This is a genomic window from Polyangium sp. 15x6 (assembly GCF_029960785.1).
GTDB lineage: Bacteria > Myxococcota_A > Polyangia > Polyangiales > Polyangiaceae > Polyangium.
This window is the reverse complement of record NZ_JASBQE010000014.1, coordinates 57,672-115,342: the sequence shown is the minus strand read 5'-3', so window position 1 is coordinate 115,342 and position 57,671 is coordinate 57,672. Positions and strand designations below refer to the sequence as shown.

The following is a 57,671-nucleotide window of genomic DNA, read 5'->3' as shown; positions in this document are numbered from 1 at the left end:
GGTGGCCTCCTGCGCGTCGGTGAGGCCGTCGTTGTCATCATCGGGATCGCAGGCATCGCCGATTAGATCGCCGTCGGTGTCCAGCTGATCGCTGTTGGCATTGAGATTGCAGTTGTCGGGGTCGTCGAGCCACCCATCATTGTCATCGTCTGAATCGCAGACATCGCCCCCTTCGAACTTGCCGTCGCCGTTGATGTCCTTGAAGCCGTCGCCGTCGTTGTCTTCCTGGTTTGGATTCGGGATGAATTGGCAGTTGTCCAGGGGGTCGGGATCGCCGTCGCCGTCGTCGTCGGGATCGCAGGCGTCGCCCATCGCGTCGCCATCCGTGTTGGTCTGCTCATCCGGCGGGGCGTTGTTGGCTACGAGGGGGCAGTTGTCGGAGACGTCCGGTTTCAGGTCGTTGTCGTCGTCGGGGTCGCAGGCGTCGCCCAGGGCATCGCCGTCGGTGTCGAGCTGGACATCCGGCGGGGCGTTGTTGGCTACGAGGGGGCAGTTGTCGGAGACGTCCGGTTTCAGGTCGTTGTCATCGTCGAGGTCGCAGGCGTTCCCCAGGGCATCGCCGTCGGTGTCGAGCTGGACATCCGGCGGGGCGTTGTTGGCTACGAGGGGGCAGTTGTCGGAGACGTCCGGTTTCAGATCGTTGTCGTCGTCGAGATCGCAGACGTCGCCGAGAACGTCGCCGTCGTTGTTTTTCTGGTCTGGGTTAGCCTTTTGCGGGCAGTTGTCCTGTGGATCCAGGAATCCATCGGCGTCATCGTCATCGTCGCAGACATCACCCAACTGGTCGCCGCCCCCCAGATTTAGGTCGCTGTTCGTCTGATCCGGGTTGAATATCGATGGGCAGTTATCGCAGACGTCGCCAAGACCGTCGCCATCGCTCTCGGTTTGGTCCGGACTCGCAAAGCCCGGGCAGTTGTCGCAGACATTCCCTATGCCGTCTGCGTCGCCATCAAGCTGGGTGTCGTTGTAAACTAGTGGACAATTGTCCATGTTGTCGTTCTTGCCGTCGCCGTCGTCGTCCGAATCGCACGCATTGCCCTTGGTGTCATTGTCGGTGTCGACCTGATCGGTGTTCGGCACGTTGGGACAGTTGTCGCATTTGTCCCCGACGCCGTCATTATCCCCGTCGGCCTGGTTCGTGTTCGAATCCTGGGGACAGTTGTCACATTTGTCCCCAATCGAGTCCATGTCCGCATCGGTCTGGTTGTTGTTCGGGACCTTCGGGCAATTGTCGGGCTTCAGCTGTTGCCCCGTCGGAACATCGAAAACTCCGTCACCGTCGTCGTCGTCGTCGCAGGCATCGCCGTCGCCGTCGCCATCGGTGTCGAATTGATCGGGATTGGGTACGCCAGGGCAGTTGTCCACCGTGTCGTCATCGAACCCGTCGCCGTCGACATCAGCTGCCCACACTAGCGACGACCATGCGAGGATCATGAATGTTGCTAGTAAAACCGATTTTAAACGTGCGGGGCGCTGGCACCGAAGCATGGCTCACAGGCTCCTTGATACGGATTCTGATGTATTCAATCGCACTGTCGCTACAATTTGCACATGTTCCCGTCGGGGGATTGACAGTCCGTGCTCGACGAGCAAACGCATGCTCCCTCGACGCAGAACCCGAGGCCCAAACAGCCCTCGTTCGATTGGCAGCCTTGGCCTTTGCAAAATGACCGCATGTCGAGGTCGAGTCCGCTGCAGGTCGCAGGTGCCGGGCACTCCGCGTCGGTTCCGCATGGCAATGCACATCGCTTGCCATCGGGAAAGTGTAAGCAATCCGTCGCGCCTGGGCAATCGCTTTTCATGGCGCAGGCTTGTCGGATACACGCTCCATTGGTGCATTCGAAGTCACTGCAATCCCCGCTGGCGCAGCAATCATTTACGGTCTGACATCCCTTGACGCAGATGCCATAGGTGTTGTTGCTGCCACCTTCCCCGCCTCCAGTCGCGGTTCCCGCCCCCGCCCCCCCACCCCCCGTCGCGCCCGCCCCTCCTGAGCCCTCGCCATTCCCCGAGCACCCACCGAGCCCCGCCATTGCTCCCACGACCGCGAACATCAATCCCAAACCAAGCACCCTCATACGATCCTCTTCCTCGCACCACCGGCGGTCACTCTTGGTACCCGTGTCCCCACCAACACCGTACTACGCCTCCTTCATGTCATGCAAGTGCCAGCGACTGCACACGGTTCTCGCTATCTTCTTTCCCGAGGTAGACTTCTTCTGTTACCCTCCTCGCCGCGCCAGACCTCAGTCTCATCTGGCCACCGCGGAGAACCCTGTGCGCCACTCCATCCTCCCCGTCCCCCTCGCGAGCCTCCTCCTTGGTTCCGTGGCCGCGATCGCGACCGTCGCCGCCGCCGTTTCCGGGTGCTCCGAGGACGCGCCCTCCGCATCGCCACGCGCCCCCTCTGCCCCCACCCCTCCTGCACTCGTCGCCGAGTCCCCCGATGCTCGCGCGCGCCTCGAGTCCCTCAGGCGACTGTTCCCTGCCAACATTGCGCCCAAGGACAACCGTCGTTTCCTCCGCGCGCCCTCGAACGGGGTTTGGCCCGCCGACCAGGCACCGGTCCGCGTCGAGCTCCCCGCGCACGCCCACGAACGCGTTCATCTCTCCGACGTGCGTTCTGGCCTCGCCATTGCGTTCTCCCTCGAAGGCACGTCCCCCGTGCCTTTGGCCGTCGGCCGTGGCCTCGTCCTCTATCGTGCCGCCGCGCCGGCCGGCGCAGACCTCATCCATCGCTCGGGCCCGGAGGGCACCGAAGACCTCGTGCTGTTCGAACAAGCGCCCGAACAGCCGATCCTTCGTTATCAAGTCGATCTCGTGCGCGTCGCTGGCCTCCGGCTGGCACAGAACACCCTCGAAATGCTCGACGCCCGTGGTGTCCCACGCCTGCGCATCGCGCCTCCCTACGTCGTCGATGCCACGGGCAAGCGACGCATCGCGAGCCTCTCCGTCGAGGGCTGCGCCGTCGACCAGGACCCCCGCGTACCCTTCGGTCGACAAGCGGTCCCACCCGGCGCAGACCGCTGCCTCGTCTCCGTTGGTTGGGACTCAAACGATTTGCAGTATCCGATCCTCGTCGACCCTGCTTGGGAATCGACAGGCAAGCTCGTCCAGGCACGCACGCGCGCGGCCGTCGCCGAGGTGGAGCTTCCGTCCTCGCCGGGCTCACGCGCGCTGCTCGTCACGGGCGGCGTCGGTATGGCCGGCGCGCCGCTCTCCTCCGCGGAGATCTACTTTCCCCTCGAGCGTTCGTTCGCGATCGTCGGGTCCTCCATGAACGATGCTCGGAGCCACCATACGGCGACGAACCTCGCGGACGATGGATCAGGCAAGGTCGCGATCGTCGGTGGCAGGGGGACGCTCGGGCTGCCCCTCGATGGAGTGGAGATTTACAACCCACAGTCTGGAATGTTCACGACCAAGCCAGCCATGCACATGAGCTGGCATCGGGAAGGCCACACGGCGACGCTGCTCGCGAATGGTAGGCTCCTTCTGGCGGGCGGTACGGCTTCGACGGATCCCGTGTTGATCACGCCGCAGTCGACGAACAGCGTCGAGATCTTCGAGCCCCTCACGGAGACGACGACCGAGCTCCTCGTCGGCAAGATGAAAGCCGCGCGTACGGCGCATGCGGCCTTGCGCCTCAGCTCTGGCGAAGTGCTCCTGACGGGGGGCTTCGGCACGGCGGACTTCGCGCTCTTCACCGCCGAGCGTTTCGACCCGCTCACACAACAGTTCCAGTTCACCGCGTCACAGATGAGCGCTTCTCGTGCGCGGCATACGATGACGCTGCTCGAAGGCGGTGACGTCCTCGTCGCGGGCGGCATCAACGCCACCAAGAAGCCTGCGACGGTCCGACAGACGGCGGAGATTTACAGCGCCGCCACGAACGACTTCGGACAGCAAGCGCTCGACATGCTCGAGGCGCGCGCGGGCCACACCTCCACGCGCCTGACGACCGGTGAGGTCTTGCTCGTCGGTGGTTTCAACGGAGACGACCCGGCCACACCAAACTACCTGGCCACGACCTACCTCTTCCATCCCGCGACGAACGCCTTCACGAAGCACATCGACATGAGCGCTGTCCGCGGAGATCACGTCGCCGCGAGGCTCATCGCCGGGGACTCGGTCGATGCCGGGCAAGGTGTCCTCGTCCTCGGCGGCGCGGGTCCCGGGACCACCCTCGATACGGCCGAGATTCTCGTCAACCTCCTCGGGGACCCATGCACCCGGGACGACGAATGCCTTTCGGGGCACTGCGCTACCAGAGATCAAGCCGGCGTCGGCGTCTGCTGCAACGAGGCGTGCGACGGAGTCTGCCGCTCTTGTCGCGTCGGCGAGAAGGTCGATCCGAGCACGGGAGTTTGTAGCTTCGCCGACGCGGGCACGCTCCTCGGGTGGAACTGCGTCGACGAGGGCAAGGATATCCCTATCGAGTTCAGGCTGAAGTGTGATGGCAAAGGCAATCCTGTGCCCGAGGACGGCAACTCGTGTGGGCCCAACGGATGCGACCACGATGCCGGGCGCTGCTCGGACCAGTGCCCATGCTCGGACGCTGGCTACTGTACGGATGCCGCCGCCGAAGACGCGGGCGACCCAGCCCCGCCCTCGGGGGAACGTTGCGAGCTGCGAATGCCGAACGGCCTCAAGTGCGACCCCACGTATGGCGGTCGCGACTGTCAGAGTGGTAGCTGCAAGGATGGTTTCTGCTGCAACAAGCCGTGCGACGGCCAGTGCGAGGCGTGCAACGTCCAAGGCTTCGAGGGGACATGCACGCCTGCGGGGTTTCTGGGCAACGCAGCGCCCGTCGGAGACCGAGAGCCCTGCGCCGGGCAGGATGGCAGCCAGTGCAAAGGCTTCTGCGACAAGGACGATCGGTCGCAGTGCACCTACCTCGACGACACTGTCGACTTCACGGAGTGCGGGTGCAACGCGAGTGGTTGCGAGCAGACCAACCACGTCTGCGACGGCAAGGGTGGAAGCAATCCAGAGCTCGCGTCCTGTGGTGGTTTCCTGTGCGGGGACGACGCATGCAAGACGTCGTGCGCCTCGGATGCTGATTGCGGCGAGGACTTCTTCTGCGAAGACGCCGCGTGCAAGGCGCTGCCCTTCGACGGACGTTGCGACGGGGACCATACAATCCGCATCCCGGAGGGCGGTCGAAAACCAGATGGGAGGGATGAGGACTGCGGCCCCATCAAGTGCGTGCCCGCCACGTCCGAATGCAAGCCGACGTGCGTGTCGGTGCTCGATTGCGTGGGCGAAAGAATCTGCAGCCTGGATGGCCGGTGCATCGAGCCGCCGCCGTCGCCGCCGCCGCCCTCGTGCAGCGCTGCGCCAGGTTCTCGTTCCACGTCCGCGGGCCTTGCGCTGCTGACTGCGCTCGTCGCCCTCGCAGGGAGAAGGCGGCGCTCCTGATCTCACCCATCAGTTGAAGCACGCTGGCAAACAAGGCGATCGACGGTGCTGCATAGCAACGAACGAGGAAGTCAAGAAGATTTTGGGGCGCAACCGCGGATTCACCCCAGCTTCGATCTCATCGTGTTCATCTGCATACTCGACAAGAATCCTCATCGAGCACGCGGATCGATCCGATGAGCGCGAACCAGTTGTTCCGCAGCATCATGACATTGCTGGGGTGAAGATCGCCGTGTGAGAGGTTATCGCTGAGCAGTTGCCGCAGGTAGCTCGGGTAGAGCTGATTCCCGAGCTTTTTCGGGCGGATTTTGTTCTCCTTGCGCCACTTCTTGGCCTTCTTCGGCTCGTGGATCCGCGCGTGGATGTAATCGGACACGAGCACGCCAGGGATGAATTCCATCACGAGGACGCGTTTCGTGGTGAACGCGCCGAAGACCTTCGGCGCGTAGACCTTCTCCCTCTTCAGCGTGTGCCGCATCCGGCGGATCGAGCTTGCTTCCATGCGATAATCGAGCTCGTCGGCGAGCGTGCTCTCGAGCTTCAGGTACATATCGCGGAGCTCCATCCGTGCGACCGAAGGAAAGAGCCGCAGGAATTTGATATATGCCGCGATGATCTCGAGATCCTTCCGAAACGCCTCCTCGATGGCAGGACGCTGGACCTTGATCGCCACCCAATGTCCGCCGTCGAGCAGGCGTGCTCGATGAACCTGGCCGATCGATGCGGCGGCGACGGGGACGACATCGAATTCTCGGAAAAACGCGCGGAGGGGGGCCTTCAGGTCCTCTTCGAGGATCTGGATCGCGATCTGACCGGGGAACCCGATCGCTCTGTCGTGGAGCTTCGAGAGTTCGTCACAGAACACCTTCGAGAAGATGTCCCGGCGCATGGCTAGGAGCCGGGCGGCCTTGATCCAGTCCGAGAGGACGCGCTTCCAGCGGGGTCTGGACGGGCAGAGGGGCGTCTTCGGCGGCGAGAACGCGGCGAGCGCCTTCGGCGGTGCGCGCTTTTTCCAAACCTTCACGCCAAACGAGGTCACGCATGAACGCTTCGCGTGACTTCCGTCGCGCTCTCGCTCGTCGCATCCTCGCGCTGGTCTCCATCTCACTTCCTGCCGGCGTGAGTGCATTCGCAGGCGGCGACGAAGACCCCGTGGGCTTTGCAAAACTTTGCCTCGCCCTCGCCTCTGCTTTTCTATTCAGGGGCAATCTCGAGGTGACAAACCCATCAGAGCCATTAAAAGCCATGGTTGTCCATGGCTGAGCCATGCCTCGAGCCACGGCCCAAGGCGGTCGAGACCTACAAGGCCCGAAAGCTCACGGAGCGATTGTCACCGAAATCGGTGAACAATCACCTCACGGTTCTGCGTCGGCTGCTCGCGCTGGCCGTGGAATGGGGGAAGCACCGGACGGTGCGTCGTTATGGCACTCCGTCGTCGATGGCATCGTCGGAATCCCGAAGAACGGGAAGGGGAGGGAAATGCCACTCGGCGAGGAGGTGCTCCGGGTTCTCAAGGCATTCCGTCGCCTGCACGATCCCTTCGTCTTCTGCGCCGAGGACGGCCGCATGCTGACGAAGGGCTGGCACGTGCTCCGTCACACCTTCGCGACCCACCTCGCCATGAAGGGGGGGGATCGCCCTCGAGGTGATCCAGGAGCGTGCTCGGCCACGCCGGTCCCTTCACGCCCGACGAGGGCGCCGCGCAAGCTCACGGCACATGAGCGGAGGTTGAAGCAAAAGTAGCGAGGTTTCCCGAAGAAATTGAGTGGAGGCGCCGGGAATCGAACCCTGGCAGGATCTCGGGCGAGCCTGATGGAAATGGCCGTAATCATTTGGGTTTGTTTTTGCGGGGTGCCCCGGCGCCGTCCCTCCGAAGTCCGCTGAATTTTGCCGGTGTCCGTGGGGTCTGGGCACGATTTGGGGCACGGTCGGCGGACCCGGAGCGGGGCGTGTGGGCGTAGGTCAAGTGTAGATGTGTGTTTGTGTGTCGGATGGACACGGCTAGGGAGAGCTGTTTCCACTTGACAGTCGCGCACGAGCCTGCCTGGTCATGCGGGTACTTCATCCGGTACAGGTTGCCCCGACCTGTAGGACGCCTGATCACACCATCGAGCGCAGGGCCCACAGTGTTGGGGTGCTCGCTTTGAGCTCGCGGTCGACCTCGGGCAATTCGCCCACCGTCGTGTCCGCTGGAGCTCGGCGACGTGCTTGGGCCACTCGTGCGCGAGAAGAAGATCCATCGCGTGCGGCGGTAGATCCGAGAGAGCCCGGGCGGGCTTCTTCTGCGCCAGGAGAGCCTCGACCAGCAGCGGGATGTCCTCCTTGCGGTGGTGCGGCGGCGTGCACCTCGTCGCCGAAGACCGTCTCCCACTGCGTGATCAGCGTGCTGCTCTTCTCGCACCGCCTAGAGTCGAATCGACCGCGCCCGGAGTCGCCGACCGCGTGGACGTTTTGTTCAGCATCCTGCTAGCGCAAGCGCCCGCTCGAGCACGTCCGGTAGCTCCATTCAATGCGATGTTGAGGGGGGTCGTTCCGCTGAGTGTGGTCGTGCGGTAGCAGAGCAAGTTTGGGGCACACGCTTCTGCCTGACAGACGGCGCAGGGGCCTCGCCGTCCTCTAGCCACGCGTGCCCCCATGGGCACGAGGCTTCAGGTCATTGCGTCACGCGAGGCGCTGCGGCTGGGTTATCTGGGATCTCGGCACGAATCGACCAGCACCCTTCGGTACGCAGACCCCTGCGTTGGCGATGTGCGGCCCGTCGTTACGCAGGATCGAACCCCATGAGACACAGACGGTTAGGCTGACGGGAAAGGCTTTGCGGGGAGGCGAACGATTTCGCCAAGGCGTCGGTCATCAATGCCACGCAACGAAGCAACGCGCGATGCGCTTCGAGCAACGGTCCGATGACTGATACTCGGCTGAAAATTCCGAGGTCACACAAAGTGTCCATGCTATATCTTTCACGTTGGGAGACTGGTCGAGACACCTGGCGTTCGTGACCTACCTATCACCACTCTTGCTGTGATATTGCTTACGATTTGAGTATGCGCATGATCCATGCCTGAGTCGTCGCGCTAGCGAACCCGGGAAGCCCACGCCTGCTTGTTGGCAGCCTACTGAATGTGCAATGAGTCCATGGTAGACACAGTTGCGGTTAAGCTTGATTCCGAGCTGCTTGCGCAGGCGCGCACCACCGTTGTCATTGCCGCGACGTTCTCGAGCGAGCCCCTGAGCGACACCCTGGCGTTCTGGATGGCCGAGCTCGCAGTCTCCGCAGAGATCATTTTCGCGCCGTACAATCAGGTCTTCCAGCAGCTCCTCGATCCTGCGAGCGAGTTCGCCCGCAGCGGTCCTGGTGCGAATGTGGTCCTCGTCCGCCTCGAGGATTGGCTCACCGAAGGGAGCTCCCCGGGCCTCCCCGGAGAACGGCTCGCTCGGGCCGTGAACGACCTCGTAAGCGCGCTCCGCGCAGCGCCGCGTCGACGGCCATACCTCGTTTTCATCTGCCCAGGCAATCCCTCCGCAGACGCCGAGAGGCGCGCATCGCTCTCGGATGCGGAACAGAAGCTCGCCCGGGCCGCCAGCGTCATCGACGGCGTGTACGTCGTGACCAGCGAAGCACTCGCCAAGGTGTACCACACCCCCGAATGGTACGACCCGATCGGAGAGTCGCGTGGGCACATACCCTACACGATTCCGTTCTATTGTGCGCTGGGAACCCTCATTGCACGCAAGGTCTCCGCACTCCTCCGACTGCCTCATAAAGTGATCGTGCTGGACTGTGATCAAACTTTGTGGCGTGGCGTCGTGGCCGAGGACGGGCCCCGGGGCGTGATCATCGACGCGCCTCGTCGGGCCCTGCAGGAGCTCGTCCTCGCCGAGCAGGCCAAAGGAAAGCTCCTTTGCATTTGTAGCAAAAATGAGGAGGACGACGTTTGGGCCGTTCTCGACGCGCGTCGCGATATGCCCCTCGAACGTGCACATTTCGTGGCGAGCCGCATCAACTGGCGCCCAAAGCCGGAGAATGTGCGCGACCTCGCGCGGGAGCTTGGCCTCGGCCTGGACAGCTTCATCTTCATCGACGACAACCCCATCGAATGCGCGGAGATGAGAGACCGCTGCCCCGAGGTCCTCACCCTCGAGCTTCCCGAGGACGCGAGCCGGATCCCATCGCTCCTCGCGCACGTATGGGCGTTCGACCAGCTCGCAGTCACGGAGGAAGACCGGAGCCGAACGGAGCTCTATCAGCAGAATACGCTGCGAGCGAGCTACCAGCGAACAACTCTCGATTTCGCCGAGTTCATCGCCGGGATTGGTCTCGAGGTCGAGATCGCGCCGCTCGACCTCGCACGCTTGCCCCGAGCCGCGCAGCTCACCCAGCGCACGAACCAGTTCAATACGACGTTACGCAGGCGCAGCGAGCTCGACCTCTCCGACCTCTGCCGCTCCGGTGCACTCGAATGCAGGTCCATTACTGTCTCTGATCGTTTCGGGGCCTATGGGTTCGTCGGCTTGCTCATCTTCGAGGCGCGGAGCGATACGCTCGTCGTCGACACACTTCTCCTGAGCTGCCGCGTGCTCGGACGTGGGGTCGAGCATCGCGTGATGCGTCACCTCGGCTCGATCGCGGTCGAGCGCGGAATCACGTGGATCGACGTGCACGTGAGGCCAACGAAGAGAAACCGTCCCGCATGTGATTTCGTGCGGGCCCTCGTCGGCGAGGTACGCGACGACGGCGACGGCGGGTGGACGGCGCACTGCCATGCCTCCGCGATGGCCATGCTCGAGTTTCATCCGGGCGAAGGCAAGGAAGAGCCCGCCGCACGTGATGAAGCACCCTCACCCGTCGCGAAGAGAGGTGCGAGCCCGAGCGCCCGCGTCTTCGAGCGGATCGCTCGCGACCTTTCCTCGGTCGAGGATATTCTAGCGGAGATACGCCGCCGAAATCACGGCGCACGTCCCGTGCCGCAATTCGATGTCGCTCGCACGGAGCTCGAGGGGCGCATCCTCGAGCTCTTCGCCGACGCGCTGAGCGTCGAGCGCGTCGGCATCGACGACGACTTCTTCGTGCTCGGGGGAAATTCGCTTCGTGCGGTCATGGTGCTCAACAGGCTCCAGCGCGAGGTTGTGGCGTCCCTGAACCTCGACCTTGTGTTCGAGCACAGGACCGCCGGACGGCTTGCTGCACATATTGAGTCGATTCACGCCGCGGAGCGGGGCCTCCCCACGGGGAGGGGCAAGGACGTCGGCCACTTCGTGCTCGAGCAGCAGGAACGAACGAGCCTGATCCCGCTCTCCTTCGCGCAGCAGCGCCTCTGGTTCCTGGATCAGCTCGGGGCCGCGTCGTCATACAATAACTTCTCGGCCGTGAGAATGACGGGGGAGCTCGACGTCGCGGCGCTGTCCTCGGCGCTTTCCGAGCTTGTGCGCCGCCACGAGAGCCTGCGCACCACGTTCCATGTCGAGAATGGGCATCCGTGCCAACGCGTCAACGATCCCGTTCCGGTCTCGGTTCCTCTCGTGGATCTGCGTCACTTGCCCATTGAGGCGCAGGAGCGCGAGATAGAAAGGGGAGCTCGAGCAGAGGCCACACAACCCTTCGATCTCGGCGTCGACCTCTTGTTGCGTGCGCGCCTGCTCCGCCTCGGCGACGCTGAAGGCACACCTCTCGACCACGTCTTGCTCCTCACGATGCACCACATTGCATCGGACGGCTGGTCGTATGGGGTCCTGGTTCATGACGTCCACGCGCTCTACACGTCCTTCCTCCGCAGAGAATCACCGCCGCCTCTCCCTGCGCTGCCCGTGCAATACTCGGATTTCGCTGCATGGCAACGTCGATGGATGAGCGATTGTGCCCTCGACGCGGAGGCGCGATACTGGAAGACGCGGCTCGAACACGCGCCACCGCTTCTCGAGCTCCCCACCGACCGACCGCGTCCTGCCATACAGCGATTCCGGGGAGGCAGGGCAGCGTGCCTCATCGACGCGGAGATCACCCGAGGTCTCCGCGACCTTGGGCGGAGGACGGACACGACCCTCTTCATGACGCTGCTGGCGGGGTTCGAGGTGATCCTCGGGCGCCATAGTGGTCAGGAGGATCTCTGCGTGGGCGTGCCCATCGCGAACAGATTTCGACAAGAGCTCGAGCCGCTCATTGGCTTCTTCGCCAATACGCTCCCCATCAGGGTCGACCTCACGGGGGACCCCACGTTCCTCGAACTGCTGGCGCAAACCAAGAAGACGAGCCAGGAGGCTCATGCAAATCAGTTACTCCCATTTGAATGGCTGGTCGAGGAGCTGAACCCGGAACGCGCCCTGAGCCACAACCCCCTGGTCCAGGTCATTTTTGCGCTGCAGCCTGCCTCGTTGGCTGACCTCGTCCTGCCGGGCCTCGACGTTCGCGAGCTCGCCATCGACGTGCACATCGTTCGTGCAGACATCGAGGTTCACCTCTTCGAGCGAGGCGACGAGGTGACGGGATACTGGCTCTACGACGCCGATCTTTTCGACCGTGGCACGATCGATCGCATGATCGGCCATTTCCAAACGATCCTCCGCGCAGCCGCCGAGCGCCCCGGCGTCAGAGTCTCCGAGTTACCCTTGCTCACCGCCGCGGAGCGGCGCTGGATCGTCGACGAATGGAACGATACGGGGGCCGATTTTCACGAGACCCGCTGCGTTCACCAGCTCTTCGAGGAGCAATGCCGGCGCACCCCCGAGAACGTCGCGCTCGTCTTCGACGACGGGCAAACCGAGAAGCGCCTCACGTACCACGAGCTCAACACGCAGGCGAACCGCCTGGCGCACCATTTACGGAGCATCGGTGTCGGCCCGGAGACCGTCGTCGGGCTTTGCCTCCCGCGCTCGGCGAACATGGTCATCGGCATGCTCGGCATCCTCAAGGCTGGCGGCGCGTATCTGCCGCTGGATCCGGGCTACCCGAGCGCCCGCCTCGATTTCATGCTCTCGGACGCGAGGCCGCCTGTCGTCGTGACGGGCGCGCGTTCCGTGGGGCGCCTCCCGCCCTCGGATGCGCGCCTCGTCCGTATGGACGGCGATGACGTTGCGTTGGCATCGCGTGACGAGGAAAATCCCGACAGCGGCATCGGCCCGGAGAACCTGGCGTACCTCATCTATACATCCGGATCCACGGGTACACCGAAGGGGGCGCTCCTCGATCATCGAGGGCTCGTCATTGCCACCGAGGCGCAAATTCGAACGTTCGGTTTGACGAGCGACGATCGTGTCCTCCAGTTCGCGTCCCCCAGCTTCGACGTTTCTGCGTACGAAATCTGGATGGCCCTTCGCGTCGGAGCGTCGCTTCACACGGCCGGCGTGGACGAGCTCGCCTCGGGACAAACGCTGCGGGATTTCCTCTTGCGTCACCGTATCACGGCAATGGCTGTGACCCCCTCGACGTTATCGATTTTACCACCGGCGGACCTGCCCGACTTGCGCATGATACACGTCGGAGGCGAGGCGTGTCCGCCTGCTCTCGTCGAGCAGTGGGGGAGGGGGCGTCGCTTCGTCCATGTGTACGGCGCGACCGAGGCGTCTTTGCTGTCGGCAGCAGCAGTTTGCGATGTCCCTGCGCGGCCGCTCCCGCTGGGACGTCCGGTTCCCAACGCTCGCATCTACGTCGTCGACCGCCGTGGTGACCTCTCGCCTCTCGGCGTCGCGGGTGAGATCTGGATCGGTGGGTCCGGGGTGGCGCGAGGGTATCTGAATCGCCCCGAGCTCACGCATGAAAAGTTCATGGACGACCCGTTCGCCAAGGGGCGTGTTTACCGGACGGGAGATCTCGGCCGGCTTCGCGCGGATGGCAAGCTGGAGATCCTCGGGCGAATCGATCACCAGGTAAAGGTGCGCGGAATCCGGATCGAGCTCGGAGAGATCGAAGCGGCCCTTCGCGAAGACTCCTGCGTGAAGGACGCCGCCGTCCGTGCGTTCGAGGACGAGATGGGGGAGAAGCGAATCGTCGCCTACGTCGTCCCGACCCGCGACGGCGAGTCTCGGGAAACCCAGCACGTGAAGGAATGGCAAAGCCTTTACGAGGAGGTTTACGGGGCGCCGACGGCGAGCGCCGACGCGTTCGGTTTTACAGGGTGGACCTCCAGCTACACGGGCGAGCCCATCCCGACGCCCGAGATGAACGAATGGCTCGAGGGGACGATCGCGGAGTTGCACGCCCTGCAGCCCGCGCGTGTGCTCGATATCGGATGCGGATCCGGACTGGTCCTCTCCCGGATCGCCTCACGATGCGACACCTACCTCGGTACGGATTGCTCTCCTCGGGCGATTGCGCGGGCGCATCGGCTGACGCAGGAGAACGACGACCTTCGCTCCGTCCGCCTGTTGCAACGCATGGCCGACGATTTCGACGGGATCGCCAATCATTCGTTCGACCTCGTCGTGATGAACTCGGTGGTGCAGTATTTCCCGAGCACGGACTATTTGCTCCGCGTCCTTCGAGGCGCCCTGCGCGCGACGAGGCCAGGCGGCCACGTCTTTCTCGGAGATTTGCGGAACCTCACCCTTCTCCCCGCGCTTCACGCGTCGGTCGCTCTCCATACGGCTCCCGGCGATCTCGTGCGCGGAGCTCTCGCCGCGCGCCTCGCGCAGCAGGCGGAGGACGAGGAAGAGCTCCTGCTCGCCCCGGAATTTTTCCTCTCGCTACCTCGGACTTTGCCGGGGATCGAAGATGTGCGCATACGGCTCCTGCGGGGGCGCGTCCACAATGAGCTCAATCGGTTTCGATATCATGTGATCCTCTGCGTAGGGCCTACGCGTGAGAGTCACGGTCGCGCGGGCAGAAACGATGGCGCAACTGAATGGCGCGATTTCCAGCGCGAGGGGCTCACTCTCCTCGATCTCGGCAGGCAACTCCGAGCCTCGAAGGAGCCCGCCCTGTTGCTGCACAATATCCCGAATGCTCGCCTGTGGCGCGAGCTCCGCGCGCTTCAATGGTTGGGCGGCGCTCACGAAGAGACCGTCGACGCGCTTCGAGTTGCGTGCTCGGGGGAGCCGCTCGGTGTCGATCCCGAGGAACTGTGGGCGCTCGGTCAGGAGCACGCCTACCGCGTCGAGCTCAGCTGCGCGGAGGATCTTACCGGCGCGACCATCGAAGCGGCCTTCCTGCGCGAGGGCGCGCCCGCCCCTTGCATTCGTCGTCGCGTCGAGACGCTGAAGCCGCTTTCTGCCTACGCCAACGACCCCTTGCTCGGTAAGTTGCGGCGCACGCTCCCGGCCGCGCTACGGCAAGACCTTTCGCCGCGCCTGCCCGACTACATGGTGCCCTCGGCGTTCATCGTGCTGAACTCCATTCCTCTGACCGCCAACGGTAAGATCGATCGTGCGGCTCTGCCCCTGCCGACCAAGGCACGGGGCGCACCACGAACCCGTGGCGGTTCGCCCAGGAGCCCGACGGAGGTCACGATTGCGCACATATGGCAAGATGCGCTCGGCACAGAGGCGGTGGGCATCCGCGACGATTTCTTCGAGCTTGGCGGACATTCGCTCATGGCAACGCAGATCATCAGCAGGATGCGCGACGCGTTCGGCGTGCGCGTCCCGTTGCGTGCCCTATTCGAGCGGCCGACCGTCGAGCTGCTCGCGGAGCACGTCGACGCGTTGAGGCTCGCCGAGGAGAGCGTCGCCGCTCCGGCGCGCATTCAGAAGACTCCGCGTGACGGTGCGTTGCCCGCCTCCTTTGCCCAGCGGCAGTTATGGTTGCTCGACCAGCTCGATCTGGGCCGCGCGTACCACAGCCAGTTCGCCGTGACCCTCGAAGGGCCGCTGGATGTTCCCGCGCTCGAGCGAGCACTCCAGGAAATCGTGCGGCGCCACGAGGCCCTGCGTACGAGCTTCCTGGAGGAGGGGGGCGAGGTTTGGCAGATCATTCGACCGCCGCCGGCGTTCTCCCTCCGTATCGTGGACCTCTCGGGTCTCGCTCCTCGGTCGAGAGACGACGCCGTGCGGTCTTGGATCGCGGCTGACGGAGACGAGCGTATCGATCTCGAGAGAGGTCCCATGCTGCGCGGCCGGCTTCTTCGGCTCGGGGAAGAGCGATTCGTGCTGCTATTGACAATGCATCACATCGCCTTCGATGGCTGGTCGATCGGCATTCTATCTCGCGAACTATCCGAGCTCTATTCTGCATTCTCGCGCGGGAGGCCTTCGTGTTTGCCGGAGCTCTCGATCCAGTACGCCGATTACGCGGTCAGGCAGCGCGATGGGCTCCGGGGGGAGGTCTTCGAGCGTGAGCTCGGTCTCGTCTGCGAGAGGCTCCGGGGCGCGCCGACGCTGCTCGACCTGCCGAGCATGACGGACACCGTTGCGCCGCAACGGCATGGCGAAAGGCGCGCCGGGAGCGTGACGCTCCGGCTCGACCAGGAAATCGCGGAGGGTCTACGGCGCATTGGCCGGCAGAGCGGCGCCACTCTCTTCATGGTCACGCTCGCCGCTTTCCAGGTGCTTCTGTCGCGTCATACGGGAGTGGACGATCTGCTCGTGGGAACGCCGGTCGCCAATCGCGAACCAGAGTCCCTCGCGCCGCTGATCGGCTACTTCGTCAACACCGTCGTACTGCGCGCCGATCTCACGGGGAACCCGACGTTCATGGAATTCCTCGGTCGCACGAGGGCGGAGGCGCTCTGGGCGTTCGAGCGCCAAGAGTTGCCTTTCGAGCAGATCGTGGAAGCGCTCGCCGTCGAGCGCGTCCCAGGTCGCAATCCGCTTGTCCAGGTCCTGTTTACCGTACAGAACGCTCCGACAGCCTCGCTCGAGCTGTCGGGAATCTCGGTCGCGCCGTTCCCGCTCGAGCAGGCGCGAGCGCGAATGGATCTCGAGGTCGACATCATCGAGGGTGAAGGCGGCCCGACGTGTGTATGGGTTTACGACGAGGAGCGCCTCGACGCGGCGATGGCCGCACGAATGGCCTTCCATTTCAGGACGTTGCTCGCTTCCATCGTCGCTGACCCATCGCGTAACGTACGCGACCTCGAGATGTTTACGCCCGAGGAGAGACGACAGATCCTGTTTGAATGGAATGACACGGTCAGCGAGCAGCCCCCCGATCGATGCATTCATCACCTCATCGAGGAACAATGCGCACGAACGCCGGACGCCGTGGCGATCGTGTTCGACGAAATGGGGGCAGCTTCCCGCTGCCTAACGTACCGCGAGCTCGACGAGCGCTCGAATCGTCTCGCGCACGATCTCCGCGAGCTCGGCGTGTCCCGCGAGACGCTCGTCGCGATGCTCGTCGAAACCTCGACCGAGATGGTGGTAGGAATGCTGGCCGTGTTGAAGGCCGGCGGCGCCTACGTACCGATCGATCCGAAGAGTCCTCGGGATCGTGTGGCGTTCATTTTAAAGGACACTGGCGCGTCAATACTCCTCACCCAGCCGGCGCTCGTATCGACGGTGCTACCCTGCGATGCGCGTATCGTCGTCCTGCCGCGCGACGGGGCGGCAGCTTCTTTGGCGCGTCCGATGAAGGCACCCGAGAGCGGCGTTGCGCTCGCCGACCTCGCGTACGTCATTTACACGTCCGGGTCGAGCGGGCAGCCCAAGGGCGTGCAAGTCGAGCATCGGTCGCTCGTCACGCATTGCGTGCATTATACACGGTTTTACTCCCTGTCTCCGGGCGACCGTGTTCTCGTCCTCGCGCCGTACCACTTCGATGCCTCGGTCGAGCAGCTCTTCCCCGCGCTTCTCTCCGGTGCCACGGCCGTCCTCCCGAGCTGGGATCTCGAGCCGCGTGCATTCACACGAAAGCTGGTCGAGCTAGGCGTGTCCGTGCTCGACACCTCGGGCGCGCATTGGCGTGGCCTCACGATGGAGTGGCTCGACAACCCTGCGCTGCTCTCGGGGCATCGCTTGCGCAACCTGATCATCGGAGGGGACGTCATGCCCGCCGACGTGCTCGAGCCATGGCGCCGAACGCATCTCGCCGAGCACGTCCGCCTCTTCAATTGTTATGGCCCGACCGAGGCCACGGTCGCCGCCGCCGTGTACGAGGTGCCGCGTGACTTCGATGCCAAGCGCGCCCGCATCCCCGTCGGCAAGCCGCTCGCGCATCGCACTGCTTACGTGCTCGATCGTCATCAGAAGCCGGTCGCTGTGGGCGTCCCGGGCGAGCTCCACATCGGCGGGATCGGCCCTGCGCGCGGCTATCTGGGGCAGCCCGCGCTCACGCAGGAGAAGTTCGTCGTGATCGATACCCTACCGCCGCCGCCGCCGGGGCCGAGCGGCGAAGCGCGTCCTCGCCGTCTCTACAGGACCGGGGATCTGGTCCGGTGGTTGCCCGATGGAACGCTCGATTTCCTGGGGCGGATCGACAACCAGGTCAAGGTTCGTGGATATCGCGTCGAGCCCGAGGAGGTCGAGGCGAACATCCGAAAGCTCTCTGCGGTGCGGGACGCGGCGGTGGTCGTGCAGGAGGTCGGCAATCAGCGAGCTCTCGTGGGATACATCGTCTCCGCTGAGGGCCGCGGCGGGAGGATCGAGGAGGAGGTCCTCGACGCGTTGCGGGCGACGCTGCCGGAGCACATGATCCCATTGCGGATCGTCGTCCTTCCGGAGATCCCCCGTATCACGGCGAGCGGGAAGGTCGACCGAGCCGCGTTGCCGAAGCCGCCACCGACGCGATCCGCGGGCTCTTCGGTGGCGGCCCGCACGATGACCGAGGCGGCGATCGCTGCCATTTGGCAGGACATCCTCGGTCGGGGAAGCGTCGGCGTACACGACGATTTCTTCGAGCTCGGTGGCCATTCTCTCATGGCGACGCAGGTGATCGCCCGGCTCAACCGTGCCTTCTCCGTCCGATTACCACTCCAGCGCATCTTCGAGCTGCCCACCGTGGCTGCCCTCGCTTCGCTCATCGATAACGCGACACTGACGCGTGAGCTCGTGGCGAGCAGCCAAAGCGTCGCGCCCACGTCGGACGAAAGAGGCATGGAGGAAGAAGAGGGCGAGCTGTGATGACCATCGAACAGTTGCTCGAGGACGCTCTCGCGCGCGGCATGAAGCTCTGGGTCGAGAGGGACCGCCTTCGTTTCAAGGCGCCGCGCGGCGTCCTCACGGACGCGCTGCGCGAGGAAATTTCGCGGCGCAGGGACGAGATCATCGCGTTCCTCCGGCAGGTCGCGGTGGGAGAAGGCGAGTCGCCCATCGAGCCGGTGCCGCGGGCCGGCGGGCTTCCTCTCTCCTTTGCGCAGCAGCGTCTTTGGTTTCTGGATCGGATGGGCAGCGCGGCGGCGTACAACATGCCCATTGCGCTGCGCCTACGCGGCTCGCTCGATCTGGACGCGCTTCGGCGGAGCCTCTATGAAGTCATACGCCGGCACGAGAGCCTGCGAACGACGCTTTCGGAGCGCGACGGGGAGCCTTATCAGATCATCCATGCCCCCGAGCCCATCGCGCTTCCCATCGTCGACCTTCGTCATTTTTCTCCGGAAGAGCAGGAGGCGGAGCTGCGACGGCTCGCCCGCGAGGAGGCCCGGCGCCCCTTCGATTTGACACAGGATCCGATGCTGCGCGCGAGAATCTTCGCATGTGGGCTCAAAAATGAGGAGATCCGCGATCACGTCCTCTGCGTGACGATCCATCACATTGCCGCGGATGGCTGGTCGATGGGCGTGCTCGTGCACGAGCTCGAGACCCTCTATGGCGCGTTCACCGACGGACGCCCCTCGCCACTACCTGATGTCTCGATACAATATGCCGACTTCGCGGCATGGCAGCGGCGAAGCCTCGCGGGTGACGCTCTCACCGAGCTGATCTCGTATTGGAGGAAGGCGTTGGCGGACGCGCCAACCTTGCTCAGGCTCCCCACGGACCACCCGCGCCCGCGTACAGCGGCGTTCCGTGGCGCATCGATTCCGTTTCGAATCCCCGCAAAGCTCACGCGAGACCTCGCGGCTCTGGGTCTCTCCGCGGGCGCTACCCTGTTCATGACATTGCTCGCGGCCTTCCAGGTGCTCCTCGGCCGCTGTTGCCGCCAAGATGATGTCTTGGTGGGCGCGCCGATCGCCGGTCGCGGCCGGGCGGAGCTCGGGCCGCTCATCGGGTTCTTCGTCAATACTCTCGCGCTCCGCGCCGATCTCTCGGACGACCCGACCTTCCACGAGCTGCTCTCGCGTGTCCGGAGAACAGCGCAGGATGCGTACGCCCATCAAGATCTCCCCTTCGAGCGGCTCGTCGAGGAGCTCGCACCGGAGCGCAATTCGGGCGCCAATCCCCTGGTCCAGGTCGCGCTGGCGTTTCAAAATACGCCAGAAAGAGAAATCTCTCTGCCAGGGCTCGTGGTCGATCGAATCCCCGACGAAGCACAGTACGTGCGGCTCGATCTCGAAGTACATCTCACCGAACGAGACGGGGCGCTCGCGGGCCATTGGGTCTACGACACCGCGCTCTTCGAGTCCAGCACCATCGAGCGAATGATTGCCCGTTACCAGACGCTGCTGGCTGGCGTCGTGGCTCAGCCGAAATCGAGGATCAGCTCTCTGCCCATGCTCGAGACCGCCGAGCGGGCTTTCATCCTGGCGAAGAGCAGCGGGCCCACTGCGACATGTCCGCGTGAGGGTGGCATCCAGCGCGTCTTCGAGGCGCAGGTCGAGCAGACGCCCGATGCCGCGGCGTTGATGTTCGACGATGGGGCGCAAACGATGACGCTCTCGTATCGCGATCTCGACGATCGAGCGAACCGACTCGCCAAGTACCTCCAGTCACGAGGCGTCGGCCCGGAGACGATCGTCGGCATTTGCCTGCCGCGTGGCATCGAGCTCATCGTCGCGCTCCTCGCCATCCTCAAGGCCGGGGGGGCTTATTTGCCGCTCGATCCAGACTACCCCGAGGCGCGCCTCGCGCTCATGCTCGAGGACGCGCGACCGTTGCTGGTAATCACCACGGTTGAAACTGCAAATCGACTCGGGCATGGCGTCGCGGTGTTGTGCCTCGACGCAGAGGCTGATGCTGCGGCCATTGCATCGTCGTCCCCCGAGGTTGATCCGAGCGATGCCGGTCCAATGACCCTCGCGTACGTCATCTATACCTCGGGCTCCACCGGGAAACCCAAGGGCGTGCTTGTCGAGCACCGAGGCCTTTTCGACGTCGTCGAGGCCGGGAGGCGCATCTTCGAGCTCGGGCCGAGTGACCGTGTGCTCCAGTCCGCCTCGATATCCTTCGACGCCGCCACGTTCGAGATATGGATGGCGCTCTCGGTCGGCGCTACGCTCTGCATGGGCGTGCGCGAGGCCATGCTGCCCGGCGGACCGCTGGAAGCATTTCTTGCACGCCACCGCGTCACCGTCGTCACGCTCACTCCCTCGGTGCTTTCGCTTCTCTCCTCCGCGCCGCTCCCGCATCTGCACACGATCAACGTCGCGGGTGAAGTTTGTCCAGCGGCGCTCGTGCGGCTCTGGGGCCACGGTCGCCGGCTTTTCAATCTGTATGGCCCGACCGAGGCGACGATCTGGTCCTTGGCGACGCGCTGCGCCGATTCACACGAGGCCCCGCCGATAGGGTACCCAATCGACAACACGCGGGCATATGTCCTCGAGCCGCAGGGCACTCTCGCGCCCATCGGTGTCCCGGGTGAGCTGTACATCGGCGGGGCGGGTGTGGCGCGTGGTTATTTGAACAGGCCCGAGCTCACAGATTCGCGCTTCGTCGAGAGCCCCGTTGGCGACGGCAGGCTCTACCGGACGGGGGACCTCGCGCGGCTGCGCGCGGACGGTTGTTTCGAGTTTCTGGGGCGCATCGATGAGCAGGTCAAAGTCCGGGGATATCGCGTCGAGCCGGGGGAGATCGAGGCCGCCATCGCCGAGCATCCTGCCGTTCGCGAGGCGGCGGTCTTGCTCCGCGAGGATACGAGGGGCGAGGCGCGGCTCGTTGCGTACGTCGTACCGGAACCGGGCGAAGACGCGATGCAAAACGAGCGCGTCGAGCAATGGCGGCGGCTCAATGAAGAGACCTACGCCGAAGTGCCTGGCAACGGTGGTGTAACCTTCAACACCATCGGCTGGAGCTCGAGTTATACAGGACAACCCATTCCTGCCGCTGAAATGGACGAATGGGTCGAAGTAACCGTCCGGGAAATTCGCGCGCTTTGCCCGCGGCGTGTGCTGGAGATCGGCTTTGGGTCGGGCTTGCTCCTGGCCCGCGTCGCGCCGGACTGCGAGACGTACTGGGGCACGGACCATGCCGCCAAGGCACTCGCGTATGTCGAGCGAATGAGGCGCCGTCTCGATGGTTTCGAGAATGTCGAGCTCCTTCAGCGAATGGCGGACGACTTCTCCGGTATCCCCGAGGGTTTCTTCGACGTCGTGATCCTGAACTCGGTTGTTCAGTACTTCCCGAGCGTCGATTATATGCTCCGCGTCGTCGAAGGCGCGATGCGGGCGGTGTCGCCAGGCGGAGCCGTGTACATCGGCGATGTGCGGAGCTTCAAGCTCCTCGAGGCGTATCATGCATCGGTGCAGCTGCATCGGGCGCCAGAGGAGATGCGGCGGCCCGAACTCGCGGCGCTCGTGGAACAAAGGATCCGCGACGAGGAGGAGCTGCTTCTCGATCCGGAATTCTTTCTTGCGCTGCGATCGCGTTGGGCGCAGATCGATAGCGTCGAGCTACGTTTGAAACGTGGCCGCTTTCACAACGAGCTCACGCGGTTCCGTTATCAGGTCGTCCTGCGCCTTTCGGGTGCTGGCGCGGCATGCGTCGAGCGAACGAAGCCCGGGCGCGACGAGGATTTCACGCGCTCGCCGTGGACCCCGGCGTCCCTGCGGGAGTGGCTCGTCTCGGCTCGGCCCGATCATGTCGGAATCGCGAACGTGCCGAATGCGCGACTCGTCGCGGAGTCTCGGACGCTCGCGTGGCTCGCGCAAACGCATGACGAACGCGTGTCCGACCTCCGCTGGGCCATTGCGGAGGCACCGAAAGGCGTGGATCCGGAGGATCTCTTCGCGCTGAGCGACGAGTTGCCTTATGATGTCGACGTCTTCTGGTCTCCCACCGGCGACATCGGGACGATGGATGTCGCCTTCTTCAGGCGCGGGAGTGAAGCGGAACGCGGAGACGCGACGACGGGGACACCATGGCCGCAGACGCTGCCCTGGAGGGCATACGCGAACAACCCCCTCCTTGGAAAGCAGCACCGCCGCCTCGTTCCGCTCCTTCGCGACGCGCTGTCGGCGAAGCTGCCGGAGTTCATGCTCCCTGCGGCCTGGGTGACGCTGGACGAGTTGCCTCTCTTGCCGAACGGCAAAGTTGATCGGAAGGCGCTACCCGCGCCCCTGCCACAGCAGTCTGCTTCTCGCCAGACCTTCGTGGCGCCCCGCACCGAGACGGAGAGTGCCGTCGCCCGTATATGGTCCGACGTCCTTCGCTTGGATCCCATTGGCATCCATGACAGCTTCTTCGAGCTGGGCGGGCATTCCTTGCTGGCGACGCAGGTCGTGTCGCGCATACGGAGCTCGTTCATGCGAGAGGTTCCACTCCAGGGATTTTTCGCCAAACCCACGATCGCTGCGCTCGCCGAACACCTCGATGCTGCCGCGCGGAAGGGGACGAAGCGATCGGGAGACGCTATCACGCTGACGTCGCGGCAGGGGCCGATACCCGCGTCGTTCGCGCAAGAGCGACTCTGGTTTCTGGATCGATGGGGCGCCGGAGTGGCGTACAACGTCTTCGGGGCGCTGCGGGTGATCGGCAATCTCGATGTGCGAGCCCTCGAGCGCGCGCTGGGCGACATCGTACGCCGCCACGAGGTCCTCCGCACGACGTTCACGCTCGAGGGCTCCGAGCTACGCCAGATCATCCACCCGGACGTCGGGATCGCATTGCCGGTCGTGGACATCGGACACATACCCGCCGACGCGCGCGGCACCGAGGTCGAGCGGATGGCGGAGGTCGAGTCCGGAAAACCGTTCGAACTCGCGAACGACTCCATGCTGCGTGCTCGTCTGCTGCGACTGGCGGTCGACGAGCACGTCCTTTTCCTTCACATGCACCACGTCGCCGCCGATGGGTGGTCGATCGGAGTCCTCTGGCGGGAGCTCACCGCGCTTTATACGGCATTCGTACATGGCGAAGAGCCGGTTCTACCTGCGCTGCCGATCCAGTATGCGGACTACGCCGTGTGGCAACGCCGACGGCTCCAAGGCGAGAGACATTCTGCGCTGCTCGGATACTGGACGGAAAAACTCTGGGGTGCGCCCGAGTTTCTACAGCTCCCCACGGATCGGCCCCGCCCACCCGTGCAAACGCATCGGGGCGCCGTGGTGTCGTTCCGCATCGACGCGGAGCTTACCTCCGAACTCTCGAAGTTGGGCCGGAGGACCGGGGCGACCCTCTTCATGGTCTTGCTCGCGGCCTTCGATGTTCTCCTCTCACGTCTCTCCGGTGCGGAGGACGTGGTGGTCGGCGCGCCCATCGCCGGCCGAAACCATCAGGAAATCGAGCCCCTCATCGGGTTCTTCGTGAATACCCTCGTGCTTCGGGCGAACCTCGCGGGGGATCTTACGTTCATCGAGCTCTTGGAGCAGGTGCGGAGGACGACGGAGGAGGCGTTCGACCATCAGGACCTGCCGTTCGAGCGCCTGATCGAGGAACTCTCGCCGGCGCGGCACGCGAGTCGCAGCCCGCTCGTGCAGGTGATGTTTGCTCTGCAAAACGTGCCGGATGTCGAGCCGTCGCTGCCGGACCTTCATGTCTCCCCGCTTGATATCGGCATACGTACGACCCGGACCGACACCACGCTGCATGTGACGGAGCGCGCGGGCGGGCTTGCCGGATACTGGCTTTACAACACGGATCTGTTCGATGAATCCACCATTCGACGTTGGATCGATCATTTCGAGAAATTGCTCACCGAGATCGCGGCCCACCCGGAAGAACGTATAGGGCGGCTGCGGGTGCTGGCGACTTCGGAGCGGCGGCGCCTCCTCGTAGAATGGAACGATACGCGGGTGAAGTACCCGTCCGACCGATGCGTTCACGAGCATGTCGAGGAGCAGGCAAGGAGAGCTCCCGATGCGATCGCGCTGGAGTACGAAGGGCAGCGGATGAGTTATGGGGCGCTCGATGTCCAAGCGAATCGGTTGGCGCATCACCTGCGCTCCCTCGGTGTAGGGCCGGAGGTGTTCGTAGGGTTGTGCGTGGATCGCTCGCTCGCGATGATGGTGGGCCTGCTCGGGACCCTCAAAGCCGGCGGCGCGTACGTGCCCATCGAGCCCTCGTGGCCGGCGGAGCGCGCGAGGTTCGTCCTGGAGGATACCCGAGCGCCCGTGCTCCTGACGCAAACCCATCTCGCGGCACGGATGGCTGCCACCGGGGCGCGTGTCGTGTGCGTCGACGAGGTTCCTTGCTCGTGGTCGACGTTGCCCGATGTACCTCCGACGACGGGGGTTCACCCACGCCATCCAATTTATGCGATTTACACGTCGGGCTCCACGGGCAGGCCCAAAGGGGTCGTCGTCGAGCACGCGTCCGCCTTGAACCTCGCCTTTGCCCTGGATCGCGCGGTTCATGCCGGGCGCCGGTCGCCGCTGCGCGTCGCGCTGAGCGCGTCGATCTCGTTCGACGCGTCGGTCAAGCAATGGCTCCGGCTCTTGTTCGGCGACACCATCGTCCTCGTGCCGCAGGAGACTCGGCTTGACGCCGAGCGTTTCGTCGAGTTCCTGAGGACACGAGCGATTGACGTGCTGGATTGCACCCCGATGCAGGCTGCGCTGCTCCTCGACGCGGGTCTGTACACGAACGGCGGGGGAGCGCCGAGCTGCATTCTCGTCGGAGGGGAAGCCATCGATGGTACGACCTGGTCGCGCCTCGCGCGCGCGGAGCCTCTGGAGGCATTCAACGTTTATGGTCCAACCGAGTGCACGGTCGATGTCACCGCGGCGAGGATCCACGTATCCTCGGTCCCGGTGCTCGGTCGTCCGCTCGCCAACGTGCGCGTCTATGTGCTCGACGCCCGACGCGAGCCTTTGCCGATCGGGGCGCCTGGCGAGCTTTACGTCGGCGGAACCGGCGTCGCGCGAGAATACTTGAATCGACCCGACCTGACGGCGGAGCGCTTCGTCCACGACCCCTTCTCGCCCGAGCTCGGAGCGCGAATGTATCGCACCGGCGATCTCGTTCGATGGCGCGCCGACGGCAACCTTGAGTTTATCGGGCGTATCGACGACCAGGTCAAGATCCGAGGCTTTCGTGTCGAGCTCGGCGAAATCGAGTCGGTGCTCTCTGCGCATCCCGCCGTTCGTGCATGCGCCGTCCTCGCTCGTGAGGACGCGCCGGGCGACAAGCGGCTCGTGGCCTACGTCGCTCCATCGAAGGGTGGGGTCGAGCCGAGCGAGCTGCGCGAGCACCTCCGCGCGATGTTGCCCGAGTACATGGTTCCGTCTGCATTCGTGGTGCTCGACGCTTTACCGAGCACCCCCAACGGAAAGATCGATCGCAGAGCGCTCCCGGCGCCCGTCGTGGACGACCCGAGCCCTGCCCGAAGAGCCCCGCGTTCGCCCACCGAGCGCGCTCTCATGGAATTGTGGCGGGAGATTCTCGGCATGAAGAGCGTCGGACCGACCGATGATTTCTTCGCCCTCGGAGGCCATTCCCTGCTCGTCGTTCGGCTTCTCTCCGCTATGAAGTCGGCGCTCGGGTATGCGCCCTCCATGGCCACGTTCTTCCAACGGCCGACCATCGAGGCCATTGCGGCGCTCATCGACGAGACGGAGGAGAGGCCAAGGCTCGCCGCCAGTGTGTGGCTCCGGCAGCGAGAAAATGGCGCTCCGCCGTATTCCGGCCTCTCCAGCACGGAACGTCGCATCTGGTTTCTCGAGCGCCTTCATCCGGATGCTCGAGCGTACCAGGTACCACGTTCATTCAGGATCGTGGGCGCATTGGAGCCAGAGGCGCTGCGCGAGAGCCTCTTCGCGTTGGGTGAGAGACACGAGATCCTGCGGACGGGTTATCGTGAGGACTCCGGCGCGCCCATCCGGGTGGTATGGGATCGGGCAGCCATTGTCTTCCACGTCGAGGATCTCTCACGGCTCCCCGACGACACGCGTGAGGCGTCGCTCCGCGCTCTCTTCGTGACGGAGGTCGAGAAGCCGTTCGATCTCGAGCGTGGACCGCTCACGCGCGTGCTCGTGGCTCGCGTTTCCGCAGAGGAGCACTTCGTATTGCTCCATCAACACCATATCATCACCGATGAGTGGTCTACCGGTATCTTGGTGCGCGAGTGGGCCGCGCTCTACGACGCGTACCGCCGGGGGGAGGGCGCCGCGATCAACTCGCCGCGCTTCCAGTTCTCCGATTATGCACGCGCAGAACGGGGCGCGCTCGAAGGTGGACACTTCGAGCCATCGCGCGAATACTGGAAGACGCTGCTCACCGGGGCGCCGAGGCTCGTTTTGCCCATCGTGCGCGCCCCGCGTCAGGGCGGGCCGGGCCCCGTGGCACACGTTTCGTTTCGCCTCGGAGCCGAGACGTCTCGCGCCCTCGGAGCGCTTGCTCGTGCGCTCGGTTGCACGCCATTCATCGTGTGGTATGCCGTGATCTCGGCGTTGCTCGCTCGACTTTCAGGACAAGCCGATTTCGTCATCGGGACCGTCGTTGCGAATCGTGAGGTCACGGGCACGGAGGGGATCCTCGGATTTTTCACGAACACGGTCGCGCTCCGGGTGGTTCTCGACGGCGACCCCAGTGTCCGAGCCTGGATCTCTCGGGCGCGGGAGACTGCGATCGAGGCCTACCGCCACCAGGCACTTCCTTTTGATGTCGTCGTGGGCGACCAGGGAATGGCGCGCCGCACAGGTCAATACCCGCTTTTCGACGTGAGCTTGTTCGAAGTCACGGGCGCGGAGAGCCTGCCGGGTGGATGGTCGCCGTACTCTCTCGACGTGCCCGAAGCCGTCATGAATGCGAAGAATGCGCTCTCCGTCGCGATCCATCACGTCGCTGACCGTACCGGCGTGACCCTCGCCTTCGACACGTCCCGCGTCGATCGCGCCGCGGTCATCGAGTTGTGGGACGACCTCCACGCCATGCTCGTCGATGCGATCAGATCCCCGAAGAAGCGTATCTCGGAGCTGTCTTTGCCGAAAGCGCGCGAATATGTCGCCGTCGAGTTGCCCCTCGACGATCCTGCGCCTCGCGTCGACATGCACGACGATGACGCAGCTCCCCGTTCGTCCACGGAGGAGGTCGTGGCCCAGGTCTGGCGTGATGTGCTAGGGGTCGCTCGCGTGGGGGTATCCGACGATTTCTTTGGTCTCGGGGGACATTCCCTGCTCGTCGTGAAGGTCGCAGCGCGGATACGAAAGACGCTCGGTATCGATCCGCCCCTGCGCATCCTTCTCCAGAACACGACCGTCGCCGCGCAGGCGGCGCGTATCGACGAGCTACGAGCGAACAAGCCAATGCGCGAACTCGCCATTTCCAAGGCGCGTCGCGATGGCCCATTACTACTGTCGCCCGCCCAGGAGCGAATCTGGTTTCTGAGCAAGCTCGAGGAGGACAGCACGGCGTACAACATGCCGCTGCGCCTCAGGCTCCTGGGTGAACTCGACGCTGGAGCGCTCGGAAAAAGTCTGCGTGAGATCGTCCGCCGTCATGAGAGCCTACGCACGAGGTTCGTCATCATCGACGGCGAGCCGCGACAGGTCATCGACCCGACAGCGCTCGTTCTCCCGGTCGTCGATGTCGCCGAGCACGGGGCGGCGCGGCCTTTCCGGCTCGACGAGGAGTCGCCGTTCCGGGCGCATCTCCATCGGGTCTCGGAGGCGGAGCACGTCTTGTCGATCGACATACATCATATCGCTTCGGATGGCTTGTCGACGGGCGTGCTCCTCGGCGAGCTCAGGGAGCTCTATACGGCGTTCAGAGAAGGCAAACCCTCGCCGCTGCCCGAGCTTTCGATCCAGTACGCTGATTTTGCAGCATGGCAACGGGTCCACCTCTCGAGCGAGGCCATGCAAAGCAAAGTCATGTCGTTGCTGCATGCGCTCGAAGGGGCGCCGCCGATGCTTTCATTGCCCCAGGACTTCCCGCGCCCCGCACACAAGGCTTCTGCAGGTGGGTCCGTCTCGCGTTCGCTCAGCCCCGTGCTCTCCCGTTCCGTCAGAGCGCTGGCGAGGCGAAACGATACCACCCTCTTCACGGTACTCCTCACGGTATTCGGGCTCGAGCTTTCGCGGTGGGCCGGGGAGGAGGAGCTCGTCATCGGCACGCCCATCGCCGGCCGCAGCCATGTCGAGCTGGAGCCGCTCATCGGGCTCTTCCTGAACATGATCGCACTGCGCATCGACGTCTCCGGCAATCCTTCCTTCGTGGGGCTGCTCGGGCGCGTGCGGCGTGTGGTGCAGGATAGGCTTGCGAATCAGGACGTTCCATTCGAAAAGCTTGTTGCTGCGCTCTCTCCTGCGCGCCACGTGAACCATCACCCCATCTTTCAGGTGGTGTTCAATATGGTGCCTGCCGATACCGCTGCGCTCGAACTACCCGGTCTTCGAGTCGTGGAGGAGACGGCGCGCTCGAGCGTGGAGGCGAAGTTCGACCTCACGCTGTATGCCGTGGACCTCGAGGGGGCAATTGAGCTCCGCGCGGTGTACGATGCCGCGCTTTTTACTGCCGACCGCATCCAGCATCTGCTCGATCAGTACGAGCACTTGCTCCTCCAGATCTGCGACGATCCGACAAGGCCGGTCGACGAGTATTCGTTAATCACGGAGCGCGCGCGTGCGCTCCTACCGGATCCACAGGCGGTGCTCCTCGAGCCGCACTACGCGTCCGTCCCGAGCATGTTTTCAGAATGGGCCGAGCGTGCACCCGACGCCATCGCGCTCGTGCGAGGCAAAGAGGCTTGGACCTACCGTGACCTCGCGCAGAGTGCCGCCGCCATCTCGAATGCCCTCGTGGAGCTCGGGGTTCAGCCGGGCGACACCGTTGCCATTCATGGGTGCAAGAGCTTCGGCCTCGTCGCGAGCATGCTCGGCGTTCTCGACGCTGGGGGAGCGTTTTTGCTTCTCGATCCGAGCTTGCCGCGACCAAGGCTCGCCGCCATGCTGGAGGCGTCGGACGCAAAGTACGCAATTTCGCTTATTGCCGACGGCGACGAGATCAGCAGTTTCTCGCCCCGTATCCTCCGGGAGATCCGGGTGGATCCCCACCAGGGTCTCGTGAACCGAAGCGCGTTCCCGGCGGCCCTCGGCGCTCGCGCGATATCGCCGAACGGGGCCGCGTACATCTTCTTCACCTCCGGTACGACAGGCGTTCCCAAGGGCGTGCTGGGCGTTCACAAGAGCCTCTCGCATTTCTTGCAATGGGAGAGGAAGCAGCTTCGCGTTGGTCGAGACGATCGCGTTGCGCTGCTCATCGCGCTCTCTTTTGACGCAGTTTTGCGCGACGTTTTTCTTCCGCTCACGAGCGGAGGCTCGCTGTCGCTAAACGTCGATGACGGTCTGGTCGATGGGCGCCGGCTCGTCGAGTGGCTCGAGCGCGATCGGATTACGCTCATCCATACCGTGCCCTCGCTGGCGGAGACGTGGCTCTCGGACTTGGCGGAGGGGCGCGCGGTCGAGAGCCTTCGCTGCGTCGTACTCGCAGGCGAGCCTCTGCGCGACGTATGGATCCACCGCCTACGAAGGACATTCCCCAGTGCAATGATCATGAATTTCTATGGGGCCACGGAGACGACCATGACGAAGTTCTGCTTCGAGGTCCCCGATCCACCCATCGCAGGCGTACAGCCGATCGGTCACCCAATGCCCGAGACCCAGGGGCTCGTACTTCGTGACGGCCGTCTCTGCGGCGTCGGCGAGGCAGGCGAGATCGTCATCCGGACGCCGTTCCGCACGAATGGGTACATCAATGGCTCGGAGGTGGATCGGCAGCGATTTTCGCCGAACCCATATAGAGATGATCCCCAGGATTTGCTCTACTTCACCGGCGACGTGGGCCGCTACCGGCCCGATGGCTCCATCTCGATATTCGGGCGCCGCGACGAGCAGGTCAAGATTCGCGGCGTCCGCGTCGAGCTCCGCGCCATCGAGGTGGCGCTCTCACAGCACCCGGACGTTGAGCGTGTCGCCGTCACGACCTTCGGCGAGGGAATGCAGAAGCAGATCGTCGCATACGTCGTCGGGCGTCGGGAGGAAGGGCGCGCTTTTTCCCTCGCGCCCACAGCCGCCGCCTTGCGCCATTTCATGCAGGATCGGGTGCCCGAGTACATGATTCCCTCCGTGTTCGTTGCGCTCGATGTATTGCCGCTCAACACGAGCGGGAAGGTCGATCGCCGAGCGCTGCCGCGACCCAACCTGGAGACCGCGCAGCGGCAGAAGTACGTCCCGCCACGGAATTTTCACGAGCAGAGACTCCTCGAGATCTGGGCCTCGGTCCTCGATGTTGGGCCCATCGGCGTTCGTGACGATTTCTTCGAGCTCGGCGGTCACTCACTCCTCGCGGTGCGGCTCATGGCGAAGGTCGAGGACGCCTTCGGCAAGCGCCTACCCCTGGGCGCCATTTTCCAGCACCCTACGGTGGAAGCGATGACGCAGCTCCTCACGAGCATCGACGAGACTCATGCCTGGGCTCCGCTCGTGCCCATCCAGCCCCGTGGCAAGCGGCGCCCGCTGTTCTGCGTCCCTGGCCTCGGCGGCAACGTCGTCGGGTTTCATGGTCTGGCGAAGCACCTGGGGCCCGATCAGCCCGTCCATGGCCTCCAGACGGTTGGTCTCGACGGTGTCACCAGACCTTACTCGACGATCGAGCAGGTGGTCGACCGCTACATCGTCGAGATTCGTGCTGTTTCTCCTCGGGGGCCCTATCGCCTTTGTGGCCATTCCTGGGGTGGAAGGGTGGCCTTCGCGATGGCGCAGGAACTCGTTCGGTGCGGTGAGAAGGTGAACCTCTGGATCTTCGACTCGAGCTCGCCCGACATGGTGAAGCCCAAGAAGAATGATCGGAAAGAGGAGCAAGTCATCGCGGACTTCATTTCAGGCGTCGAGATGACGTTCGGTGAGGTCTTTTCTGTCACGGTCGACAACCTCGAATCCCTCACCTCGGACGAGCGCGTTGGCGTCTTGCGGGGCTGCCTCGAGAAGGTAGGGGTCCTCGCGCCGGGAGCGAGCCTCACGCACGTGCGCGGGATGCTGAATGTTTTCCAAGCCAATCGAGGCATGCCGTATGTTCCGCGGGCTCTCGTCCCCACGCCGTTCGTGCTCTTCGTGGCAGACGACGGAGAAGAGCTCGGTCGAAGGAAGTTGGAAGGCTGGTCGGCGCTCACTGCAGTGGAGCCGATCCGTGTTCCGGGCACGCACATGAGCATGCTCGAAGAGCCCCACGTCCAGACGATTGCGCGCGTCATCGCAAGGCAGCTCGCCGAACTAGATTCCTTGGAGGAAGCGTGAACGCCGTAGAGCAGCCGTCCCCCACGCTCGGCATCCTCGGAGGCATGGGCCCTGTCGTCTCTGCCGAGTTCGTCAGGACCATCTATGAATACAACCGGAAGCCCGCGGAGCAGGATGCTCCCCAGGTCATCCTTTTCTCACTCCCCTCGGCGCCTGATCGTAACGAGAGCATCTACACGAAGAACGAAGAGCGCCTCCTCGTGTTCATGGAGACGCAGCTTCGGCGTCTCGATCCTCTCTGCGATCGAATCCTGATTGGTTGCTGCACGGCGCATCATTGGCTGCCGAGCATCACCGCCGAAGCCAAAAGGAAGGTGCTTCCCATCATGAATATCATCGACCGCGAGCTCGAGAAGAGCGACGAGCCCGCGCTGCTCCTCGCCACGCGGGGCACCTATGACAAGCGCTTATTTCGGGAGGCCTGCAAGAACGCCGATCGCGTCGTCGAGCCCGACCGTGCGGATCGGGAGGCCATCATGGCGATCATCTTCGACGTCCTCAAGAAGGGCAAGGATCCGCACACCGTAATCCCTACCGTCGAACGTTTGCTCGATAAGTATGGCACGCGGACATTCATTTCGGGGTGCACGGAGTTCCACCTCCTGGCGAAGATCCTCGACACTCGCGAGAGCAGCTCGGTTCGCGCGATCGATGCCTTCAGCATCGTCGCCCGTGACTTCCACGACATCGTCCGCCTGGGGACGTAGATTCGAGGTCATCGATGTACGTGTTGGGCATCAACGCCGCATATCATGAGTCGGCAGCCTGCTTGCTGAAAGATGGCACGATTGTGGCCGCCATCGAGGAGGAGCGTCTCTCGCGCAGGAAACACGGCAAGGTGGCGGACCTCGACCGTGGCCACGAGCTGCCGCGGCTCGCGATCCAGTATTGCCTGGACGTCGCTGGCATCACGCTCGGGGACGTGGAGTGGGTGGGGTATTCGCTCGAACCCCACCAGCGGCTTCGGAACCAGGAGATCGTCGAGCGGGTCGTCCCCGGCGGTTGGGGGAGCCCGGCGGGGGAGATGCTCTTCTTCGACCTCGCCCTGCGCGTGCCTGCGGAGCTCAGGCGCTTGGGCATGACCGGCGAGTTCAAGTGGGTTGCCCACCATCTCGCGCACGCTGCTTCGGCGTTCCACCCCTCGCCGTTTGGCGAAGCGGCCATTCTCTGCGTCGACGGCATCGGCGAGGTCGGCTCGACGCTCTTTGCATCCGGACGCGGGTCGAGGGTCGAGCCTTTCGACGAAATCAGATATCCCTCGTCCATTGGGTTCCTGTGGGAAAAACTGTCCAAGTACCTCGGTTTCTCCGAGTACGACGCGTGCCAGGTCATGGGGCTCGCCTCCTATGGGGATCCACGTCGATTCCGCGCGACATTCGAGCGTCTCGTTTCGCTCGAGCCCGAAGGGCACTTCGCACTCGATGGCGATACCTTACGATTTCGTGTCGAGGACTACGCGCCCCTCGAGGCCCTGTTCGACGTCCCCCTGCGCAAGGGAAGCGAGCCGATCCTCGCAGCGCACAAGGACATTGCCGCTGCGCTTCAGGACGTCACCAACCACACGCTCCTGCACATGGTTCGGCACCTCGCTGCGCGGACCGGCTCGAAGAACCTTTGCATGGCAGGAGGCGTCGCGCTCAATTGCGTCTCCAATCGAATCGTGTTCGAGGCGAGCCCGTTCGAGGGGCTCTTCGTGCAGCCGGCTGCGCACGACGCGGGCACGGCGCTCGGGGCCGCATTGCACGTCTGGCACGAGATGGTCGGCCATTCTGAGCGCTCGACCATGCTCCATCCGTACACGGGTCCGTGCTTCGACGATTCGGCAATCGAGCACGCTCTCTCGAAGGCTGGCCTCGTATACCAGCACGAGTCGAACATCGAGGAGAAGGTTGCCGAGCTCCTCGCTGCGGGCAAGATCGTCGGTTGGTTCCAGGGGGCCATGGAGTTCGGTCCCCGCGCGCTCGGCAATCGCAGCCTGCTCGCGGATCCACGCGCCCCGGAGATGAAGCGTCTCCTGAACGACCGCATCAAGCACCGCGCGAGCTTCCGCCCCTTTGCGCCGAGCGTCCTCGCGGAGGAGGCGGAGCGCTGGTTCGTCATCGAAAAGAGCACGACGACATCGGACTTCATGCTCCTCGCATATCCCGTCAGGCCTGAGCGGATGGCCCAAATTCCCGCCGTCGTTCATGTCGACGGGACGAGCCGCGTCCAGACCGTCCGCACCGAGACGAACCCGAGGTACCATAAGCTCATCGTGGCATTCCATGCTCGGACAGGTGTACCCATGGTCCTCAACACGTCGTTCAACGACAGCGAGCCCATCGTCTGCACGCCGGAGCACGCGATCGAGACGTTCATGAGCGCCGGCATCGACGTGCTCGCCATTGGAGATTGCCTTGTCGAGGCCGCACGGCAGTCGAGGAGCGAGGTCGGAGGTCATACGCCGGCTCCGAGCGCCCTGAGCCTCTCTTTCCGAGCATCTGCTCCGCGGGTCTGATAAGGTGACCAAGACGCCGATGAACATCGTAGAGCTCATCTACAAGGAAGCCGGCCCAGACCGATGGCGGCTCTTGCTCGCATCGACGGCGGCGGGCGTCGGCAACACGCTCGTGCTCGTCTTCATCAACGCGGCCGCGCAGGCGCCGGACGCCGTGGATGGGCGGACGTTTTTCCTCTTCGCCGTGCTGATGCTGGCGTACATCCTGGGCGCGAGGTACCTGTTCCACCGGACGATTGATATCGTCGAGGAGATCCTGCACCGCATCAAAGGCAGGATCGTGGAGAAGATCCTGCGCGCCGATTTTGCGGCACTCGAGCGGCTCGGGACCTCCGAGATCTATGACCGCATCACCGAGAATGCGACGGTGATCTCGGGAGCTGCCGGGCTCGTGACCAATGTTCTGCAGCAACTGCTCATCTTCTTGTTTGCGATCGGCTACATCGCGTGGATGTCGCTCTCGGCGTTCGTTCTGCTCGGCATCCTCACCGCCGCCGGGCTCGCGCTATATTGGACGCGGAGCGAGGTGATGGTCGGGTTTCTTCAACACCTCGCGAAGACCCGGGTTGCGTTCTTCGATGTGCTCACGGATCTCCTGCGGGGCTTCAAGGAAGTCAGGTTCAGCCGAACCCGCGGCCAGCAGATCCGCGACGACGTCATGAGGACCTCGGCGGACCTTCGCGACACCACGCGAAAAGCCAATCACCTCTTCGACGACAATTTCATCCTCGCGAGCTGCAACCTCTTCGTGCTCCTCGGTGCTCTCGTGTTCGTGTTGCCGCGGCACGTGCACATGGAACCGGCCACGCTGACGAAGCTCGTCTCGGGTGTCATGTTCCTGTGGGGCCCCTTGCAGGGCGCTGTGAGCGGGTATCCCGCATACGTCCGCTCGAACCAGGCGCTCAGGGAGATCGAGACGCTCGAACGGAAGCTCGACGCAGCCGCCGCGGCGAAGGCGTCGGAAGGCGCGCTCTCCGATCCCTGGAAGGGCAAGCCCGGCGTGATAGTCGCGCAGGGGGTCGAATACGAATATGCGCGGAAGAATGGCGATGAGGCATTCCGCATTGGACCTGCCAATTTCACCATCGACCCGGGGGAGATCATCTTCATCGTCGGCGGCAACGGCAGCGGGAAATCGACGCTCCTCAAAGTCCTGACCGGGCTTTACGGCGCCACCGCGGGGACGCTCTTTTCGGGAGGCGAGGCCGTGCGACCGCAAAACGCGCCAGCGTATCGGGAGATGATCTCTGCGATTTTCTCCGATTTTCACCTCTTCTCGAAGGCCTACGGCCTGCTCGACGTCGACGGCCAAGCCGTCTCCCGCCTGCTCGCCCAGATGCAGCTCGAGGGGAAGACCGAATTCAAGGTCGATCGATTCACGCGACGCGATCTCTCCACGGGCCAGCGGAAACGCCTCGCGATGGTCGTCTCCTTGCTCGAGGATCGACCCATCCACGTCTTCGACGAGTGGGCCGCAGATCAGGATCCCGAGTTCCGCAAGTACTTCTACGAGGAACTGCTTCCTGCTCTCAAGGCGCGGGGCAAGACGGTCATCGCCGTCAGCCACGACGACCGATACTTCCATTGTGCGGACCGCGTCTTCACGATGGAGTACGGGAAGCTGCTATCCATCGAGCCCGGCCACCGCGCTGCGGCTCGCCCCAGGACCGAGAGTACGGAGCAGTCACTCCCATCCTGACACAGCTTTTCTCTACCGGGTCGTCAATAAATATGCGAGACTGGGCAGGACCTCATGACGACTGAGAATACGCAGCCGAGGCAGCCAGCAAAGCAGGGCAGGGACGAGCCCACGATCGAGGTGGAGCCTGAACCGAAAGCGGGAGCCAAGCCCGAGCCACCCTCCCGTCCGGAGCCCTCGGCGGCGCCGTCGCGCGTGGGGCGCGCGGAGGCGATCATCCGGCGCAACGTCCTGTGGTCGCTCGGCGCCGGAGCGGTGCCCATTCCGCTCGTCGACGCGATCGCCGTGACGGGCGTTCAGATGAAGATGCTCTCCGAGCTCTCCGAGCTCTACGGGGTCGAGTTCACCAAGGATATCGCGCAGAAGCTCGTGACGTCGTTGCTCTCGAGCCTGGGAGGGCTGACCCTCGGCGCATCGATCGGTTCGAGCGTGGCCAAGCTCATTCCGGGCGTGGGCACGGCGCTCGGCATCGTCACCATCCCCATCTTTGCAGGTGCTTTCACGCTCGCGACGGGCAAGGTGTTCATGATGCACTTCGAGTCGGGCGGCACCCTGCTCAATTTCGATCCAGTCGCGATGCGCGCGTACTTCAAGCGAGAGTTCGAGAGGGCGAAGGAGACGGTGGCGGAGGTGCGCGAGGAGGCGAAGTCTGACGAGCGTGCCTGATCGACCGGTTCTTTCATGGATCTCACCCCCATCTTCCGCTTCTTGCTGCCAGCGCTGACCGTGCTCGCGGTGGGCCTCGTCGGAGGAACGCGCCGCATAGGCTTTCGCTGGGCAGTCGTTCTTTCGGTGCTCTTGACGCCGATCGGCGGTTTCATCGTAGCTCTGGCTTCAGGGCCCAGGCCCATTCCTCTCGATCTTGGGCCACGGGCCATGCCGAATGCGCCAGGCGCGGCGAAGAAGAGGCGATCGTTCCGCTTCTGGCGATGACCTCGTAGGCAGTACCAGAAACGACCATGTCCGACCAAGAGCCGCAGACGCAAGAGCCCCTCGAACTCGCGGATTCCACTTCAGAGGGGCCCCAGGTCCTCGAGCGGGCAACGGCCATCGCGCGGCATCGATTCCGCGTCTGGCTCCGCAACGTCCAGTTCTCCGCATACGCAACGCTGGTCTTCGTGCTTCTGGCGCTCGGCTTTTTGTGGCCACGCATCTTCATCGTCGTTCCGTCCGGGAGCCATGCGGTCATGTACCGGTTTTTCGCGGGCGGGACGGTGACGAACCGCGTCTGGGGCGAAGGTGTGAACGTCATTCCCCCATGGGACTCCCTGACCATTTACGAGACGCGCCTGCAGCAGGAAACGCTGAAGTTCGACGTCCTCAGCGAGGAGGGGCTCGACCTGGGGGTCGAGGTCTCGATACGGTATCGACCGAACAAGGAAATGCTCGGGTTCCTGCACCAGGACATTGGCACGGATTATTTCAAGCGCCTCATCAAGCCCGAGGTCGAGGCCCATGTACGACGTACATTCGGTAACAGGCCGGCGTACGAGATTTACGCGAGCTCGAGAGACGTCCTCCAGGAGCTCGGCCAGATACCCGTCCTCGGCAGGCTCGAGGAGAGCGACGACGACCTTTCCTCGCGTCCGTACGTCATCATTCAGGAGCTCAAGCTCGTCGATATCGAGCTGCCGGCCATCGTCGAGAGCGCAATCGCGGACAAGTACAAGCAGGAGCAGCTCATGCTCGAGTACCGCTACAAGCTCGAGCGCGAGGAGAAAGAGGCCGAGCGAAAACGTACGGAGGCGGCCGGAATCCGGGATTACAACATCATTGCGAGCAAGCTGAATCCGGACGTGCTGCGTTGGCGGAGCATCGAGGCGACGCTCGAGCTGGCGAAGGCGCCGAGCTCGAAGGTCGTCGTCCTCGGCGGAGGACAGGGCGCGCAGTTGCTCATGAACGTCGAGCCATCGATGGGCGCAGCCCCGGCCGCGCCCGCTGCTCCCGCGCCTCCGGGAACCGCTGCGCCGCCAAAGCCCTGACGCACGGCGGTCAGGCTCGAACATTCATCAATTTCGACCGGTTGCGTCTTCCCAGGTCCGGATGAGCTCGTGCACGACCTCGCCGTCGAGGCGCGGCGGTTCGATGATCGGGTCCTCGAACGTCACGCCGTATCGTCGGAAGCGCAGGAAAGGGTTCTGCACGCTATCGTAGCCGCGGATGGAGAGCGCGGCGTCCGCCGGGCGGAAGCCGTGTTCGATGGCCTTTTTCTGCATCTCGTCGCTGCGCAGGAAGGCGATCCACTTGCCCGCGATGAGCCTCCGCGCGTCGGTGATCTCGTCGCCGAAGTCGAGGAATACGACTGGATGCTGGTTCATGATCGTCGGCTGTGGATAGAGGATCCGGGCGTCCGAGAGGACGCTGGCAAACTCGTCGATCCGAGCGAGGGTGTCGAACGCGAGGTGCTCGTACGTCGCGACGGCGTCGTAGCGCGACGAACCCACGTTGAAGAACGAATTGGTGAGAAGCTCCGTGGAGTCCGGCGGCGCGTCGAGTCCGCCTTCGCACCTCCTGAGCCAACCGCGGAACGCCGACCGTTGCTCGCGCAAGGCGCGCAGGAAGTCATCGGGGGTCACCTCGTTCGATATGGAACGAATGGTTCTCGTGAGCTTCGAGCGTGTGCTGTTGGGGATGTTCGTGTCGCTCGACCGAACTTTCGGGGGCAACACGTAATCGTAGGCCATCAGGTAAAGTGTCTCGAATCCGGACGCTGCTCGGGTCGGTGACGTGTGACCGAATTTGACGCGCCCCCAGGACTTGATCTCGTCCACGGTGGGGAAGGGCGAAGCAGACGGGGGTTTCGTTATGTCCGGGGTCGTTTCGGCCCTTGGCGCGGGCGGGGGCTGTTTCTTCGGCGGGAGAGGCGGTCCGTACCAATCGATCCACGAACCTGGCACCATGTCCTCGATGGGCATCCCCGACAGGTCCGGCTGCGTCGGGACGGCAGCGCACATGAGCTCGGCCCATTGCCCGCGCTCGCGCGACCGATTCGCCATGGCGGCCTCCACGACCTGGCGACGATCATCCCAGACGAGCAAGACCAGAGGCGACTGGACCAGCGAGATCTGCTTCTCGATCTCGAAGAGCGGTTTGCGCTGCCGATGTGCCGTCTTCCAGCGGTGATCGAGGTACCGCAAGACGAGATCATCGGCGGGCGCCCACAACGTCGGCCTTGCTTTTCCGTCGAGGATCGCGTCGGCCGACTCGATATCGCCCATGGCCGACAGCTTCACCTGGATGGTCGGGCAGAGCCTCGCGAAGCGATTGGCGGCCTGCTCCACCCACGCCCGCTTGTCGTCGCCGTAGAGCATGCTGATGACCACCGGGCGCCCGTCCTTCGTGGGTGGGCCGCAGACATCGGTTTGCGTGCTCGTGGTGGTCTTGACGTCGACGATGAGCGCCGTCTCGGCGTGGACCATTCGACGTTGGTCCCGTATGAACCCATACGCGATGCTGCCGAGAATCCATACCGCGAGCGCGAGGCCGCCTATCTCCTTCCACAGGCCAGGCCCTCTGTTCACGGATTCTTCGGCTCTGCCGGGGGGCTTCGTCACGGTCCACTTGCTCGTAGCATGATTTCTTCAGCGGGAAGGTCCCAGTAATCTGCGTAGGTCTTTTTCGATGTTTCGACCTTCAAGCTCTTCTGACCCAGGTCGTAGTGTATCATGCAGAGGTGCACGTGCGCTGCGCCGGTACGCCGGGCCATCTCGCGTAAGGCATCGACCTGCTCGACGGTGCCCATGTTCTTGCCGGCGAGGCGATCCATGATCGCGTCGAACGTCATCGTGAAGGGGTTCTGGACGATGCGCGTCGAGCCACGCAGGTGTTTCTGGACGAGATCGATGAGGAACGTTGGCGACTCCGCGTTGCCGGGCGCCGCCGTCACGATCTGCGCATAGCCCTCGTCCGTGAGGTGCGCGTCGAGGCCCACGAAGAGCTTCTCCAGAAAGTCGAGACCGTACGGTCCCGCCGCCGAGTGATGGAAGTATTGCATGCCTGGCGGCGTTGGCTCGAACGGCGGGTTCGACATGACGTAATCGAAGCGCCTGCCCGCGAGGGGCAGAAAGAGCTCGGCATTGCCGTCGACGATGGAGATCCTGTCCGCGACGCCGTTCAGCATCGCGTTGAAACCAGCAAAGATCTTCGCCCGCGGATTGATCTCGAGCGCCGTCACGTACCTCGCGCCTGCGCGCGCCGCCCCGATCGAGAGCACACCCGAGCCGAGCCCGATCTCGAGAACCTCGGCGCCTCGAATCCGCTCATGCGCAAGCTCGTCGAGGAAGAATTGCTGTTCAGCGAAGAGGGGAAAGACCTGATCGATGGCTGGATAATCCAGCCTGTCCGTGACGACGTAGAGGCCGTCGATCCGATTCACGCGTTTGTCGGCGAGCGCCACACGCAGGCTGGAGTCGAGCCCGTTCATGCTGGGAATCAACCCGATTTCGCGGGTGCGGGGATGGCGCCGCTCTCGCGCAGGATCGCCGCTACCTCGGAGGCGACTCGCTCCCCGGCGCGAACCGCGCCTTCCATGAATCCATCGAACTCGGCGGACGTATCCGAGCCGCCCCAATGAATGCGGCCAACGGGCTGGCGCAGGGCGGGACCGTATTTGCTGAGGACGCCAGGCCCGAGCGGCGACGCGCACCCGGTCGACCATTCTTCGGTGAGCCAATCCATTTCTACGAAGTTGATGGCGTCGATGGCCTCTTCTCCGAAGAAACTCACGAGGGACTGGGTGACGACTTCCTTGCGGTCGTTCACGGTGGCGGGTAGCTCCTCACCTGCGCCGAAGGCCACGAGGACGCCTGGCGTGCCGGCCGCTGGCGTGCTGTCGAAGATGAAGTCCACCACGATGCCATCTCCGACCGCCGTGCCGTTGAGCCTGCTATTGCGCCAGAATGGCGTCTTGTACACGATGTGCGCCTTGTAATCCGGCGAGCCCGTCCAGTTTGCGATGAGCCCCGCCTTGAGCTCGGGCAGCTCGGGCTCGAACTCGATGCGTCGAGCGTCCGCTGGCATCATGGCCACGATCACGCGACCGCACTCGATCGACAGGCGCTCGGTTTCGACGCGCACCGGGCCCGCCGGATCATCCACGATGCGCGTCACGGGGGAAGCGAGCAACACCCGGTCTCCGAGCGCCTGCGCCATCTTCACCGAGAGCATCTGCGAGCCGCCGCTGAACGAGACATCCTGGCTGTCCGAGATGGCCATCAAGCGTTCGAGCCCGCCGACGGATTTGACGGCAGCGACGAACCGCAAGAGCGAGATGTCGTGTGGCTGGCAGCCGAACGTCCAGTCGATGGCGAGATCGATGTCGCGCCTTCCCCAGACGGTCGACGAGTTGTCCGTGAGCCAGTGGGCCATCGAGACTTCATCGTACTCGGCCGCGCGTGGCGCGTCCCACGGCGCGCCCACCGGGAGCTCGGCCGCCATCCCCTCGAGTTTGTCCCGTAGCTGCCTGAGCTCGCGCGCCTCGGCGCGCGAGAAGAGCCGGCCCGTCCCGGCCACGCGGATGCCGTCGAAGAGGAACACGGGGTTTCCCTTGGACTCCGCCGCGTCCACGGTGCCGACGCCGAGCTCCTCCGCGAGCGCCAGGATGCGTGTGTGCTTCGGGCTGACCCAGGTCCCTCCGCCGTCGACCATCACGCCTTCGCTGACCTCCTGGCTGACGGTCAAACCTCCGACCCGATTTCGAGCTTCGAGCACGACGACGGAGCCGACGCCTGCCTTCAGCAGTTCCCGCGCAGCGACGAGCCCTGACAAACCGGCGCCGACCACGACGACGTCCGCCGTCCTCTTCTCGAGCGGTGCGGACCGACCGCAACCACTGCGTCCGCAGCCGAGGAGAAGGCCGCCGCCAAGACCGGCTGCGCCGCGGAGGAAGGCTCTTCGCGTGAGGGGTGGACGTAACCTCATGCGCCGCTGCACGTCACGCCTCGCTTTCCCATCAAACCCACGGGTTCGTCCCCGTCCCCTTGACCCCGAGGAGCTTCACGAGCTTCGCGATGCTTCGCAACAAGTAGAGCGACAGGATGATGATGAGGATCCACACGCCGGGCGCGAATTGCGGCATTGATCCGAAGACATCCCGTACCGGAAGCGCCGAGACGGCCTTCTTGCCCAAGCCGTGTTGCTTCGTCACGTACTTCGCGACGATGAACACCGTCGCGATGAGACCGACGTTCAAGAGTGTGGTGAACAGAGCCTTGCCGACCGCGGCGGCCTTCGAGAGCTGCGCCTGAAAGCTCATCGCGCGCTTGCGGATGAGCTCGCCCTGGAAGATGAGGTTTTCGCCGATGTTCGCGGGGAGGCGCATCAGATCGTTGATGGACCCGGCCAGCGCTTGCCTGCTTTGATTCGACGCCATGAATTTGAGCATGTACTGCTGCTCGCGCGCGAAATGCTTCCGCGCGAGCTTGAACCAGTCGGCGTCGGGGATGAGGTACTTGAGGGACGCATCGAGCGCGGCGCCGCTGCGCATGACGCGCAGAGAGGTCCAGATGGGCGGCAATTGATACCTGCCGAAGATCGCGGTCAACCTCGAGACCCCTCCCAGCAACGAGCGCTGCTCGTAGGGGATGCCTTTGACGTCCGAGATGGCCTCCCAGGTCTCCAGCTCCCTCACGACCTCCTTGCGCATCGCCTCGATGTCGATGTTCGGGATGCCCGCGAGCATCGTCAGATAAATGTCCACGTACTTCGAGAAATCCCGCGCGGCGAGGGTCCTGAGCGAGAGCACGTACTTCGAGAGCCAGCCCTTGTCGAGGACGGCGATGGAGCCGAAATCGATGAGCGCGATCCGGTTGTTCCGCAACATCATGATGTTGCCCGGATGAAGATCGCCGTGGGACAGGTTGTCGGTGAGGAGCTGCTTCAGGTAGCTGAGGTAGAGTCGCGCGCCCAGCTTCTTGGGATTGATGTTGTTTTCTTTGCGCCACCTCTTGGCTCTCTTCGGATCGTTGACGAGAGCCTCGATGTAATCGGACATGAGCACGCCGTCGACGAACTCCATCACCAGGACGCGCTTCGTGCAGTATTGCGAGAACGCCTTCGGGGCGTAGACCTTGGTTTGCCGCAGGGTGCGCCGCATTCGGCGCATCGCGCCGGCCTCCATGCGGTAATCGAGCTCGTCCGCGAGCGTACCCTCGAGCTTCTGGTACATCTCGTCGAGGTTCATCCACGACAAGGAGGGGACCCAGCGAAGCAAGCTCAGGTATCCCGCGATGATGGCGAGGTCCCTCCTGAGCGAGTCTGCGATGGAAGGCCGCTGGACCTTGATCGCCACCTTGGTATTCGTCTCCCGCAGGCGCGCGATGTGGACCTGGCCGATCGAAGCCGCGGCGAGGGGGACGACGTCGAACTCCCGGAACACCTCGTCGACGGGGCGCCCGAGCTCTTCTTCGATGATCTTGCGCGCGACGGCGCCGGAAAACCCGGTCGCTCGATCATGCAGCTTGGACAGCTCGTCGCAGAACACCTTCGGAAAGATGTCCCTGCGCATCGCCATGATCTGAGCAGCCTTGACCCAGAGGCCGCCCAGCCGCTCCATGTCCGTTCGGACCATGACGGCGAGGCGGAGCGGCGTATACTTGCCGCCGGGGCCATGCGGAGCCCGAAGCCGCGCCATCAGCCTGTGCCAGATCACCTTCCAGACCATCAACATGGTGAAGCCGAGGCGCCATGAAAGTACCGGCTCGAGCGGACGCCTCGTAACACCCTTGCGTACGACGAGGGGAGTTGGAATGAGCTTCTTCTTCAGCATGGTGATATGGCAGTAGGAACGTCGCCGAGCTCGGAGACGGACGGGAGCTGATCCGAGAATCGATCAGCCCCCGGCCCTCATGTGAAATCGATGTTCAACCGAGTCCCCACATCTTGCCGATCTTCGCGCGCTTCTTCTCGCGAACGATGATCACGACCGGCTGGGCATCGGAGGGGATCGCCTTGGCCGCCCTCCCGTCATCGAGGACCTCCATGATGCGATCCATCAGCCGGTTCGGCTTGCCCTTGCGGAGCTTGCGAACGAGCTTTCGCTTCTTCTTCCCCAAGTCGATGATGATGGGCTCCTGCGTCGCTGCCGCAGCGGCCGCGGGAGCGGCCGCTCCCGCGGCTGCGGACGACTTCGTCGATGCTGTCTCGGTGGCCATGGTGAATCTATCGCTTTCCTCGATCGGGTCGCCCCGATCGTCTTCGAACTAGAACAACGAGCTCAACTTGAAGCTCTTCCGACCCTTCCGGCCGGCAGCGAACATGTTCTTCGACAGGTCCTTCAACCAGCCGTTCTTCTTCTTCCGGTTCGAGCGATTGTGCCGGGCGAGGTACTGATCGAGGACCGCACGATTGGCACGCGCGCTGCGCCGGGTAATCTTCTCCATGAGCCTCGAGCTCCTGGAGAGCTTCCTCCGCTTCGACTTCTTTCCCTTGATGACGATCGGGCCCGTCGAAGCCCCCGCAGCCTGCGCGGCCTGCGGAATCACGATTCGTTTGATCCCTTTGATTCTTCTGATCTCCATGCTGCCTCCGACAGGGGTACTTCTCGATTGACGAGAAGTGCCCGCCTTAGAATGATCTTCAGCAGAATCGCACCGAGGGGCGTTCGCCCCATCGGGGTGATGCGGAGCCGGCTCTTGCGAGTCGACCCCCTCCCCGCATCTATCATGCACGATGAACCGATGCTTTCCTGTTAAAAATCTCGCAGGACAACAAGTCCTACCAGTAACGGCGCGTTACGTCCAGCGCAATCCCGCGTTGGTGTGTACTGTTACGCAGTGGTGTATGCTTTGGTTATTTCGATGGCTTCAGGAAGTCGATCCGGAGGTTGAATTCTTGCTTGTGGGGGTTGAATTTCTGCTCATGCTCAGGGGTGAGACGCGAGGTCGCCGTCGCGGGGCCCGGCGCGCCGCCGGCTGACCATCCCGCGTGGAGGAGCGCGGCGAGGTGCGTCAATGAAAACCGCCGTGTCACGCACAGGTGTTCACGCATGTCAAGCTGAACGTGATGGGCATGCGTGGCGCTCGTCCGGTTACCCGCCAGGACGACATGGATGACTAGGCTCCCCCAGTCAACACGAGCTTTCTGTGCACCGAGGGGGCGTCGAAAGCCTCTTGCGCACGAGAGGCGTGAGATGCTATAGCCCGGTGCCCTTGCTCTCTATCTCTATTAGGCTTCGGAGCGGGTGAGAGTGACCGATGCCGGTGGGCCGGTCTTACATCAATCATGGATAAGGATACCGGTCTCGGTGCGAGCGTGAAAGTGTCCGCGTCCTCGAACCAAGAATCATTGTGCGTGTGGCTTCAGACGGAAGTGGGGCGATTGCTCGGCGTGTCGCCCGACTCCATTGGAAGGGAACGGCGCTTCCGCGAGCTCGGGCTCGAGTCTGCACCGTTGACCGCCCTCGTGGCTCGCCTGTCGTCGCACATTGGGCGCCCCCTCCTGCCCACGGCAGCATGGGAATATCCGACAATCGAGGCGCTGTCGCGGTATGCCGCAACGTCGTCCTCGGCGGTCGCCGTCGAGCCCGCTCGCCTGGAGGCGCAGCCCGCGGATACGCGGTCGGACCTCGCCGAGCCCATTGCCATCATCGGTATGGCTTGCCGTCTGCCCGGCGGCGTGTCCTCGCCGGCCGAGCTCTGGAAGCTTTTGCGGGAGGGGCGGCACGGTATCCGGGAGGTCCCGCCGGAGCGGTGGGATATCGAGGCGTTCTTCGACGAGGACCTCAAGAAGCCCGGCAAGATGAGCACGCGCTGGGGCGGCTTCGTCGACGGGGTCGATCGATTCGACGCGCCGTTCTTCAGCATTTCTCGCCGCGAAGGCGAGCACATGGATCCGCAGCAGCGCATCGTGCTGGAGATGGCCTGGGAGGCCATCGAAGACGCGCGGATGGATCCCGCCGCCTTGTGCGGGCGCGCAATCGGCGTGTTCGTCGGAGCGATGTGGAGCGATTACGCGAGGCTCACGAACGGTGATCCGGAGGTCATCGACCAGCACACCGCGACGGGGCAGGATACGTCGATCATCTCGGCTCGCGTGAGTTATGCCCTCGGGTTCGAGGGACCGAGCTTGACGGTGAACACGGCGTGCTCCTCCTCGCTCATGGCGATCCACCTCGCGTGCCAGAGCCTGCGGCTGGGCGAGTCGACGATGGCCCTCGCGGGCGGTGTCCACATCATCTCGTCGCCGCACAGCACGGTCGCGATGACGAAGCTCGGCGCGATGAACCCGGCCGGACAATGCCGTGCATTCGACGCTGCTGCCAACGGCTACGTTCGCGGAGAAGGCGGCGGGCTCCTCCTCTTGAAGCCGCTTCGCCAGGCCATCGCGGACGGCGATCCGATCTATTGCGTCATCCGCGGGAGCGCGACGAACAACGACGGGTTCTCCAACGGCCTCACGGCGCCGAACCCGAAGGCCCAGGAAGCGATGCTCCGCCGAGCGCTCCTCGAGGCGGGCGTGGACGCCGAGTCGATCGATTACATCGAGACACACGGCCCGGGCACGATCCTGGGCGATCCGATCGAGGCGGGAGCCATCGGCGCGGTCCTGGGGGCGAGCCGCCCCGCCGAGCGACCGGTCCGCATCGGGTCGATCAAGACGAACTTCGGACATCTCGAGGCTGCCGCCGGCGTCGCGGGGCTCATGAAGGTGGCGCTCTCGCTGCGCAACCGGATGTTGCCGCCGAGCCTGAACTTCGAGCGGCCGAATCCCCACATTCCCTTCGAGTCGCTCCGGGTCGCAGTGCAGACCAAGCTCGAAGCCTGGCCTCGGCACGAAGCGAATCCTCGCGCAGGCGTGAGCTCGTTCGGGTTCGGGGGGACGAACTGTCACGCCATCCTCGAAGCAGCGCCCGGGAGCAACGGTCTCCTCCTCGCGCTCGCCGCCGATGATCCGCGGTCACTCCGACGGAGCGTCCTCGACGCGCTCGATTGCGCGAGCCAGCTCGAGAGCTTCGCCGAAGCGGAGGGCCTTTGCCGTACCGTGACGGAGCGTGGTCCGCGCGGGGCCTACCGCGGGGCCGTCGCGGCGAGCTCGCGCGACGAACTCGTCACGGGTTTGTCGAGCCTGCTCTCCGGGGGGATCGGCGCGCGAGAGCCCGCGGCGCCGCGTCCGCGGCTCGTATTCGTTTGTCCTGGGCACGGTGGGCAATGGGTGGGCATGGCCCGTTCGCTCGTCGCGACGGAGCCGGTGTTCCGCGCCGAAATCGAGGCTTGCGACCGAGCACTCTCCGCGCTTCGAGGCTTCACCATCCTTGGAGAGCTCCTCGCGAACGAGACGAGCTCACGCCTCGACGCGCCGGAGGTCGTCCAGGCCGTGATGTTCGGTGTGTCCGCGGCGCTCGCTGCGCTGTGGCGCTCCTGGGGCATCGAGCCCGACGTCGTCGTGGGTCACAGCATGGGCGAGGTGACGGCTGCGTACCTGGCCGGGGCGCTCTCGCTCGATGACGCAATGCGCGTGATCGTCGAGCGCAGCCGATGGATCGGCACGGTTGCCGGGCGGGGTGGGGTGCTCTCGGTCGTCCTTCCGGCGGACCAGACGCTCGAGGCGGTCCTGAGAGACGCCGAGGGGCTCGCGCTGGCGGCCGTCAATGGTCCGCGTGCGGTCGCGCTCTCCGGGACGATCGAGGACCTCGAGCGCGCCGAGGCGCGCCTCTCTGCGCGAGGGATCCTGTGCCAGCGCGTGAAAATGGGCTTCGCGGCGCACGGCCCGCAGATGGACCCGCTGCTCGATCCGCTCCGCGCGAGCCTGCTCGGGATCAAGCCCCGCACGACGAGGGTGCGGTTCCGCTCGACCGCGCTCGATGGGTGGCTCGACGGCTCCGAGTGCTCGCCCGAATACTGGGCGAAGAACCTGAGGAGCACGGTCCTCTTCGAGAAGGCCATCGCGGCCATTGCCTCGGAAAGCCCGGCCGTCTTCCTCGAGCTCGGCCCGCACCCGGTGCTCGTCAAATCGATCGAACGGACCATTCAATCGATCGCGGCGCGCGCGTCGGCGCTACCGTCCTGCTTCCGGTACGAGGACGAGCGCGCGAGCTTGTTGAAGAGCCTCGGGGCGCTGTTCGAGGCAGGCTTCGATCCGCGCTTCCGCGAGGTTTTCCGCCATGCGCGAGGCCTCGACGCGCGAAGGCCGGAGCTCGCAGAGACGCTAGGGGCCCTACGGAATGAAGCTCTCGAGGCGCCTGCTCCGGCCGCGGCGCCGCCCGTGCCCCTCGCTCTTTCGGGCAAGACTGAGCCGGCGCTCCGCGCGCAGGCCGTGCGGCTGTTCGCGCACCTCTCGTCGTCCCCGGAGCTCGACCTCCGAGACGTGGCCCACTCCCTGGCCACGACGCGCGCGCATTTCGAGCGCCGGGCGGTGGTCGTCGCGCGCGAGCGTGAAGCGGCGCTCGCGGCGCTCCAGGCGCTGTCGAACGGGCAGCGCGTCGAGGAGGTCGTCGAGGGCCGAACGAGGCCGCTCGGAAAGATCGTCTTCGTGTTCCCGGGTCAGGGGTCGCAGTGGGCGGGGATGGCGCTCCCGCTCCTCGAGAGCTCGGCGGTCTTTCGCGCGCAGATGGAGCAGTGCGAGCGTGCCCTCGCGCCGCATACGGATTTCTCGGTCCTTGCGGTTCTCCGGTCCGAGCCAGGGGCTCCGGCGCTCGACCGGCTGGACGTGGTGCAGCCCGTCCTTTTCGCGATGATGGTGTCGCTCGCCGCGCTTTGGCGTTCGCTCGGGGTCGAGCCAGACGCCGTCGTGGGCCATAGCCAGGGGGAGATCGCGGCGGCTTACGTGTCCGGCGCGCTGTCGCTCGAGGACGCCGCGCGGGTCGTCGGACGACGCAGCCGCGCGCTCACGAGGTTCCTCGGCACCGGCGCGATGGCGACGACGGAGCTGTCGCGCGAGGAGCTCTCGCAGAGGCTCGCCCGCTTCGGTGGTCGGATCGAGGTGGCGGCCGTCAATGGGCCGAAGGCGACCTCGGTATCCGGCGATCCACAGGCCATCGAGGAGCTCGTCCGTGAGCTCTCGGACGAGCAGATCTTCGTACGAAAGCTTCATTTCAACGTAGCGACCCATTACGCGCAGATGGAGGTGATGCAGGGCGAGCTGTCGCAGATCCTCGGTGGGCTCGCTCCGAGGGCGCCGAGCGTCCCATTCTATTCGACCGTCACCGGCGATCGGCTGGATGGCCCTGCGCTCGACGAGGAATACTGGTACCACAACCTCCGGAAGATGGTCCGGTTCGCGGACGCCACGGAGCGGCTGATCGCGGACGGTCACCGCGTCTTCATCGAGGTGAATCCCCACCCGCTGCTCGCCATGCCGTTGCAGGCGAACCTCGAAGCCGCAGGCGTGTCCGGCCTGATCGTGAGCACGTTGCGGCGCGAGCATGGTTCGCTCGCGCGGGTGCTATCGTCCTGGGCCGAGCTGCACACGAGCGGCGTCGCCATCCATCATGCCAGGATGTTCCGCGGAGCGCAGCGGGCGCCGCTCCCCACGTATCCGTTCCAGCGAGAGCGATACTGGCTGGACGTGCCGAGCCCGAGGGGTACGGCGGCTCCTCGAGCGGGCGCGACCTCGGGTCACCCGCTGCTCGGGGCGCCGTTTCGAATGTCCGTGCCGAAGGGCGCGGTCTTCTGGGAGCAAGTGTTGTCGCTCGACACGCTCCCCTGGCTGCGCGACCATTGCGTGGAGGAGAGCTGCGTCTTCCCCGGCGCGGGTTACGTGGAGATGGGGCTCGCCGCGGCGAAGGAGGTGCTCCGCGATAGGGGCGTCTTGCTCGAGGAAGTCGAGCTCCGTCAGGCGCTCGTCCTGACCGACACCGCGTCGACGCTCGTCCAGATCACACTGGAGGAAGCGGGCCCGTCGAGCTTCCGACTGAGCATCGCCGAGCGGCAAAGCTCGGCGGGGCGCGAGGCGGAGCGGTGGCAAGAGCTCGTCGCGGCGCGCGTCGGGCCGGCGCCCGAAAACGAGGGTAGGAGCGAGGGTGCGCTGCGGCTCGACGAGGCGAGGGCGCGCTGCGCGCGCGAGCGATCGGTCGACGCACATTACGAGAGTTTTTCGGAGAGGGGTCATCGATATGGCCCGGCATTTCGCGGCTTGCGACGGCTCTTCTGCGACGCCGATGGCAAGCGTGCGCTCGGGCTCATCGCCCTGCCCGACGCCGCGTCGGGGGCCGACGCTTTCGTGATCCACCCCGCGCTGCTCGATGCGTGCATTCACGTGCTGTTCGCCGCCGAGCCAGCGGACGCGCACCTCCCCGCGGGCCCGCTCGTGCCCGTGAAGATCGATCGGGTGTACGGGTTTCGCGCGGCATCGAAGCTCGTGTGGTGCGAGGCGACGGTCTCCGCGCGGCGCGGGGCGCCTGGGCTCGTCGCCGATCTTTGCATCTGGGAGGAGAGCGGCGCGCTCGTCGGCCGCGTCGACGGATTGCACCTCGAGCCCCTCGGACGCGACGCGACCGCGCAGGCGGAGCCATGGTCGAAATGGCTCCTCGGCGTCGCGTGGAGGGACTTCGAGGAGCCTCCGCGGCCTCTCGCGAAGACCGCGCCGGGGCGCTGGCTCGTGCTTTCGGACCGGAGAGAATTCGCGGACAAGATCGCGGCCGAGCTTGCCTCGGCAGGCGGAGACGTGCAGGTCGTGCTCGGCCGCTCCGACGATCGCGCCGGCGGCATCGATCCGCTCGATCGCCACGCCGTGGAGCGAATGATCGCGGATTCGCTTCGCGTCCCTTCGCCGCTCCGTGGCGTGATCTGCGCGTGGGGCCTCGACGCGCCCTCGAGCGACGCGCCTCTCGCGGATCCGCTCGCCGAGGCGAGCCTGCGGGGCTTTGCCGGGGCGCTGCACGTCGCGCAGGCGCTCGGCGCGCGCCCGCTCCGGGATCCGCCCCGGCTCGTCCTCGTGACGCTGCGTTCGCAATCGGTCCACGACGCCACGCATGTTCGGCCGGAGCAGGCGCTCATGTGGGGGCTCGGCGGGACGATCCGGATGGAGCACCCGAGCCTGCGGCCCCTCCGCGTGGATATCGGAGATCCGGAGAGCCTCGTGGAGGCGCGATCGCTGGTCTTGCTTCTGCTTTCGGACACGGACGAGGATCAGGTCGCAGTGCGCGGCACCGCCCGCCACGTGGCTCGGCTCGAGCGCGCCTCCCTGCCGCAGACGAGTTCGGCGCGCGTGGAGCCTGCCGGGGATCGACCCTATCGCCTCGTGAACGACCGCCCCGGGGTGCTCGATGGGATTCACCTCGCGCCATTCGAACGTACGACGCCGGGGGAGGGAGAGGTCGAGATCGCGGTCGATGTCGCGGGGATGAATTTCCGTGACGTCCTCTCGGTGCTCGGCGAGATCCCCGCGGTGGAGGGGCGCAGGACGAACATGGGGCTCGAATGCGTCGGGAGGGTCGCGCGGCTCGGCCCGGGCGTCACGGGTCTCCGCGAAGGGCAGCGCGTGATCGCCGTGGGCTTCTCTGGGTTCGCGACGCACGTGCTTTCCTCCGCCGTATTGACGTTCCCGCTGCCCGATGACCTCGCCTCCGAGGACGCGGTGACGCTCCCCATCGCGCACCTGACGGCCTACCATTCGCTCTGCCGCGCCGCCAAGCTCCGGGCGGGCGAGCGTGTGCTCATCCATTCGGCCGCGGGCGGCGTCGGAATGGCGGCGCTCGCGTGGGCCCGTCACGTGGGCGCCCAGATCATCGCCACGGCGGGCACCGAAGAGAAGCGCGCGTGGCTGCGATCTCAGGGAGTGCAGCTCGTCACGGATTCTCGCTCGGATCGCTTCGCGGAGGACGTGCTGCGGTTCACGGGCGGCGAGGGCGTCGACGTCGTCCTCAATTCGCTGGGTGGACCCTTCCTGGAGAAGAGCCTCGATCTCTTGCGCGAGGGGGGCCGCTTCGTCGAGCTCGGCAGGCGGGACTACCAGGCGAATCATCGAATTGGCTTGAGGCCGTTTCTGAAGGGGCTCACGTTCTCGTTCGTCGATCTCGGGACGATGATCGACAGGCGCCCGGAGCTCGTTCGCGAGCTCTTCCTGGAGATCCTCGAGCACGTGAGGAGGGGCGAGATTCGGCCGCTTCCCCGCAGCACGTTCCCGCTGTCCCGCGCGCAGGAGGCATTCTGGGAGATGCGCGGCGGCAAGCACACGGGCAAGCTCGTCCTGCGGGTCGACGAACCCACGAAGCCCAGCGTGAAGGTAACGGGGGACGCGCAGGCGACGCTGTTGAAGCAGGATGCCAGCTACCTCGTCACGGGCGGCCTCGGCGGGCTCGGGATGTCGCTCGCTTCGTGGATGGCCGAACGAGGGGCGGGCCATATCGTGCTCGTCGGTCGACGCGGCCCGCAAAATGAAACGCAACGCGAGGCCATCGAAGCGATGCGGCGCCTCGGGGCCGAGGTGACGGTGGCGCAGGCCGACGTGGTCGACCGCGCGGCGCTCTCAGCCATCCTGGCGTCGCTCCCCGCCGCCTTCCCCTTGAAGGGCGTGGTGCACGCGGCCATGGTGCTCGACGACGGAATGATTCCCGATCAATCCGTCGCGCGCGCCCGCGCCGTGTTCGGCCCGAAGGTCGCCGGCGCTGTCCACCTCGACGCGCTCACGCGAGACATGAAGCTCGATTTCTTCGTGCTTTACAGCTCGGCGATGACCCTCCTCGGCAGTCCCGGGCAGGCGAATTATACCGCCGCCAATGCGTTCCTCGATGCGCTCGCGTATCATCGCCGGAGCCTCGGCTTGCCGGCATCGGCCATCGCCTGGGGGCCTTTCGCGGAGATCGGGCTCGCCGCGGCGTCCGACAACCGCGGAGCGAGGCTCGAAGGCCGCGGGCTCGGCCTCCTCGGCCCGCGCGACGGTCATGCCATCTTCGCGCGGGTCGCGGCGACCGGGCTGGCGCACGTCGCTCCGTGCCCGATCGACGTGCGCCAGTGGGCCGATTTCTATCCGACCGCGGTCGGGTGGCCTTATCTCACCTCCCTCTTCGCGGATAGCACCCACACGGACACGCGCGCCTCGGATCAGGATCTCGTCGGCTCGATCCGCGGCGCGGATCCCGAGCGGGCACGCCAGCTCGTCTGTGCCCTCGTCCTCGAGCACGTCGGGCACGTGCTCCGCATGGACCCGGCCAAGCTAGACCCGAGCACGCCCTTCCGCGCGCTCGGCGTCGATAGCCTCATCGGTCTGGAGCTCAGAAACCGGCTGGAGGCGAGCACAGGCCAATCCATGCCCGCCACGATCGTGTGGACGTATCCGACGGCGAACGCGTTGACCGAGTTCCTGTTCGGGCGGCTCCGCCCCGCTCCGGAGACGCGCCGCGAGGCGACACCCGCCGTAGAGGCGATTGCGGACAAACCCGCCGCAGCGCCTGTCCCGCTCGGGGCCATCGAGGATGCGCTCCGGCGGGAGCTCGAGGAGCTCGAGGAGGTCGTTGGTGGCTGATCAGGCTGGTCCGGGGGTCTTGGACCCCCAGCGGGTGCTCGCCGCTCTCCGGAACGCAAAGAGCCGCATCGCAGAGCTGGAGGCAAGGGCGCACGAGCCGATCGCCGTCGTGGGTATCGGTTGCAGGTTCCCCGGCGGGCGGACGCCAGCGACGTTCTGGGCCACGATGGCCACCGGCGCCGACATGATCCGGGAGGTGCCGGAGAGCCGACTGCTCGGTCCCTGGCCCGAGGGCGTGCCGCGGTGGGCGGGGCTCCTCGACGACGAGCCGGATCGATTCGACGCTGCATTCTTCGGCATCTCGCCGCGCGAGGCGCAGAGCCTCGACCCCCAGCAACGCTTGCTGCTCGAGGTGAGCTGGGAAGCGCTCGAGGACGCGGGGTTCGTCCCCGAACGATTGCACGGCTCACGGACGGGCGTGTTCGTGGGGTTGTGTTTCACTGATTATCGCCAGCGTTTGCGCCTGCGGCCGTTCGAGGAGCGCGACGCCGGAGATTTCACGGGGAACCTCGCCAGCACGGCCGCGGGCAGGCTTTCGTATGTGCTCGGCCTGCGGGGCCCCGCAGTCACGGTGGATACGGCGTGCTCGAGCTCGCTCGTATCCGTTCATCTCGCATGCCAGAGCCTGCGGGACGGCGAGGTCGATCTCGCGCTCGCCGGCGGGGTCAACCTCATTCTCTCGGAGCGGACGACGGCGGCGGTCGCGCTCTTGCAGGCGCTCTCACCGGAGGGCCGCTGCAAGACGTTCGACGCATCGGCCAATGGATTCGTGCGCGGCGAGGGCGCCGGGATCGTCGTGCTGAAGCGCCTCTCCGACGCGCAGCGCGACGGCGACACGATCCTCGCCCTGGTGCGCGGGTCGGCCGTGAATCAAGATGGGCGATCGACCGGGCTCACGGCGCCGAACGTGCTCGCGCAGGAGGCGCTGCTCGGGGACGCGTTGCGTAATGCGCGCGTCGAGCCTCACGAGGTGGGCTTCATCGAATGCCACGGGACGGGGACTTCGCTCGGCGATCCCATCGAGACCGAGGCGATCCGCAGTGTCTTCGGCGCACAGCGCAAGGACGGATCGCGGCTGTGGCTCGGGGCGCTCAAGACGAACATCGGGCATCTCGAGGCGGCCGCGGGGATCGCAGGGTTCATCAAGGTCGTGCTCGCCCTCGGTCACCGCCGACTGCCTCCCAATTTGCACCTGCGCCACCTGAATCCGCGTGTCCGGATCGCGGGGACGCCTCTCTCGCCCGTGTCTGAATCGATCCCCTGGTCGCCCGTAGGCAACCGGAGGCTCGGCGGGGTGTCCTCCTTCGGATTGAGCGGCACCAATGCCCACGTCATCCTCGAGGAGGCCCCCGCAAGACCAGACCAGGGCCGCGCGATAGAGCCCGCGCGGCTGCCCTTCCTCGTTTCGGGGCGGAGCGTTGCGGCGCTCCAGGCGCAAGCCGCGAGGCTCCGTGAGCACCTCGCGGCGCAGCCGGAGTCGAGCCTCTCCGACGTGGCGTATTCGCTCGCGATGCGTCGCACGTACTTCGAGCACAGGGCGGTCGTGATTGCGGGCGACCGGCGTTCGCTCGACGATGGGCTCTCGGCCCTCGCGCGTGACGAGCGCTCGCCGGGCGTCGTCACCGATCAAAGGCGTCGCGCTGGAAAGCTGGCGCTGCTGTTCACCGGGCAGGGCAGCCAGTACCCCGGCATGGGGCGTGATCTCTACGAGGCGTACCCCGTGTATCGCGAAGCGTTCGACGCCGTGTGCGCACGCTTCGATGGTCTCCTCGACGAGCCGCTCCGGGACCTCGTCCTCGCGAAGGATGCGCTCGGGGATCGGGGCGCGTTGCAGAGGACGCAATACACGCAGCCGGCGCTGTTCGCGCTCGAGGTCTCGCTTTACCGGCTGCTCGCGTCGTGGGGGGTGAAGCCCGACGTGCTCGGTGGGCATTCCATCGGAGAGATCGTCGCGGCGCACGTCGCGGGGGTGTTTTCGCTCGACGATGCCTGTGCGCTGGTCGCCGCGCGGGCGCGCCTCATGGGGGCGCTGCCCGAAGGGGGCGCCATGGTCGCATTGCAGGCGACCGAGCAGGAGGTCCTCTCGTGGCTGGCGGCGCACCGGGGACGTGTGGACGTCGCGGCGCAGAATGGCCCCGAGGCCACCGTCATCGCCGGGGACGAGGACGCCGTGCTTGCCGTCGAGGCGCTCGCGCGCGCCATGGGCCGCAAGACGACGCGGCTCTCCGTCTCGCACGCCTTCCATTCGCCACGCATGGACGAGATGCTCGAAGCATTCCGTCGCGCCGTGCGTGGCCTCGAATTTCGGGCGCCGCAGATCCCCCTCGTCTCGAACGTGACGGGGAGACGCGCGACCGCCGACGAGCTTTGCAGCGCCGACTACTGGGTCGCGCACGCGCGGCGCGCCGTGCGGTGGCACGACGGCATGCGAAGCCTGGTGGCCGAAGGGGTCGGGACCTACCTCGAGCTCGGTCCGCAGGGCGTGCTGAGTGGGCTCGGCCCCGCGTGTTTGTCGGAAGAGGAGGAGAGCGCAGCGGCGTTTTTCTCTGCGCTCCGCAAGAACGCCGATGGAGTGCAGACCTTGCTTTCGGCGCTCGCGGGGCTCTTCGCCCGGGGCGTCGACGTGGACTGGGCGGCGTTTTTCGCGCCGCTCTCTGCGCGCCCCGTCGCTCTGCCCACGTACGCATTCCAGCGCGAGCGATACTGGCTGGAGGGCGGCAAGCCGCAGGACACCACGCGCGGGAGCACGCATTCGCTCGACGAGGCGGGCTTCTGGGAGGCGGTCGAGCGGGGCGATTTCGGGCGTGTTTCGGCCGTGCTCGGCGTGGGCGACGACGGGGAGCGCTCGGCGCTCGGCACGGCGGTCTCCGTGCTGTCGAGGTGGCGGCGGAAGCTCCGCGAGCGGTCTGCGATCGATTCCCTCCGGTATCAGATCGAATGGAAGCCCCTGGAGGTCCCGGAGGTGCGGGCCTCGGGCGGCACGTGCTGGCTCGTCCTGGGGGAGCGCGAACGTGCGTGTCCCGTCGAAACGAGCCTTCGTGAAGCGCTGGAGGAGCAGGGCGTTCGTGTCGAGAGCGTCGTGCTCTCCGACGCGGATGCGGATCGCGAGCGGATCGCCGCGAGCCTGCGCGTGGGCGCGTCCGGCGCGGCGCCGCCGAGGGCGGTGTTTTCTCTGCTCTCGCTCGACGAGCGGCCTGCGTTCGGCGAGGCAGCCTTGCCGCTCGGGGCGATCCGTGCGCTCGCCCTCGCACAGGCGCTCGGAGACATCGCACTCGAAGCGCCGCTCTTTCTGGTGACGAGCGGGGCTGTGAGTATTGGCCGATCGGATCGGCTGGCGCACCCGGTGCAGGCCCTCTCGTGGGGGCTCGGGCGCGTGTTTGCCCTGGAACATCCCGAGCGCTGGGGAGGGCTCGTCGACATCGCCGGCACGCTCGACGCCCCTGGGCGCGCGCGCCTCGTGGCTGCGTTGTTCGGCAGCGGAGGCGAGGATCAGATCGCCGCGCGTCCGGGCGCAACCTATGCGTGCCGGCTCCGCCGCGCGCCTCGCGAGGACGAGGCGGAGAGGCCGGCGTTCCGTCCGCGTGGCACGGTCCTGATCACGGGAGGGACCGGCGCGATCGGAGGTGAGATCGGCCGGTGGCTCGCGAGGCTCGGCGCAGAGCACATCGTGCTCACGAGCCGCCGCGGGGCGGAGACCCCGGGCGCGCGCGAGCTCGGGGCGGAGCTCGAGGCGCTCGGCGCGAAGGTTACCCTCGTTGCCTGTGATGTCGCGGAGCGCGCCGAGGTCGACGCGCTCGTCCGACGTCTCGACGCGGGGCAGACGCCCATACGCGCCGTCTTCCACGCGGCCGGCGTCACGCACGACACGCCGTTCGCAGAGACGAACGCGGAGGAGCTCCGGCAGATCGTCGCGGGCAAGGCCGCGGGCGCGTGGCACCTGCACGAGGCGCTCTCAGCGACGCCACTCGACGCGTTCGTCGTGTTCTCTTCGGTCGCCGGTGTCCTGGGGAACGGCCATCAGTGCGCGTATGCCGCCGCGAACGCGTTCCTCGATGCGCTCGTCGAGCACCGCGTGGCGAGCGGCCTCCCTGGCCTGTCGATCGCATGGGGCATGTGGGGCGGCGCGGGCATGGCCGCCGACGCATCCGTGCAAGAGCACCTCCGCCGCCGCGGCTTCCGGGCCATGGCGCCGGCCGACGCGTTACGCGCGCTGCAACGAGCGCTCGAGCATGGCGAGTCCACCGGCGTG

The 57,671-nt window shown here is 65.2% G+C and carries 20 protein-coding genes (2 of these 20 cut by a window edge); 11 read left to right on the top strand and 9 right to left on the bottom strand.

Annotation, left to right across the window (positions count from 1 at the left end):
* Nucleotides 1-1,434 carry the 5' portion of a thrombospondin type 3 repeat-containing protein gene (locus QHF83_RS13120; RefSeq protein ID WP_282418144.1) on the bottom strand. The gene continues 1,392 nt to the left of window position 1, outside the view, so 1,434 of the gene's 2,826 nt are visible here — the first part of the coding sequence; the start codon lies at nt 1,432-1,434; the stop codon falls past the left edge of the window.
* 723 nt (nt 1,435-2,157) lie between these two features.
* Nucleotides 2,158-3,003 carry a hypothetical protein gene (locus QHF83_RS13115; protein ID WP_282418143.1) on the bottom strand — a complete coding sequence of 282 codons (846 nt, stop codon included), beginning with the start codon at nt 3,001-3,003 and terminating at the stop codon, nt 2,158-2,160.
* Between the two features lie 57 nt (nt 3,004-3,060).
* Between QHF83_RS13115 and QHF83_RS13110 the strand changes: the two genes are divergently transcribed.
* Nucleotides 3,061-5,421 (top strand): kelch repeat-containing protein, encoded by a 2,361-nt coding sequence (locus QHF83_RS13110; RefSeq protein ID WP_282418142.1) that lies wholly within the window; start codon nt 3,061-3,063, stop codon nt 5,419-5,421.
* A 127-nt stretch (nt 5,422-5,548) separates the two neighbouring features.
* Here the strand turns inward: QHF83_RS13110 and QHF83_RS13105 are convergent, their stop codons facing one another.
* Nucleotides 5,549-6,445, bottom strand: coding sequence for an AarF/ABC1/UbiB kinase family protein (locus QHF83_RS13105; protein ID WP_282418141.1), 897 nt, complete (start codon nt 6,443-6,445; stop codon nt 5,549-5,551).
* Between the two features lie 17 nt (nt 6,446-6,462).
* On the opposite strand from QHF83_RS13105, the gene QHF83_RS13100 reads away from it, so the two are divergent.
* From QHF83_RS13100 to QHF83_RS13065, 8 genes are all read left to right on the top strand, one after another.
* Complete coding sequence (locus QHF83_RS13100) at nt 6,463-6,684, top strand: hypothetical protein (protein ID WP_282418140.1); 222 nt, start codon at nt 6,463-6,465, stop codon at nt 6,682-6,684.
* Nucleotides 6,685-8,673: 1,989 nt separating this feature from the next.
* Nucleotides 8,674-18,408 (top strand): non-ribosomal peptide synthetase, encoded by a 9,735-nt coding sequence (locus tag QHF83_RS13095; protein ID WP_282418139.1) that lies wholly within the window; start codon nt 8,674-8,676, stop codon nt 18,406-18,408.
* A complete protein-coding gene (locus QHF83_RS13090; RefSeq protein WP_282418138.1) occupies nt 18,408-31,829 on the top strand; it encodes a non-ribosomal peptide synthetase in 13,422 nt (4,473 codons plus the stop codon). The genes QHF83_RS13095 and QHF83_RS13090 overlap by 1 nt, the downstream gene beginning before the upstream one ends.
* Nucleotides 31,826-32,536 (top strand): amino acid racemase, encoded by a 711-nt coding sequence (locus tag QHF83_RS13085; RefSeq protein WP_282418137.1) that lies wholly within the window; start codon nt 31,826-31,828, stop codon nt 32,534-32,536. The genes QHF83_RS13090 and QHF83_RS13085 overlap by 4 nt, the downstream gene beginning before the upstream one ends.
* A gap of 14 nt (nt 32,537-32,550) precedes the next feature.
* On the top strand, nt 32,551-34,326 hold the full coding sequence (locus QHF83_RS13080) for a carbamoyltransferase C-terminal domain-containing protein (protein WP_282418136.1): 1,776 nt from the start codon (nt 32,551-32,553) through the stop codon (nt 34,324-34,326).
* Between the two features lie 4 nt (nt 34,327-34,330).
* Nucleotides 34,331-36,025: a cyclic peptide export ABC transporter gene (locus QHF83_RS13075; RefSeq protein ID WP_282418135.1), complete on the top strand. Its 1,695-nt coding sequence runs from the start codon at nt 34,331-34,333 to the stop codon at nt 36,023-36,025.
* Between the two features lie 54 nt (nt 36,026-36,079).
* Entirely contained in the window at nt 36,080-36,691 is a 612-nt protein-coding gene (locus QHF83_RS13070; protein ID WP_282418134.1) for a DUF697 domain-containing protein, read from the top strand.
* Between the two features lie 293 nt (nt 36,692-36,984).
* Nucleotides 36,985-38,007 carry a prohibitin family protein gene (locus tag QHF83_RS13065; RefSeq protein ID WP_282418133.1) on the top strand — a complete coding sequence of 341 codons (1,023 nt, stop codon included), beginning with the start codon at nt 36,985-36,987 and terminating at the stop codon, nt 38,005-38,007.
* A 27-nt stretch (nt 38,008-38,034) separates the two neighbouring features.
* Here QHF83_RS13065 and QHF83_RS13060 read toward each other — a convergent pair whose 3' ends face one another.
* From QHF83_RS13060 to QHF83_RS13035, 6 genes are all read right to left on the bottom strand, one after another.
* Entirely contained in the window at nt 38,035-39,546 is a 1,512-nt protein-coding gene (locus QHF83_RS13060; protein ID WP_282418132.1) for a substrate-binding domain-containing protein, read from the bottom strand.
* Between the two features lie 29 nt (nt 39,547-39,575).
* Nucleotides 39,576-40,448, bottom strand: a complete 873-nt coding sequence (locus QHF83_RS13055) for a 50S ribosomal protein L11 methyltransferase (RefSeq protein WP_282418131.1) — start codon at nt 40,446-40,448, stop codon at nt 39,576-39,578.
* Nucleotides 40,449-40,456: 8 nt separating this feature from the next.
* Entirely contained in the window at nt 40,457-41,944 is a 1,488-nt protein-coding gene (locus tag QHF83_RS13050; RefSeq protein ID WP_282418130.1) for an FAD-dependent oxidoreductase, read from the bottom strand.
* Nucleotides 41,945-41,975: 31 nt separating this feature from the next.
* Nucleotides 41,976-43,790, bottom strand: a complete 1,815-nt coding sequence (locus QHF83_RS13045) for an AarF/UbiB family protein (RefSeq protein ID WP_282418129.1) — start codon at nt 43,788-43,790, stop codon at nt 41,976-41,978.
* Between the two features lie 94 nt (nt 43,791-43,884).
* On the bottom strand, nt 43,885-44,175 hold the full coding sequence (locus QHF83_RS13040) for a hypothetical protein (RefSeq protein WP_281311116.1): 291 nt from the start codon (nt 44,173-44,175) through the stop codon (nt 43,885-43,887).
* Between the two features lie 48 nt (nt 44,176-44,223).
* A complete protein-coding gene (locus QHF83_RS13035; protein WP_282418128.1) occupies nt 44,224-44,541 on the bottom strand; it encodes a hypothetical protein in 318 nt (105 codons plus the stop codon).
* A 772-nt stretch (nt 44,542-45,313) separates the two neighbouring features.
* On the opposite strand from QHF83_RS13035, the gene QHF83_RS13030 reads away from it, so the two are divergent.
* Together QHF83_RS13030 and QHF83_RS13025 are read left to right on the top strand one after the other, a co-directional pair.
* The gene (locus tag QHF83_RS13030) at nt 45,314-53,422 is read left to right on the top strand and encodes a type I polyketide synthase (protein ID WP_282418127.1); all 8,109 of its coding nucleotides are present in this window, start codon (nt 45,314-45,316) and stop codon (nt 53,420-53,422) included.
* 19 nt (nt 53,423-53,441) lie between these two features.
* Nucleotides 53,442-57,671: the start of a type I polyketide synthase gene (locus QHF83_RS13025; RefSeq protein WP_282418126.1), read on the top strand. 15,330 nt of this gene lie beyond the right edge of the window; the window shows 4,230 of its 19,560 coding nt (coding positions 1-4,230); its start codon is at nt 53,442-53,444; its stop codon lies beyond the right edge, outside the window.

Excerpts from the sequence above, each read along its gene's own strand:
- QHF83_RS13100 (WP_282418140.1), top strand. The coding sequence starts at position 6,463 with ATGAACGCTTCGCGTGACTTCCGTCGCGCTCTCGCTCGTCGCATCCTC.
- QHF83_RS13095 (WP_282418139.1), top strand. The coding sequence starts at position 8,674 with ATGGCCGAGCTCGCAGTCTCCGCAGAGATCATTTTCGCGCCGTACAAT.
- QHF83_RS13090 (WP_282418138.1), top strand. The coding sequence starts at position 18,408 with ATGACCATCGAACAGTTGCTCGAGGACGCTCTCGCGCGCGGCATGAAG.
- QHF83_RS13080 (WP_282418136.1), top strand. The coding sequence starts at position 32,551 with ATGTACGTGTTGGGCATCAACGCCGCATATCATGAGTCGGCAGCCTGC.
- QHF83_RS13070 (WP_282418134.1), top strand. The coding sequence starts at position 36,080 with ATGACGACTGAGAATACGCAGCCGAGGCAGCCAGCAAAGCAGGGCAGG.
- QHF83_RS13065 (WP_282418133.1), top strand. The coding sequence starts at position 36,985 with ATGTCCGACCAAGAGCCGCAGACGCAAGAGCCCCTCGAACTCGCGGAT.
- QHF83_RS13055 (WP_282418131.1), bottom strand. The coding sequence starts at position 40,448 with ATGAACGGGCTCGACTCCAGCCTGCGTGTGGCGCTCGCCGACAAACGC.
- QHF83_RS13050 (WP_282418130.1), bottom strand. The coding sequence starts at position 41,944 with ATGAGGTTACGTCCACCCCTCACGCGAAGAGCCTTCCTCCGCGGCGCA.
- QHF83_RS13045 (WP_282418129.1), bottom strand. The coding sequence starts at position 43,790 with ATGCTGAAGAAGAAGCTCATTCCAACTCCCCTCGTCGTACGCAAGGGT.
- QHF83_RS13040 (WP_281311116.1), bottom strand. The coding sequence starts at position 44,175 with ATGGCCACCGAGACAGCATCGACGAAGTCGTCCGCAGCCGCGGGAGCG.
- QHF83_RS13035 (WP_282418128.1), bottom strand. The coding sequence starts at position 44,541 with ATGGAGATCAGAAGAATCAAAGGGATCAAACGAATCGTGATTCCGCAG.